The following is a 56,400-nucleotide window of genomic DNA, read 5'->3' as shown; positions in this document are numbered from 1 at the left end:
CACTATTATGAATTCGACGGCCCATGCCATCAGGTGATGGTAGAAAAAGGCCATGTGCTGCCCGGTGAAATTGTCGTGGGTACCGATTCGCATACCTGTATGTACGGGGCGCTTGCCGCCTTTGGTACCGGCATAGGTTCCACGGAAATGGCGGGGGTGCTTGCCACCGGACAGACATGGCTCAAGGTACCCCAAACGGTCAAGGTAGAATGGAATGGCGCGCTGGCTCCCCTGGTTATGGCGAAGGACGTATCGCTTAAAAGCATAGGTACGGTGGGTCATGCGGGCGCTACCTACAAAACCATTGAATACTGCGGTTCCACTATCCGCGGCCTTCCCATGGACGAGCGGCTCTGTATCACAAACATGGCGGTAGAAGCGGGCGCAAAAGCCGGGCTCATAGGGTATGACGAAATTACCGCTCAGTACCTTGCGGAACGGGGTATTAAAGGCAGCTTTGAGTGGGTAAACCCCGACGCCGACGCCGGGTATTGCGCCTCATTTGCCTTTGATGCGGCGGCTTTGAAACCGCAGATTGCCTGCCCCCACGAGGTAGATAATGTGTGCGATATCGAGTCTCTGGAAAAGGTTGAATTGCAGCAGGTATATATCGGTTCCTGTACCGGCGGAAGAATAACCGATATTGAGACGGCGGCAAAGATACTGAAGGGCAAGAAGGTTGCCAAGGGCGTAAGATTATTAGTTTCACCCGCCTCGAAGGATGTGTATTCACAATGCCTTAAAGCGGGGTTATTTGAAATTTTAGCAGATGCGGGCGCGGTTGTTATGGCCGCCACCTGCGGTGCGTGTCTGGGGGTACATTCCGGCGTTCTTGGAGAGGGCGAATCCTGTATTTCTACTACCAACCGCAATTTTTGGGGACGTATGGGCAGTAAAAGTTCGAATGTATACCTTGCTTCCCCTGCTTCCGCAGCGGCTTCCGCAATAGTTGGCAGGATCGTTGATCCCCGTACAATCTGAGAGGAGAGATTATGAAACAAGGGAATGTATGGAAATACGGTGATAATATCAATACCGATATTATTTCGCCGCCCCAATATATGGAGCTGCAGATTGAAGAGGCAAAGAAATATACCATGGCGACGGTAGACCCGTCATTTGCTTCCGGCTATGAAAAGGGAGATTATTTTGTAGCGGAACATAACCTTGGTTCAGGTTCAAGCCGGGAGACTGCGCCGTTGATGCTTAAAGCCCTTGGGGTGAAATTTATAATCGCCATGGACTATGCCCGGATTTTTTACCGTAACTGTATTAATGTGGGGCTTCTACCCATTGAATGTGCAGAAACCGCGAAAATCAAGCCCGGGCAAACGATTGAATTGGACTATAAGAATGGAAAAATCGTAAACAAAACCACCGGCGAGACCTATGGGTGCAGCAAAATCCCCACGCATATCACGGAAATTGCCGATTGCGGCGGACTAATTGAATACATCAAGGCAAAACAGGGAAAGTAAAAAACGCAGAAAGCACTGTCAGAATTAAAAATCGTGACTTGCCCCTTAAGCCCCCCCACGGGGTTTAAGGGGCTCTTTTTTTCAGGCCGGTGAGCCCGGACGCTTTTCCGCTCCGGGACCTGGTTCTTGGGCTCCGCTCTCCAGCCCAAAAAATTCTTCCCGCTCACCGCCGTCCTGATCCACCAGAGCGCCCAGCTTTTTTACAGGAACCGTCCCCAGCTTTTCGGCGATCCGGCTGCTCACCAGGATGCGGGTTTTATACCGGGAGCAGAGCTTGGAGAAAAGCCGGACGGAGACCACCGCGCGGCCCGAGGCGGTATAACCCGCAGCCGCCGACCAGGAGAAGCTGCATTCCCCGGCATCGATGGCAAAACACCAGGATGCGGCCCGGGGGACGTTTTTCAGAATATCCAACACCAATTCTGCGGCACGAATACTGTCATCGGGAAGCAGGGTCTTCATCTTCTTCATCGCCTGCCGTTCCAGGGGGGAACCGAAGGCGAAAACCGTCAGGTCCCCCTCAATACCGATCATAACAGCCCCGGCGGCGCTGAAAAGGCGGAAAGCCTCTTCCCGAAATACCGATGCCGCCTTGGCGGATTCCCGGGGGCTGCTCCGGTTTTCTATACCCTTCAGGCTGCCGTCCCGGATCGCCACAATGGCCGCCGTGGCGCTGCAGGTTTCCGATGGAAGGGGCCGTCCCGAACGGATTAGGCGGCGCAGATAGGGGGCGGCCATGCGGGAACCATAGGCCCGGCGAAGGCGGGCGGCGGAACGGTATTTTGCCAGAAAGGCAAAAACAACGGATACCAGAACCCCGGCAGTAGCGGCGCATAGGGGGATGAGGGGGTCCATCCAATAGGCCCTGAGGACAAAACTATAGGAAAAAACAGCCCCCAGAGCCGCAGCCAGAAGAAAACCAGCGCCCAGGGAAATCCAGGGACCAAGGAAACTTATAAGCGCCAGGATGATGAGGATACCAATAAGGGACCAGCGCAGGGTATCCTGGTCCGAACCGGGGCTTATCACCCTTCCGGTAAGGAGGGTATTAGCCAGAATGGCGGAGTTTTCAAGAGCCGAATCCGGGGGGCCGAGGATGCAGAAGGAATTGGACAATTCAAGCTCCAGGAAAGCGCGTTTTTCCAAAAGTCCGGCATAGTTTTCCCGCAAATTCCGGAAGCTCAGGATCAGCTCATTCCGTAAAGCCGTAACCCGCCGTATGCCCTCCACCCCCAGGGATTCGGAGGCGATCATCCTTTCGTAGCCATCCACCAAGCTCGTTTCCGAGGGGCCGTTAAAAAAATCATCCAGGGACTGGAAGTACTTTGCCCGTGCGTCAAGCCAGCGGGTTTTTCTATCCTGGTCCGGCTCCCGCAAAAGCTCCTCCCGCATATTCTGAGCATATTCGTAGAGATAGCCGGGGTAAGATTCCGGATTAAGTTCCGCATAGATACCCTGACTTTCGGCGTTTGATAAAAGCCGGAAGAGTTCCCGGTCCGCCTCCTCGTACTCCTGAAAGACCGCCATGGGGATACGCCGGAAATCTCCCTCCATGACGGGAACAAAGAGCAGCGCCCCCCGGTCATCGCCGGGGAAGGAAAACTCCGCCGGAAGACGGTCTTTAAGCGCGGCATATACCAAATGCTCCCCGCCTATTTCCCCCTGGCTCATAACCGGAACAACGCGCCGTATCTTGCCGTCCCCGTCCGCTTGGGTATTGTAGTACCAGGAACCTTGCTCCCCCAGAGCGCCGGGAACCCACACCTTGCCGAAAACTTCGGAAGCCCGCCCCAGGGGGCTCCGGTCGGACTTATCGGAAGGGAACAACGCCCGGAGCAGCCGTTCTTTCCCCCGCCCGGTGATGCTTATCAGTTCCCCCACATAGCGATCCGCCTCCGCGGGCAGTATAAACCCCAGGCGTATGGCTTCAAACAGGTTCCTGATATTCCTTTCCACCAGGTTAAATTCCCCGTCAAACCGGGAACGGATTTCATCCGGAGCTGCAAGCCGAAGGTCCGCGCCCCCGGACAAGGGCCCGGCCGAAACCGGCGCCTGGATGACTAGGGAAAGTGCGTTCATCTCCGTCATGGTCATCAATACCGAAACAAGGGATGCGGGTTCAATAAAATCTTCCGGAAGGGCGGTGTCGCCATTGGCGGAAAGGGGAAGCCGGGTCTCAACAAGGAGCAGCTCCCCGGATACCGGGACCGGTTCAACATATTTCAGAAGATAATCATAATGGGGACCCAGATGCGGCCCCTTGAGGATATGAAAAGACAGGGCCAACACCGCGGCGGCCGCAAAAAATGAAAGAACAAACCTAATCAGGGCTTTTTTTTTAGAAATATATGCCGTCATACTCACCTTTATTTTCGAAATTATACCGATAATAATAAGGATTTTCTATTACTTGCATATACCTTCGGGTTTGATTTAGAATAATAGTTATCTAAACTAATACCTTAGAAGGGGTATAAGATATTTCAGGAGGATTAAATTGAACAACAAAAGAATACCCTTTATTCTGATAACGGTATTGGCCCTATCGGTGTTTTTGAGCGCCTGCGCCAAGCCCCCCACAGAAGAAATGGATAATGCAACGGCGGCCCTTACCCGGGCGGAAAACGATCCCGATGCCGTAGCCTACGGAAGCTCCTCGATAATTCGCGCCCGGGACGCCCTGGCAAATATGAAGTCTGAAGCGGCGGCAAAACGGTATGATGCGGCCAAAACCTATGCCCAGGAAGTGATAAACGCAACGGAACGGGCTATATCGGACGGAAAAGCCGGGGCTCAGCGGGCCCGGGACGAGGCGTCTAACCTATTGACCGGTGTACGGGCCAGTCTTGGGGAAACTCAAAAGAACATTGACGCCGCCAAGGGTGTAAAAAACATCCAACTGGACTTTGATTCCATTAACGGAGACTTTAACACCGCTAAAACCCAGACGGATCAGGCCCAAACGGCCCTTAACACGGGCGATTACCCGGGCAGCAGCTCAAAAAGCCAGTCCGCCCGCTCTCTTCTGGGGAATATCAATACCAAAATTACCCAGGCTAGTATAGCGACTTCCCGGAAAAAGTAGGATAACCACAGCCGAACATATCGAAAAAACGCCGGTGGGGTGAGGAATCCCCATCGCGGGATGCTTGTAGAGTCTGCTTGCGGAGCCCCTGCGGGTCTCCTCCAGCAGGGAATTCCAAATATCCCGCGATGGGGATTCCCCACCCCACCGGCGCCTGTACGATTGGTCTGTGTTTGGGCGCTTAACTAAGTTTGGCGTATTGCCTGGGAGCCGGAACCACCTAACGAAGTTTGGCGCATTGCCCGGGAGCCGGAACCACCTAACGAAGTTTGGCGCATTGCCCGGAAGCTGGAACCACCTAACGAAGTTTGGCGCATTGCCCGGAAGCTGGAACCACCTAACGAAGTTTGGCGCATTGCCCGGAAGCTGGAACCACCTAACTAAGTTTGGCGCATTGCCCGGAAGCTGGAACCACCTAACTAAGTTTGGCGCATTGCTTGGGAACCGGAACCACCTAACTAAGTCTGGCGCATTGCCGAGAGCTGGAACCACCTAACTAAGTCTGGGCTAATTGACAACGGCGGGCGGAGGGAGGGGCATCCCCGATCGAGCACATTTGGAATTCCCTGCTGTAGGAGACCCGCAGGGGCTCCGGAAGCAGACTCCACAAGCGTGCTCGATCGGGGATGCCCCTCCCTCCGCCCGTTTTTGCCAAACCGCCTGTCACATCCTCGATTTCTTCCCTCTTTGTCCGTGGGGTTCGTGAGGTCCGTGGTTAAATCCTTCATTTGAACTTATTTTATACTACTATTGAATATTTCTTCTCCCCGATTTACAATAAGGAAACCCAATTTCTAATGAGGAAAAAAATGGCTGAAAAACACATGGTTATGATTGATGGAAACACTGCGGCGGGTCAGGTGGCCCACGCTCTAAGCGAAGTAATTGCGATTTATCCGATTACCCCCTCCAGCCCCATGGGGGAAGTCTCCGATGAGCTTTCCGCCCAGGGCAAGAAAAATCTCTGGGGAACCGTTCCCCAGGTGGTGGAAATGCAGTCCGAAGCCGGCGCAGCCGGAGCGGTCCACGGCGCCCTGACTACCGGCGCCCTCTCTTCTACCTTCACCGCCTCCCAGGGGCTCCTGCTGATGATCCCCAATATGTATAAGATCGCCGGTGAGCTGACCTCTACGGTGTTCCATATCGCCGCCCGGGCTCTGGCCACCAGTTCCCTCTCGATTTTCGGCGACCACCAGGATGTGATGGCCTGCCGGCAGACCGGCTGGGCTATGCTGTCATCCAACAGCGTTCAGGAAGTGGCGGATCTGGCGGTTATCTCCCATGCCGCAACCCTCCGTTCCCGGATCCCCTTTCTCCACTTCTTTGACGGGTTCCGTACCAGCCACGAGCTTCAGAAGGTCGAAGAAGTAAGCTTCGACACCTTAAAACAGATGATCGACGACGACCTGGTCCGGGCTCACCGCCAGCGGGGACTGACCCCGGAGAAGCCTGTTATCCGGGGCACCGCCCAAAATCCCGATACCTATTTCCAGGGCCGGGAAGGGGTCAACCAATATTACACCAAGGTTCCCGCCATTGTTCAGGCGGAAATGGACAAATACGCCAAGATTACCGGCCGGCAGTACTACCTCTACGACTATTTCGGCGCTAAGGATGCGGAAAAGGTGATCATCATCATGGGTTCCGGCGCGGAAACCTGTGAAGAAACGGTGGAATATTTGAACAAAAAGGGCGAAAAGCTGGGTGTCCTGAAGGTCCGCCTCTACCGGCCCTTTGACGCCGCTGCTTTTGTAAAAGCCCTGCCTGCAACGGTAAAGGCTATCGCTGTTCTGGACCGGACCAAAGAGCCCGGCTCCCTGGGCGAGCCCCTCTACGAAGATGTGCGTACCGCCATCGGCGAAATTCAGGCTGCGGGAAAAGCCCAGTTCAAGGATTATCCCCTGATACTCGGCGGCCGCTACGGTCTGGGTTCCAAGGAATTCACCCCCGCCATGGTTAAGGCGGTTTTCGATAATCTTTCAGGCAAGAAAACCCCCAACTTCATCGTGGGTATCAACGACGATGTACTGAGCCAGAGCATCGACTTCGACGAACATTTCGTCCTTACCGAAGAGGGCATGAACGAAGCTATGTTCTACGGTTTAGGAGCCGACGGTACCGTGGGGGCCAACAAAAACTCCATCAAGATCATCGGAGACGCCAAACCGGAACTTTCCGCCCAGGCCTACTTCTCCTACGACTCCAAAAAGTCCGGGGGCTTCACCGTATCCCACCTGCGCTTCGGCAAGAGTTCCATTCGCCGGCCCTACCTGATCACCAAAGCGGACTTCCTGGCCTGTCATAAGTTCTCCTATATGGAAACCTTCGACCTCCTGGCCAATATCAAGGACGGCGGTACCTTCCTCCTCAACAGCCCCTACAGCGCCGCCGAAGTTTGGGCGGAAATCCCCGTGGAAGCCCAGAAGCGGATCATAGAAAAGAAGGTCAAATTCTACGTGATCAACGCCGCGGATATCGCCCGGAAGACCGGCATGGGGAACCGCATCAACACGGTCATGCAGGCCGCCTATTTCAAGCTTTCCGGGGTACTCCCCGAAGCCGATGCGGTCAAGTATATGAAAAAATTCATCGAAAAATCCTACGGAAAGAAGGGCGCCGACGTGGTCCAGAAGAACTACGATACCGTGGACGCCTCCCTCAATGCGGTTGAGGAAGTAAAGCACGGCGCTGCGGACAGCAAACACCACATGAAACAGCCCTTCGCCACATCCAAGGACGCCTGGATTCGGGAAGTACTGGGCGCCGTGTCTGTCCAGGAAGGGGATAAGCTTCCGGTGAGTAAAATCCCTGTGGACGGGACCTTCCCCAGCGCCACCACCCAGTATGAAAAACGGGCGGTTGCCGAGCGGGTTCCCAGTTGGGACCCATCTCTTTGTATCCAGTGCGGCCAGTGCGCGGCGGTTTGTTCCCACGCCTGTATCCGCTTCAAGAACCTCACGGACGCCGAAGTCGGCAAGGCCCCCAAGGGCTTCAAAACTGCGGATATCAAACCGAAACCGGTGGACGGCAAGAAAACGGTGCTCCAGATTTCCGCCGAAGATTGTATGGAATGCGGGGTCTGCATCAACGTCTGCCCGGGAAAATCCAAGGAAGACCCGAATAAGAAAGCCCTGAGCTGGATTAACTATGCGGATAACCCGGTATACCACGCGGAACAAGCCGCATCCTGGGACTATTTCCTCAGCCTGCCCGAAGTTCCCGCCGAGGAGCTCAACCTGGGCACCCCCAAAGGCCTGGCCTACAAGCGGCCCCTCTTTGAATTCTCCGGCGCCTGCGGCGGCTGCGGTGAGACTCCCTATGTGAAGATCCTCTCCCAGCTCTACGGCGACCGGGCGGTTATCGCCAATGCGACCGGCTGTTCCTCCATCTACGGCGGAAACCTCCCCACCACCCCCTACGCCCAAAACGCGGCAGGCCGTGGACCGGCTTGGTCAAACAGCCTCTTTGAAGACGCCGCGGAATTCGGTTTAGGTATGCGCCTTACCAGCGACAAGCTCGCCGAGTTCGCCAAGGAAGTGGCGGTTCTTGCCAAGGCCGATGGCATCCAGGCCGCTCTCGTGGACAAGCTGCTGGCCAATCCCCAGAGCACGGACGCAGAAATTGACGACCAGCGGAAACTGGTGGATCAGCTTAAAGCCGCGTTAAAGGGCGACTCCAAGCCTATCGCCAAGCAGCTCGCATCCCTGGCGGATCACTTTATCAAGCGCTCCGTGTGGATACTCGGCGGTGACGGCTGGGGCTACGACATCGGTTACGGCGGCCTGGACCACGTCCTTGCCAGCAACCGGAATGTCAACGTCCTGTGTATGGATACCGAAGTGTACTCCAACACCGGCGGTCAGATGTCCAAGGCAACCCCGGTAGGGGCCATCGCCAAGTTCGCCGCTGGCGGTAAAGATATTACCAAAAAGGACCTGGGCGCCCAGGCCATGAGCTACGGCTATGTATACGTGGCCCGTATCTCCATGGGCGCCAACATGGCCCAGACTATCAAAGCTTTCCGTGAAGCGGAATCCTACCCCGGAGCTTCCCTGATCCTCGCCTACTCCCACTGCATCAACCACGGCATCGACATGAGCAAGGGCTTGGAGCAGCAGAAAGCGGCGGTAACCAGCGGCCTCTGGCCCCTGTACCGTTACGATCCCCGGCTCAAAGCGGAGGGCAAGAACCCCTTCCAACTGGATTCCAAGGAAGCCACCACCAGCCTGGAAGACTTTATGTACAAGGAAGTCCGGTTCAAGAGCCTCAAAGCCGCATCCCCGGACCGCGCCGACGCCCTGCTTGCCAAGGCCAAAGCCCACGCAGAACGGGTGTGGAAGGAATACAAGTACCTGGCGGATAGACCTTTCTAAGATAAACTATCGGACCTGACAACAGAGCCCGGAACTGCTGCGTTAGCGCGGTGGTTCCGGGCTTTTTTTATTATACCCAATTCTCTAATTTAAGTTTTTTAACTCTTTTGAATTCTTGTACGTTATTTGTTACAAAAATATAATCGCCCCGTAATGCCTGAGCCGCAAGCTGCATATCATAGGGACCGATAATTTCCCCGTTCCGTTCTAATTCCGCCCGGATTATTCCATAAATCTCCGCATCCTCAATAGTAAATGGAATAATTTCAAATGATAATAAAAAATCGGTTAATGCATTTCTATTTTTTTCCCGGTATAAACTCTTTGAAGTTCCAGTTACACCTCAAGAATTTTAAGAAAAACCGCAGAGATCGCAGAGGGGTACACAGAGATCACAGAGATAAAGCTTCCTTTCTTCCTCTGTGATCTCTGTGTTCTTCCCTCCGTGTCCTCTGTGTTTCCTCTCTGTGTTTAAATCTTGGCTAAACTGAAAATTGCTGTTCGGTATTTGCGTTGAGGCTTTCTATTTTTTGTTCAGCCGCTCATATTCCATAATGTCCCGTAATTGCCGCCGGAAATATGCTTTGAAATAGGGGCTAAGCTGCTTATAGAGTTCAACAATTTCCTGGAGCTCGTAATCCGGGTTATCCGTGACGATCATCTCCCCGGTCCCTTCCTGGAGCCATTCCTCGTTGACGCCAAAGGTCACGGAGACCAATTTGCGAACCCGTTCAGTCACCCGCTTATTGCCATTCTCAAGGGCGGAAAGAAAACCATTATGGACATAAATTTTTGCGGCAAACTCGGCCTGGGACATCTTAAAATGCTGGCGGACCAACCTCACACGCTCATTAATCGTTGACATAACACCCTATAAGACCCCTGAAAACCTTAAACCTTTGGAATCTCCATATTTATAGAGTACTAAACCCTTGGAATTTTAGCAATGGAAGGGCTTTAAAACCATTTTAGAGTTATTGACAAATTTGTCTTAGATGTTGTACTATTTTGTCTTAGAAAGGTTTATTTATGGAAATCATAGGTCCGGAATTAAGGGATTTACCCTTTGAGTTAACTCACCTAAGCAAGCCGGCCCGAAAATACCTTAAAACCCTGGCTGTCGGCCTGATTCAATATCATAAAGACCTGCCGGTAAGAGAAGCGGAGTTATTTGCCTTAGAGAAGGATTCAGATGAAGAGAGCTAAATGCCTAAAGATGGGTTTTTTGTGGCTGTTCTATATTGTCCCGGCTTTTTCCTTTGCCCAGAACGCCGTGAGCCTGAATATGGCAATACAGAGCGGTATTTCGTATCTCCATGAGCAGCTTCCCCGCGGAACCAGAATAGCGATCCTTAATGTGCAGGGAAGTACCCTGGAACTTTCAAACTATATGGTCCAAAAACTAAGCGCCGCCTTCGTCAACGATAAATACTTTATCATGATAGAGCGCAGCGCCGCTGTTTTGAATACCCTGGCCCAAGAAATGAATTACCAGCTATCCGGTGATGTAAGCGACGAAACCGCCCTTTCCATCGGGAAGCAGCTTGGCACGGAAGTTATCATATCCGGTTCCATAAGCCGCCCTCTACACCGATCGGAGACCGCCTATCGATTGGATCTCAAGGCCGTCCAGGTAGAAAGCGCCCGTATTGCAGGCCAATGGTACGCCGAAAATATTCAGCCGGAAAGTACCTGGACCGTATTTGATCAAAAACGCCTTACCGCGACAATACGCCTTAAGGACGAGTCTGCCCGCGTTATCGCACTCAAAACCGCAGAGATACTGCGGATGGAAGGATTCCTCCTTACCGATTCAGGGGGCGTATATACGGTTATTATCAACTTTGAGGCCAACGAAAGCGTAACCAGGAATTACCATACCGTGGAGCCGGTCCTTGACATCATCATAGAGGCCCAGGATGGAACACCGATGGTAACGTACCGTAAACGATACCCTCTGTTCCGGCATGTAACACGGGAGGAAGCCCTGCAGCGGGCGTTCAGGAACATTGAGCAGAATTTGGACGGGGAATTTGCGGGGGAAGTGAGGGAGTTAGGAAAATGAAAAATAATTACATATTGGAGGGAAAAATGAAGAGGATTCTTGCGGTGATAGTGATGATACTGGCTGCAGAGGTTTGTTTTGGGCAGAATACCTTAGTGGTTACGCCGCTGCAGAATAGGGCTGGCGTTTCGAATAATGATATTCGAACGCTTACAACACTGCTGGGGAATGCAATTACCAAAACCATGCGTTTTGACGTTGTTGACCGGGATGCTTTGGAATATCTTACGCAGGAAAATAAATTTCAAATGAGCGATTGGTCAGACCAAAATAAATCTGTTCAAATGGGTAAAGTTTTAAACGCAAATTACATCGTTTGGGGTGAGGTTTCAAGATTGGACCAATATTTGATACTCAGCGCAAGGATAATTGATGTACGCAACGCCAAACAACTTGATACGGCTGACATACAGCTTCAGAACATGGGCGAAGCTTACAGCAAAATGGATGGTTTTGTTAAAGACCTTACCGATGCGGTAAAAACCGATATAGTAAGAGAAAAAGAGGCCGCAGAAAACGAACGGCGCCAGTCAGAACAGGCATACCAGGCGCAACGTTATACAGCGCAGGCGGAACAAGATCGCGTTGCCTGGAAAAACAAACGATGGTATCTTGGCGCTATTGTCGGAGGTGGAGTGTTTAATCTTTCTTATACAGATGAATACTCTGACTCCGAGGGGTGGACGGATGAGGTATTTGCAATAGGCGGGCAAGCACAAATTCAGGCTGCCAGATATTTCGCAATAGAAATGGATCTTGCGTATCGTGACAATATCTCCCTCTTAGTATCATTCTTAGCTGAATTTACAATACAACCCGGACTTTTTGAAATAAATGCCGGCATTGGCTATACACTAAGTTTATCAGCAGGTTTATCATTCGATGCATCCGCAGGTATACATGTAGGTCCTGGAATTCTTTTTGCCGAATTTTTGCAGATAACAGACATAGGCACTCTTAGCGAAGAAGACGTCTCGAGGCATCTGTCGACTAGTGTCCTTTTTGTGGGATATAAATTCGGTTTTGGGCATAGATAACAATATGAGAAAATTGGTATTTGTTTGTATTCTTGCGTCTTTATCCACCCTTACCTACGCCCAATCCCCCAACCCCTTTACCGGCAGTCCCTGGCAGGGTCGCATAAGCTACCGTGACGCAGCCGGCGTAGCCCACAGCGAACTCTACGAACTGATCCTCGTCCCAAACGGCACCTGTATTGTTACCGTCAGCGGCAAACAGAACGGCGCGGACGTATTTCAAGATGCCGATGGCCTCTGGTCCTTCGATGAAACCGTCTTCCGCCTTGAATGCGATTTTCCCGATCCGGTATTTGAACATCTTCCCGCCATCAATTGGGTCAGCGTCTATCAATTCGATGCGCTCAAAGCCCGCTTCACCCTGTTGGTAAAGCCCTACCCGGACGCGCCGAATGTTATAAAGGCATCGTTCAACAAAGTGGATGATTGAAGCGGCGGAGGAGTTACGGTAATGGAGAAATGAAAGTAGATTTTTTTATCATATAGATAGTAAAACTTCATTTTCCAATTCAAGTGAAACAGCTACCCATTGCTTACCTATTCCATCCCTTTTTTGTTATTAACTTATTTCCGTTATTATACTTATTTACTTTGTAACTTTAATACGGTATCCCAAAGGGGTTGACTAACTGCACATTTTTGTAACATTTAAATTTCCTTTGCTTTACGTTTAATACGGCGCTTAAATAAGCCAAGGTCGCTTTATCCAGATAAGTTAATCTCATTGCGGTTTTTTTAATTTTATTAAACCCATAATATTCTAATGCCGCCCTTTCATCATCCTCTGTACCTTTAAGAAAAACTCTTTCTAAAACAAATTCAATTTGTTTATCATAATCAATAGCTTCACTATTTACATCCCAAAAAAGTACTTTAGAAAACTGCGGTTTTACTTTTTTATTCATTACGGGGTGCCGTAGGCGTATGAGCCAAATAGGTATATCCGTTCACAGTCGGCGTTTTCAAGAATAATATTCTTTATGGCGATAATTTCATCGTTTATAATCATTAATCGTAAGTATAACCTGAATTCTCAGCAAAAACAACGGATATCGCGTTGTCGCTGTTTATACTATACAGTTGTATAGTATAAAACCTTCTGCGCCTTCGTTGCCTTGGCGGTTAAACTTCTTCAAAAATCGGTATTGAAAAAACATCGTCAATATCGCATAGTATATGCGAGGTACGGTTATGGCAGATGATATTATCGGGAAGGTTTTCTCTCTTATTTCCGGGAATGATGAGCCGGATTCGGACAAAAAGGCCCTGCTCAAGCAGGTAGTTAAGGAAATTGGTCAAAATAAATACGCTAAATTTTACCGGGTCAGAACAGATGAGATAGATCCCTCCTTTGCCGCTTATATCTACGAGATATATAAAATAGTGTATCCCGCCTGCGCTTTTGTGCAGAATAGTTCCAAGATAAGCCGGATGCGGCAGATTACGGTGGAAGCCTTCATGAGCAAGGAGAACCTGGAAATAATCCGGAAGCTCCGTCCCGAGGTGGTTCAGGACAAGGTTAAAAAACTGGAGCCCCAGGAGCTAAGCCGTCAGCTTAAGGAAGATCTGGCGACCCTTTTTGCGGCCTTTGACGGCGGCCGGGTTGCCAATATGAACCGGTGTTATAACCTGAACACCGCCCTTATACAGTTTGCCCAATACGATTTCCTTTCCATATTGCGAAGATTCGATACCAGCCTGCCGGAAGGCAATACCGGTTATGTGCCCCGGTTTCAGGCGGCAAAGGCGGCGGATGTAATCCAGGAAATGGCGGCATTCCGGGGGGTGATCCAGAACCTTGAACCCGGTGATGACTGGAAAAACGCCCTTACGGTGATGAAAATTGCCCGGGACGGCCAGGAACTTATTCCCCTGAATGTGTGGAATATGCTGCTCATGAATCTGCGGGAGCTGAAGAATTCCAATATCATCGAGCTCATGGGACAATACGCCTCCAAAAATCCCATCTGGCTGATAAAGTATGAGTCCATTGATGAACAATTGGCGGAAAGCTGGCTTGAAGCAAAGGGCAGCGAAGTTAACGGGGTCATCGACAGTATCATGACCAGACAGCGGAACAGCCAGATTGAAGCCCTGGCCATAGGCGTGTTCGGTACCCCATCGATAACAAAACTGCAATTTTACAACAAAGAGATCAGTGACAGTATTATTGAGATCGGGCTTGACGGTTTTTCCTATGCCTCTCCCTTAAATTATCTCGTAGCTTTTATTCAGGATTTTATCACAAAAGAAATGCAGGAACTCTGCGATATACTCCTCGTCCGGGGACAGTGGGTAAACAACGCCCTTTCCCTGGAAATGTCCAATGCCGTCCACGCCATTACCGACACTACCGAAGCGATTGATGCGCTGGATCAAACCCTTTCGGATACCGGTACCCACGGAACCCGCTTTAGGGCAGCCCTGCTCCGGGCGGAACGGGATAAAATCCAGGCCAGGTATGTTAACGGTGTCGCGGGGGAACTGGACGAACAAGCCCTGGAATTGATCAAGGCTGCGGTCCAGAACCTGGTGGTGGTGGGTAAATTTATGAAAAACCTCTTAGGGGATTCCCAGAAAAGCCCTCCCGAGGTGATCATCAACTGGAAAGAGCTGGGATATTTCACAAAGGCCCCGATGAGCCAGCGTTTAACCGATGCTTATAAGAAGATCAATTTTTTTGTACAGTTAATGTTACTGCAAACCCATTCTGAATGATCCGGGAGTAAAACTATGTACCTGACCAAATCGACCAGTATCCACCGTATCGGATTTGTTTCAACCCGTTTTCAGGGCACCGACGGTGTATCCCTGGAGACCGGCAAGTGGCGTCAGGTACTTGAAAAAATGGGCTACGACTGTTATTTCTTTTCCGGTCTCTCCGACTGGGACAGCGAAAAATCCATGGTGGTGGATGAGGCCTTCTTCGGTCACCCTATCATTGAAGATATACAGGAACGCTGCTTTGGTATCGTTACCCGGGGCGAGGGTCTTACCGGGGAAATCCAGGCCATCCGGTTCCGGCTAAAGCGGGCTATCTACGAATTTGTAGAATCCTTCAACATCGATCTCCTGATCGTGGAAAACGCCCTGACCATTCCAATGAACATTCCCCTGGGGCTGGCCCTTACGGAGTACATCGCCGAGACGGGTATCCCCACCATAGCCCACCACCACGATTTTGCCTGGGAACGGCAGCGTTTTTCCGTAAACTGTATAGAAGATTATCTGGCCATGTCCTTCCCTCCCCGGCTGCACACCATCAACCATGTGGTGATCAACTCCGAAGGACGTCAGACGCTTTCCTACCGCTGCGGTCTTTCGTCTATCATCATCCCCAACGTATTCGACTTTGATACGGAACCTCCTAAGCTGGACGACTACGGACGTACCCTGCGGAAGGACCTGGGGGTAGCGGATGATGAGACCCTGCTCCTCCAGCCCACCAGGATGGTCGCCCGTAAGGGGATTGAACACGCCATAGAACTGGCGAACCGGCTTAAGGGCAAAAAAGCTAAACTGTTGATCAGCCACCAGGAACGGGATGAAGGTTCGGAGTATTACGAGCGGACCATGGATTACGCAAAGATCCTGGGGGTGGATGTAATTGTCCGGCCGGACATCATCGGCGCCGAACGGGGAACCACCGAAGAGCCGGACGGAGGTCCGGGAAAGAAAAAATACAGTCTCTGGGATTGTTACCTGAACGCAGATTTTGTAACCTATCCATCAACCTATGAGGGGTTCGGCAACGCATTCCTGGAAGCTGTTTGGTTCAGAAAACCTATACTGGTAAACCGCTACTCTATTTTCCAGCAGGACATAGAACCCCTGGATTTCGACGTGGTGGTGATGGAAAACTACGTAACCCCCGAAACCATCGAAACCGTGGAGGCCATCCTCCAGAGCGACGGCGCTGTGGATGTGATGACCTCCAAAAACTACGAGCTGGGCAGGAAGTTTTTCTCCTTCAAATTACTGGAACAACGTCTGCACCAGGTGATGATGAACTTCGGCCAGCTTTAATTCTCCTGCTTTACCGCTTTTACCGCATCGGAGATGATCCCAAAGGCTTTGTCGCAGTCCTCCTTAGCAGCGGTAAGGGGAGGAATCATGCGGATAAGCCGGTCCCCAATAAGGGTTACCAGGAGCTTACGGTCGAAACAGCCGTGCTTTACGTCCAGACCAATGGGGCCGTCAAATTCAATACCCACCAGGAGGCCTAAACCCCGGACACTCTTGACCCGGGGAAGGGTTTTTAACTTGGTCATAAAATAAGTCCCGGTTTCCGCAGCCTTAGCCGCAAGCTTATTGTCCAGGAGTTCATTTATCTGGGCAAGGGCGGCGGCGCAGCAAACGGCGTTTCCGCCGTAGGTGGTACCGTGGGAGCCCATGCTAAAGGCCTTAGCGATACTATCGCTGGTACAGATGGCAGAGATGGGGAAACCGCCGCCCATGGCCTTAGCCATGGAGAGGATATCCGGCTTGACGCCGTAGTGCATATAGGCCATCACTTCCCCGGTGCGGCACCAACCGGTCTGGATCTCGTCCACCAGGAGGAGCATCTTCTTCTCGTCGCAGAGTTTCCGGAGGCCCGTCATAAATTCCTTTGAAGCGGGATGTACCCCACCCTCGCCCTGAATAGGTTCCACCATGATAGCAATAGTATCACCGGTAACCAGCGCCTTAAAGGCATCGAGGTTGTTGAATTCCGCGTAGCTGAACCCCGGAAGCATGGGACCGAAACCCCGCTGGCAGGCATTGTCCGGCTGGCCGGTGGCGGAAAGGGCGCCGAAGGTACGGCCATGAAAGCTCTCCTTGGCAGTAATAATATGGTAGCGGTTGGGGCCGTAGGTTTCGATGCCGTACTTCCGGGCCATCTTGATCATCGCTTCGTTTGCCTCGGCGCCGGAATTTTGGTAGAAGATCTTATCGTACCCAAGGGTGGTACAGATCTTCTCCGCCAAAATAGCCTGAGGGATGGTATAGGGATAGTTGAAGGTGTGGATCACCGCATCCAGTTGTTCCTTCGCGGCGGCGACAACCTTAGGGTTGCGGCTTCCGGTACTGTTCACCGCAATACCGCCGTAAAAATCCAGATAGGCCTCGCCCTTTTCATTGTACATATACATGCCCTCGGCCTTTTCACAGATAAAATCGTACCGTTCATAGGTTTCGATCATGTACTTCTTTACCAAGGCCCGGATATCATCGGCGCTTTTACCGGTATCTTTCAATTTCATAAAAACTCCTTTTGTTAGATAAGAAATTATAACCGCAAAGGCACAGAAGGCGAAAAGGAGAGAACTTAAAATTTCATTTTTACTTTTTCGACTTTTTCGACTTTGTGGTTAAATTTCCTAGCTCAGTTTTTCTATTGAAGCTGTAATGGCCGTCTTCAATATACTAAGACCGCGTTCAAGTTGAGCGTCGGTAACCACCAGGGGACAGAGGAAACGGATCACGTTCCCGTGGGTTCCTGCGTTTTCTATGATAAGGCCCTTTTGCGTCGCTTCCTGAATAGCCGCGGCTACCAGTTCCGGCCAAGGCGTCTTATCTGCGGATTTTATCAATTCAATACCTACCATACAGCCGATACCACGCACATCCCCAACGGCGTTTATCTCCTTCTGCCAGGACTTAAATTCGGAAAAACACTTTTCGGAAATCTTCTTCGCCCGGTCCGGAAGTTTATCCCGTTCCATAATTTCGATAACCTTGAGGGCCGCGGCGCAGGCCAGTGCGTTGCCGCCGAAGGTGCCCCCAATGATGCCCGGTTTTACCTTTTCGTAGATGCTAACCCCGGCGGTGATCGCCCCCAGGGGAATACCCCCTGCTATGGATTTCGCCATGGCGATAATATCCGGCGGGCAGCCCCACTCGGTCCAGTAGTCGGAAACGAACATACGGCCCGAACGGCCGAAACCGGTCTGAACCTCGTCGGCGATGATCAGTATGCCATGCTTGTCGCAGAGGGCCCGCACTGCGGTGATCCACTCCCTGGGTACGGGGATAAATCCCCCCTCTCCCTGCACAGGCTCTATCACCAGGGCCGCCACATCTTCCGGCGGGCTGGCCTCCTCAAAGACCGCGTTCAGTCTTTCAAGGTAGTACCAAACAGCATCGCTTTCGCCAAGACCCTTAGGTGCACGGTAGAGGTATGGGAACTCCGCCCGGTAGATACCGTCCGGCAGTGGGCCCATACCGTGGTAGTAGGCCTTTTTTGCGGTCATGGTTCCGGTAAGCAGGGTCCGCCCGTGGAAGGCGCCGGAAAAAACAATGATATTAGGCCGTCCAGAAGCGCCGCGGGCTATTTTAACCGCATTTTCCAGGGCTTCCGCCCCGGAGTTTACAAACATGGTCTGCCGCTTCGCCTCTTTAACCGGCACAATGGCGTTGAGTTTTTCCGCCAGAACCACAAAGCCCTCGTGGGTGATGATATTCTGCATGGCGTGGAAATACCGGCCCGCCTGTTCCTGGACCGCCTTAACCACTTCTTCCTGGCTGTAACCGATATTGAGGACCCCCACGCCGCCGACCCAGTCAAGAAAAATATTTCCATCCACATCCTCCACCATGGCCCCCTCCCCGCGCTTGATCACCACGGGGTAAGGGCAGCGGATAGCGGCGGGGCTTGCCGCCGCACGGCGGTCTATGATGGCCTTAGCCTTGGGGCCGGGCAGCGCTGTCTTAATACTGGGCAATTCGTTCCGTAACATTTTTTCTCCTCCTGAACCATTGTTAGTAATACTGTTTATAAAGCCTGCCGGTATATATCCTTAATATCCTCCAAGCCGAATTTTACCGGGTGATTAGCGATCCCCGCGGCGGAAACCCTGAGGGTATTCTCCGCCATCCAATCGATATCATCCGCATTAACCCCCTGTTGACCCAGGGTAATAGTTAAATCAATATCCGCGAGCAGTTTTTTGATTATCCCTACCAGATCGGTTTCGTCCTTGCCTCCCAGCCTCCGGGATATTTCCGCGAATTTCTCCGGCGCCGCAGCAACCGAACGTTCATAGATCACCGGGGTAAGGGCCGCAAGCCCCCTGCCGTGAACGATATTGCGGAGCCCGCTGGGAGGATGTTCTATCCCGTGGGGGGCGGTAACCCCGGCGAGCCCTATGGCCATGCCACCCAGGGTGCTGGCCCAGCTGAGCTTTTCCCAATCACCCTTAGCGCTTTTCCCCGTATAAAGGGGAACCAGGCTTTCCCGGATCAGCCGTATTCCTTCAAGGGCGTAGAGATCCGTCACCGGAGTTGCGATGGCGGAAATATAGGCCTCCATGGAATGACAGAGGGCGTCGAAGCCCACACTGGCAAGGATAGGTTTCGGCATGGTAACCATGAGTTCAGGATCAATAATAGAAAGATTGCCGATAATAGCGTTACTGCGGAGTGATTTTTTGTCTCCGTTCCGGGGGTCCGTTATTACCGCAAAACTATTGCCTTCACTTCCGGTACCGCAGGTGGTGGGAACCAGGATCATGGGCAGGGCGTCCCCGGGGGTTTTGCGCCCGTAGATATAATCCATAAGGTCACCGTCGTTCTTTACCATAAAGGCTATGGCCTTGGATGCGTCGAGGATACTTCCTCCCCCAAGGCCGATAACCAGGTCGCAGCCCTTTTCTTTTGCCAGGGCCGCCCCCTCGTAGACCTGGGTGGTCAGGGGGTTCGGCTCCACCTTGTCGTAGACAATGGCCGTAAGGCCGCTTTCCCTCAGAAGACCCGTAACCCTATCCAGCAGTCCGGATTTTTTCGTACTCCCCCGGCCGGTTACAATTAAAGCCGTTTTTCCGAGCAAGGCGGCCCTTCTTCCAATCTCTCCCGCCTTTCCGCTGCCGAATAATAAATTTACCGGCAGGTTAAACGTAAACTGCATATATACTCCAATTTAACATGAAAGTAAATAAAAACATACAATAATGTATCTTTTTATTCATTCGAATTTAAATTCATAATTATGTATAATAATTGTATATTAATTCATTATAAAAAGATGAGTCAAGCAAATTTTGATTATATTTTCAAATATATTGATTTGTAACTATTTTTATTAAAAAAAAGATACGCAAATGTATGAAATATAAATATTTATGCGTTTTATAAGTCCGCGGGTAACTTATCATGAAGGAATTTCTAACCGTAAGGAAGACCGCTTATGCGGTCAATTCAAAGAGAAGAAGTCGAATTTGCGGGTCAGTTTAGCCCTTCGCTTCTTCCCAAAAACCATCCATGGCGGCAAGGTTTCCCGGCTTCAGTTCCTGACCGGTTTCCTTCATCCGTTTTTCCACGTGGGTAAATCGGGTAACAAATTTGGTATTGGTCCGCTGCAGGGCTACCGAGGGCTCCACCTTAAGGAAACGGCAAAGGTTCACCACGGAAAAGAGCAGATCCCCCAGCTCTCCCTCCAGGGCCTCCTGACGGCTCTTAACTCCCTCGGGAAGCTCCTTGGCATGGCGGCTTATGGCCTCCAGTTCCCCGATGGCGGTGGCAACTTCCCCCAGTTCTTCCTCAACTTTACCCATGACACCTTTGATATCCGGCCAGTCAAAACCGGCCTTGGCGGCCTTCTTCTGAAGTTTATAGGCCCGATCCAGGGGAGGCAGGGCACGGGACACTTCGTCCAGAAGGGAATCCTTGGGCTTGCGGCCCTCCTGCTCCACCTTGATCTTTGCCCAATTCTCCAAGACTTCGGCGCTGTCCTTAACCTGGGACCGCGGGTCCCCTACTTCCCCGAATACGTGGGGATGCCGGCGGATCAGCTTTTCCGTAATGCTCTTAAGGGCGTCGGCCACGGAGAAGAGGCCCTCTTGCTCGTGCATATAGGAAAGCATGGTTACCAGGAGAAAGAGATCCCCCAATTCTTCCTTAATATGGGCGGGATCCTTTTCGTCGATGGCCTCTATACATTCGTAGGTTTCTTCTATTAAATCACCCCGGAGGGTAGCGGGACTTTGTTCCCGGTCCCAGGGGCAGCCATCGGGCGCACGGAGCCTGACCACGGTATCGTAAAGGGCTTTAAAAGCTTCGGTTTGGGTATTGTTAATCATGGTTTATTTTGTCCCTAATCTTGATATATTTCAAGTATAAGATAAAACCGGCTCTATTTCCTCCGTCCGGCCATATACCCGGAAATCAGGATCAGTAAATTCACCAGCATACCGAGAAAAAAGGAATTAAAGCCCAAAGGAAGGATTTTACCCAGGACAAGAACCGCCGGGCCCGCAATCATGGCGACCAGCACAATCCGGGGAGGGATCTTACCGGGAAAAAACAGGGCGCCCATAAGGGGGAGAAAGACGACCGTTCCCCGGAAGCCCGTGGCCAGATAACTCCAATCGAGAATTATGGAACTGGTAAAAACCAGGGACAGGAAGGCGCTGATGAAAAGAATCCCCATGATCGCCGCCCGGTTTATCAACAGCAGCCTTTTATCCCCCGCTTTGGGGTTAATATATACCTTGTATATATCATTGCTGATCATGGTACCGATACCCAGCGCGAGACCTGCTCCGGCCCCTACCAGGGTTATCAGTAAGGTGGCAAGGATCATGCCGGCAATTAGCGGTGGCAGCTTGGCTATTACAAACATGGGCAGGGCAAAAACCGGCGCTGTTTCCGGATGGTGGAGTTTCATATACATCCCAACAAAGATCCCCGCCACGCCGATGGGGGGAATCAGTAACGCCCCTGCTAAGGCGCCGGTCCGGGATGCTTTCAGGGTTTTCCCGGAAAACAGGGTTTGGACGTAGGTTTGGGAAGACACGATCCCCACAAGTAATGAAAAAAAGGAGCCCAGATCAATACCCAATCCCCGGGCGAATAGGTTAAAGTACCGGTCATGGGGAAGTACATCCCAAAAAGAAGGAGATCCGCCCTGGAGTACCAGGGCGATGATACCGCAGAGTACAACCAGGGCATAAAGCAGCAGGATCTTCAGAATTCCCACATACCCCGTTCCCCAGATCCCGCCGAAGGCCACGTAGACCAGCATCAAAAGAAATAGTATCCCGACGGCTGCCAGGGGAGGAATGGGACAAAGGACGCCGACCAGGGCAATACCGGAAACCATTTGGCCGATTATTCCTATGACGTTTCCTATGGACATCATCCCTACGGAAAAACTTGCGGCGCCATGGCCGTATTCTTTGCTGAATATTTCGGGCAGGGTATCCGCTCCGTTACAGTATAGGGGCTTCACAAAAAATAATGCCAAAAACAGGCAGGAAAGACCGCTGCCCAGGGTATACCACCATGCGGAAAATCCATAACTGAAAGCAAGCTGTGCGGTACCAATGGTGGAAGCCCCGCCGACCATGGTGCCCACCAGGCTTCCGGTGATAATCGCCGCGCCGGCTTTCCTCCCTCCCTTGGCAAAATCACCGGCGTTTTTTACCTTCCTCCCTGAAAGGGCGCCCAGTACAATAATGGCGAAAATAACCAGGGCAAAACCTAAAAAAAACATCGCCGTCATGCTTAACCTATCCTCTTCTTATTCCATTCCGGCAGCAATTTCTCAGGCCCTTCCAAAAGCGCCCGTACCAGGGCGGCAGCGGCGGCTTCCAGGACCTGGTCCAGTACCGGTTTTTCAGCGGCGCTGAAATCCGAAAGGACCCAGCCGGAGATGTTATCGTGGTTCGGCCTGCCTATGCCGATACGGAGACGCCAGAAATCGGGGGTTCCAAAGCAGGCTTTCATGGACCGCAGACCGTTATGCCCCCCAAGCCCCCCGGAAAACTTGAAAGATGCGGTTCCCAGGGGGATTTCCAACTCGTCGTGGACCACCAGTATCCTTTCCGGGGTAATTTTGAAAAAAGCGGCCGCCGCCTGCACAGACTCCCCGGAGAGGTTCATGTACGTCTCGGGCATGAGGAAGTGGAACCGGGCGGGTCCCTCCCCCCCTAAAGCGGCCCGGTCCAGGCCGGCATAAAGGCCCTTGTATTTCTTCTGCCAGTTCAGGGAGCCCGCGAAAGGCAGGATATCCGCCAGGAGCCGTCCGGCGTTATGCCGGTTATTGGCATATTCCTGTCCGGGATTCCCCAGGAATGCGATAAGTTCGATCATTATGTTTACCAATCTCCGCGTAACATAGTAAACTAGTATAAGCAAAAATTATAGGGACAGCATGGAAATACAAAAAACGATTAACGCCCTTCCGCCTGATTTTTTAAGCGGGAAGCGGCTGCACTATGCCATAAAAGAAACGGGGGATGCAAATGAGATCGATCTGTGGTCCCTTGAGGACTTGTTTGATCTTGCCGGCCTGGACCAGGCGGATAGGGCAGCCTTTTCGGACCGGGATGGAATAGCGGTTCAATGCGGCGGCTGGCAGTCCTGGTCTGCGGGCTGGGAACTCTCCGGGAAGGAGACCCTTCCAAAAAGGGTTCGGCTTATTCCGGAGCTGCTCAAACTCACCAACCGCCCCGGGGATACTAAGGCGCCGGCAAACAGGAGGGGCAGGAACTGGCTCATTGGCCATTTTATCATGTACCTCCGCGCCGGAGACCGCTACCTCTGCATAGCCTCAAGCGAAGGGGATGGGCTGCCGCCGGTAACGTTCAGGATAAACCGGGAAAAGGCCCTGGTCAGCGCCGAAGTCTACTGTCCCGGCAAAATCTGGAAGGAAGGGGAAACTGCGGCGGAACTTTCGGTTTTCTTTGCCCGGGGATTTTTCCGCTTCAAGGATGCCCTGAAAAAACTATACCATCAGGACGAAGCCTTCAAAACCGTAAATTTTCTGGGGGCGGTCCCCGGGGGCTACGAATCCTGGTACAACCACTACACGGCGATCAACGAAAAAATCATACTCCGGGATCTCGAAAGCCTGGGCAAAACCGATAACCTCATCAAGCTGCACTATCTGGACCGTCAGAAACCGGTGGTGTTCCAGATTGACGATGGCTGGGAAAAGGCGGTGGGGGAATGGGAGATCAATGCGGAACGTTTTCCCCATGGACTGGCGCCGATTGCGGAGCAGATAGAGGAAGCGGGGTATATCCCCGGTCTCTGGCTGGCCCCTTTCCTCGTAACAAGGCAATCCCGGATTTTTTTGGAAAAACCGGAATGGGTCCTTCGGGACGGGGCGCGGCATAAACCGGTGGTGGCGGGGTTCAACCACCTCTGGGATAATCAGTATTACTGTCTGGACATTTCCCGTGATGATGTACTGGATTACCTTAAGGCCCTTATTGACCGGGCCATGGACGAATGGGGTTTCCGCTACCTCAAGCTGGATTTTCTTTACACCGGCCTTTTCCCCGGGATTTTCACCAACAAGGGCAGCCCGGATGAACACTACCGCCGGGCCTGTACAGTCCTCACCGCCCGCAACAGTAACGCTGCGGGGCTGCCCGCTGCCTACCTTGGCTGCGGCCTCCCCCTGGGGCTCTCCTACCGCCATTTCCCCCTCTCCCGTATCGGAGCGGATACCATGGGAAACTGGGATTGGATCATGGTAAAACTTCTGGGGCATGTGGGCCGGCCTTCCGCATATATCAGCCTTATGGATACCATAGGCCGTTCCTTCATGAACGGCGCCATCTATATCAACGACCCGGATGTGATATTCCTCAGGAGCAGTAAATGTAACCTTTCGGTTAACGAAAAGGAACTTATCGCCCTGGTGAATTTTCTCCTGGCCGGGCAGATCATGTTTTCCGACAACCCCCACAGCTTAACCGAAGCCGATATAGCCCTGACCGGACGCATTGCGGAACTGTACCACAAACTGGAAGGGGACGAATACGGGGCGGTCCGCATAGACCGGGATGTTTTCCGCCTGGAAAGCCGGTCGGGACGTACCGCGGGGATCATCAACCTTTCGGGGCGGGCCTGGCGGGACAAACAGCCCTGGGACGCCGTAGACTTTCTCATTGATCACCGTTATTTACCGCGAAATACACAGGGGGGGATGTTTTTTGCTCCCCATTCAATTACAATTATACAGGTAAAAGCATAATGGAAAAACAAATTTATATAATTGGTCACCGGAACCCCGATACGGATTCGGTGGTATCCGCCGCGGCTTATGCCCGGCTTAAACAGGCCCTGGGACAGCAAAATTGTTTTGCCGCCCGGGCAGGGAATCTCAGCCCCCAGACGGAGTACATTTTTGACCGCTTTAAGGTACCCGTACCGGAACATCTCCCGGATCTGATCCCAAAAACATCCTATTATCTTTCCGACCCCCCGGTGACCATCGCCGAGGATGTCGCCCTCTGGGATGCCCTGGAACGGATGCAGAAAGAATCACTGCGGGTTATCCCCATTGTTGACGCCCAGGGAATGTACAAAAGTATGCTCCACTACCGGGGTTTTGCCAATTACATCATCACCCACATCAACCCCCATAAGAAGTCCTATTTCCCCGTGTCCATCAACCATCTGATCAGTACCCTCCGGGCCCAGCCCATCACGGTCTTTAACGCACAGGAGGTGAAAAAGTCCCCCATTGTAGTGGCCGGTTCCTATAACGATTACTTCAAAAAGCACCTTGAGGAGACGAGCCCCGCCGATGCCCTGGTAATCCTTGGGGATCGCTGGGATCTGCAGAAGTTCTGTCTTGAACGGAAGGTTCGGGCGCTGATCCTCACCAGCGGACATACCCTGGACCGTGAACTGTCGGCTCTGGCGGAAAAAAACGGGGTATCGGTGATAACCAGCCCCTTCGACACCTCCTCCACAGCGATGCTGATAATCTATTCAGCGCCGGTGGGCGCCATGGGTGACGATACGGTACCCCTGGTCCGGCTTAACGATCCGGTCCGCAAAATCCGGGAACCCCTTTCCAAGGCCCCTTCCCGGTGCCTCCCGGTGGGGGATGCCGACGGCCGGGTGGCGGGGTTAATCTTTGAGGGGGACCTGATCAAGGAACCGAATATCGAGGTGATCATGGTGGATCACAATGAGCCAAGCCAGGCTATTGAGGGGATTGAAAACTACCACATTCAGGAAGTGATAGACCACCACCGGCTGGGGAACTTTTCCACCAAATACCCCATCACCTTTATTAACAAGGTGGTGGGCGCCACCTGTACCATTATCGCCAATCTCTACCGGGAAGCCCATGTCCCCATGGAAAAAGAAATCGCATCAATACTGCTCTGCGGCATCCTGGCGGATACCCTGACCCTTCACTCCGCCACCACAACGGATACGGACAGAAATACTGCGGAGTACCTCTCCTCGGTTACCGGTTTGGACATAAGCCAACTGGGCCAGGAGCTCCAGACCGAAGCGAACCGTATAAACGCACGGCCCGCGGACGAACTGGTTGCCATGGATATGAAGGAATACGCCGAACAGGGGGCTGAATTCTCGGTAAGCCAGATTGAAACCGACCGGCCGGACGACCTGATTACCCGGCAGGAGGAGATCCTGGGGGAACTGGAAAAAATTGCCCTTGCCCGGAAGTACCTCTTTGCCGCGCTCCTGGTTACGGATGTTACCGTCCTGGATTCCCTTCTTTTTGTGGCGGGGAAAAAGGCCTTTATCGCCCAAATCCATTTCCCCCAGAGGGATACGGGGATCTATGTGATGAAGGACGTGGTCTCCCGGAAGAAACAGCTCATTCCGCTTCTTTCGGAACTGGTGGAAAAAGCGGGGAAATGAGTTGCAAATAGTATCGAAATGATATACTACTAAATTGCTATGAAAAGTAGCATTGGAGGCATTTTATGCAGGAAGTTTACGATTTTTTAAAGAAGGCTAAAACCTATTATCTGGCCACCCTGGAGGGAGATCAGCCCCGGGTACGCCCCTTCGGCACCATCGATCTTTTTGAGGGTAAGCTCTATTTCCAGACCGGAAAAAGCAAGGACGTCTCAAAACAGATCAAGGCAAACCCCAAAATCGAAATCAGCGCCTTCGACGGCGCCAGTTGGATCCGTATCCAGGCTAAGGCTATTGAAGATGACCGGCGGGAAGCGAAGGTACATATGCTGGAGGCCTATCCGACCCTGAAGGACCGCTATTCCCCGGACGATGGCAATACCCAGGTACTGTACCTCAAGGATGCGGTGGCAACCATCTCAACCTTTACCGGAGCGCCAAAGGTTATTAAGCTCTAAACTAAACGAAGCCGTCGTTGTTGTTCCAGTACCGATTCCAAGGGCAGCGGTTCAGAGCGGCTTGGTGAGCAGGGCTTGCCGGCCGCATCCTGGATGGAAAGCCCGCCGTTACCTATGCTCCGGGCAGCCTCTACTATGGGGAAAATCCCGGTAGCCAGATACTTGGCGATGAGGGGAGTAAGGATTTCCACGGCGAAGGCCAAAGCCTGGGCGTAGATCTCCGGGAAGGACCTGGTTTCAGCGGGACTATCGCCTGCAGGATAATACCAGGCCCGGTGTTCCTTATTAAGGTAATCAACATCGCCAGGTAGTTCTTCGGGGTAGATATAGACCAGGGGCATCTCTTCCAGTATTTGTTTCGCCAATGGACTCTGCAATGACGTTCTCCCGGGGTCCGTGTACCGGTAGAATCCCGCGCAGTCCCGGAAGGTATTGTCCATACGTTGGCTTAGTTTTTGGTCCTTAAGGGCCCGCTCGGGGAAGGCATGGCGGAGGGACTTGGCCAGAAGTTCCTTTAAGCCCCGGGGCGGGTTCTCGCAGATTTGGGCCAGGCTGTCCTGGTCCCAGGATGCAACGGGCTTGCCCCCCCGGAGTTCTTCCAGCATAAGCACGTCCAGAACCCGTTCAAAAAAGGCGTGGATGTTTCGCTCTGTCCCACGGCTTTCCCCGCTAAGCTTCGCGGTCTTATACACAATATATGGATGGCAGGCGCGATCCAGAATGGCGTGGGTCATAAAGCCCAGGGCATAGGCGCCTAGGGCGGTGATACCCCCTTCGGGACGGTGGGCTGCTACGTCCTCCGCCGAGGCAGGCGGGTCCGGCAAACCCAGCTTCAGGAGGGCCGCAGTAAAAGTCCCGGAAAAGCGGCGGTGCAGCAGGGTTCCGTATTCCAGGCCCACAGGCCGGGTCATCTGGTTATGGTAGAAAATATCCGGACCCTGGCAGCCAAGGACAAAGGAGAAACGGTAATCCTCTTCAACCTTTTCCCGGGCTCTTTTGGCAACCACCCCAAATTCAGGGTAGAGAACCCGGAACATCCCGGCGATCACGTCTTCCCCAAACAGGGTATGCAGGATCTGGGAAGGCACGGTTTGTCAGATCAGTTTGCGGACCCGGTCAGTTCGCTGCGGGAACTGATAACCCGGGAAATCAGGCCGTACTTAACCGCCTCATCGGCGTTCATCCAGTAGTCCCGATCCGTATCCTTTTCCACCTGGGTAAAGGCCGCCCCGGTTTCGTCCGCGATAAGGCGGTTGATCTTTTCCCGGAGTTTTTCCAGTTCCCGGGCGTGGATTTCGATATCCGTGGCCACACCCCTGATCCCCGAAAGAGGCTGGTGTATAAGGTAGTGGCTGTTGGGCAGCCCTACCCGCAGGTCCTTGGGGCTGGCGAGCTGAATAATAGCCGCGGCGCTGGCCACCAGGCCCATACCTATGGTCCACACCGGGGGCTTCACAAAACGGATCATGTCGAAGATGGCGTAACCCGCATCGGCGTCCCCTCCGGGGGAATCAATAAAAATACGGATGGGATCATCCCCCATATCCTCCAGGAGCAAAAGCTGCCTGATGGTCCGTTCCGCCAGATCCTTTTTAATCTCACCGGAAAGCAGGATGGTCCGGGTCTTGAGCATCCTGCTCATCAGGGGATCAACCCCCTTCCCTTCTTCCTTTTCCTGCGCCTCTTCTTCTTCCTCTTCCTGGTCTATGGCACGGTACTCCATCAATTACTCCTTAGTACTAATATAGAAAATATAAAAACTAATAACGATAAGGTCAATTCAATTTTTTAAGCAGCTCCGCGATTGCATCCGCCGCTGCTGCGTTCCGGATGGCGCTCCGGTCTCCGTCATAGTGATGGACCACGGCCTCCGCCGGGAAACCCCGGCGGGCAATACCTATCCAGACCGTACCCACCTTCTGCCCCGAACCGTCCCCGTCCGGACCGGCCAGGCCGGTAACCGATACCGCCGCGCCGGCGCCGCTTTTTTCCAGGGCCCCCTCCGCCATGGCCGCTGCAGTCTCCCGGCTTACCGCTCCGTAACGGCGGATAGTGTCCGCATCTACCCCCAGGAGTTTTATCTTGGCGTCCACAGAATAGGTAACAAAGGAACCCCAGAAAACCCGGGAAGCCCCGGGAACCCGGGCAATGAGATCCGCCACCAACCCGGCAGTACAGGATTCGGCTGCAGCCAGGGTAAGGGATGCTGCGGCCAGGGTTTCTATAAGGATCTTTGCGGGGGACTCAACCATTCATTCTCTGCAATTCAGCCTTGATTTCTTCGGTGGGCCGGGAGAAGATCTCCACGTCCTTATCCAAAGCGGTCATACTGCACTGTCCTTCAAAGAGGACCCCATCGGCAATACGCAGCCGGGCGGCGGTACAGTTGCCCCGGACTTCAGCGCCGCTGAGCATATCGATCTTGTCCATGGCATGAACTGCTCCAACCACGGTCCCGTAGACCGTGAGGGAACTTACGGTAATATGATCCGCCTCCACCACCGCCCCCTTATCCACAATAAGGGCGCCCGAAGCTTCTATGGTTCCCTTGAATTTTCCCTGGATACAGAGGGTCTCCTTAAACCGGAGAAGCCCGTTGAAACTGGTATGGTTTCCTAAAACCACGGTATGGGAGCCGTCCTTTTTACTATCCGTTTTCGCCATATTCCTCTATTCCTGCCGCAGGGAATGTTGTATCCGGGTTTCAAGGGTCTTAATGCCAATTTCATTCTTCTTAAGATCCTCCCATTCGGTAAGGGTCCGCTCTATCCGGGCGTCCAGCTCCGCAATATGCTTTCGCACGGAGCCGGTCTTTTCCTTTATAATCCCCAGGAGCCGGGGCAGGGTATTTTCATCAATGAGCTCTCCCTCCCGGGTAACCATGGTAATGGCGGTCTCCAAATCATCCATGCTCTTAATAAAAGCCCCTACAGAAGCCTTCATATCGGCGCTGAGCTCCTCCGCCTGGCTCAAGCGGGATTCCCGGACCACTATCTGGCCGAAGAGCTCCCGGTTCCGCAGCACCGCTCTGATCCTGGCCAGGACCTCGGAAAAATTAAAGGGTTTGGTAATATAATCGTCTATTCCAAGTTCAAACCCTTCAACCTTGTCTTTCACATCATCCAGGGCGGACAGCATGATGATTGGTATTTCCTGATATTTAGGATCGGCCTTGAGTAGTTTGGTAAGCTCCCAGCCGGACATTTTGGGCATAATATTGTCTAAAATGATGAGATCCGGATGAAACCGTTTTACCATTTCCAGGGCTGCCGCACCGTCTTCCGCTTTATCAACATCAAAGCCAAGTTTGGAAAGAATCACCTCAAAGAATTCAACATTCAGGGGATCATCATCGGCTATAAGTATTTTTTTTCGTGTATTCATCGGTTCCTTCCTCTTTTCATTATACCCAGCCCTATTCCCAGGATCAACATGATAAGCGCGGCGGCGGTGAAGAGTTTTGCCCAAAGATCGCCCCAGCGGGTATAGGGGGTTTCCGCTTTGATTACCGGGACCTCCGCGCTAAGCCAGGTTTGCGTAAAGGGTTCCGCCATGGCGATTATCCTGCCGTTGGGGTCGATAGCGCAGGTTTGGCCCGAAGCGGTGGACCGCACCATGGAACGCCGGTTTTCTACCGCCCGGAATACCGCCATGGACAGGTGCTGCATCTGGGCGGGAACGCTTTTTGACCAGGCGTCATTACTGAGGTTTACGATAATCTCCGCCCCATTACGGACAAAGTCCCGGGAAAGGTAGCCGAAAATATCCTCAAAACAAATGGGGCTTGAAAATTTCACCCCCCGGGCCTCAAAGACCGTGGCCTCCTCCCCTTTTTTCCAAAAGTGGGTATCCGCATCTTTCAGGGCCTTATAAACCAAGGGGAGCTGCTTTTCGTAGGGAAAACTTTCCGTAAAGGGTACCAGGTGCTGTTTCCGGTAAACCTGCGCAATCCGGCCCTTCTCAAAGAGCATCACCGCATTGTAGTCCACCCGGTCCCAGGAACCGTTGGGCATCATCTCCAGCCGGCCGTCGTCGTTCCCGATAACATAGGGAACATCCTGGGTTTCCAGAAAAGCCAAAAGTTCCTTCACCAGATCCCAGGATTGGCGGTCATCCCGGTACACCGTATGCCAATAGATACGGGGGACAAAGGCAGTTTCGGACCAGACCACCAGATCCGGTTTGGGGTCAGAGGCCAGCGCTTCCAGGGAAAGACGCTTCAGAATTTCATAGTTTTTCCGGTAGTCCTTTATATCCCCCCGCCAGGGATCGGTACTGTGCTGTATCAGGGCAAAGCGGACCTTGGGGGCGCCGGAATAATCCGCCGGGGATACAAACCCATAGATCAGGGTAGCCGTCAGGGCGATTACCCAGACCAAGCCTGCGGCCCATTCACGGTTTAGGAATGCCCGGACCGGCCGGTCCTTCAAGGCTGCGGCCAAATATGCCGAGGGGAACACCACCAGGGCGGAAACTCCCCATACCCCAAAGATACCGGCGATTTGGATCACCGGCAAAACCTGCCACTGGGAGTACCCGGCAATGCCGTAGGGGTAACCCAAAAAGCCCAGGGTCCGCAGGTATTCGTAGGCAATCCACAGGAGCCACTGGAGTATATAGCCCTTACGGGGGAAAAGGATGGACGCCAATTTAAGCAGGGGGAAAAGGACGGCAAAATAAAAAAGATAAATAGAACCCACGGCGGGAGCCGCCAGGGGGTGGAAAACACTAAGCCAGTAGTTGAACAAACCGTAGGCGCTAAACCCATAGAGGGCGCCGAAAAAAACCGAGGCCGGTAAGGATACCCGGTGGATCACCCAAAAAACCGGGATAAAAGCTATCCACCCTAAAAACGAGATACCATTTACCGTTAAAAGATTAGGAAAAGATGCGGCAAACAACAGGGCACCAAGGAGTATCACCGCAAGGTGGATAAGGAAACCCCTCCACCCTCCGGGACCCTTAGGGATATTCATGGCTCTTGATTACCGGGCGCCGAACTACCAATATTCCAAACATCCTGCTTTAATTCCCGGCCGGGACGGAAAGCGGCAATTCCATGGGAATTAACGGAGACCGATTCTCCGGTTTTCGGGTTCCGGGCTTTCTGACGACCCTTACGGACACGAACTTCGAAGGTTCCAAACCCCCGCAGTTCGATGACCATCTGTTCTATCAGGGCATCCTTTACCTCATCTATAAAAAGATCCACCACGGTCCGGATTTCCTTCCGGCTCATCCCGGTCTTTTCATATATAGAATCGATAATATCGGCCTTAGTTACCTTTTGACCCGTTTTTCCCGCCATTATGCCCTCATTGAACGAGGAAGAACCCCCGCTTTACTGGGCCACTTTAAGTGAATTAAAAAGATGCTGCATCCGGGACTTTTTCCGGGCAGCGGTATTTTTCTTAATAATTCCCTTCCGGGCAGCGGTATCTAATTTTTTAATCATATCCTTTAGAACCGCTTCGGCATTATCCGCCTCTTTCTTCTGGGCTAAAACCACGAATTTTTTTACACTGGTCCTTACGGAACTCTTTACCGCTTTATTTCGGAGACGGCGCTCTTCACTCTGCCGGTGACGCTTTTCTGCGGAACTGCTTTTGCCTGCCAACGGGAACCCCCACTATACAAAAATTAAACCGGTATTTAATGATGAAAATACCGATCTTTGATACGATTTTACTTAAAATCCGAAGGACGCCGTTCGGTCCGCTTACATTTTTCGCATTCCGCGATGTTCTTGAACTTACCACTTTCAAAAAGGGTCTTCATTTTAATCTCCCCGCCGCAGGAACAAAAGAATTTCTGGGTGGTGCTGGACGTACGGGCGTTTTTACTGGCCTGAGCCATGGCTACACTCCTTGCCAAAAAATGGCGTTTTTATAGGGGGATTTTTAATAAATCTCCGTTAATATTTTTTAAGGATACCATAAACGGCAGGATACTGTCAACGGGCCTGGGCATTGGTATAGCGATCTTCATCGCCGATACCAATGCCGCCTTTCGTAATGCTCTAATGGAACAGAATCTGCAATATAACGCTGGACAAAATTAAAATAAAAGCGCCGCCGATACGGGAGGAAATCTGCGCAAAGGGCATCAGTTCCATACGCTTAGAAGCGGAAAGTACCGCCACATCTCCGGTACCGCCCATGTTGGCCATACAGAGCCCTGCGGTGATAGCGGAGTCTATAGGATAGAACCCGACCAGTCTGCCGACTATTCCCGAACCCAGGATAGCGCCAAGTACGGTTACAAATACCAGGATCAGGTATTGGGGGGTAAATGCCAGGGCTATCTGGTTAAGGTTGGTATAGGAAATACCTATCCCCACCAGAAGTACGGCGGTTAAGTTGGTCATCACAAACTGATACCACTGATAGCAGCAGATTTCAAATTTCTGGGGCAGGATGCCCAGGGCTTTGACAAAGGCTACCGAAAGGATCATCCAGGCATAACTGTGGATGGTGGGAACAAATTTATTGATCACCGCCCCCAGTGCAAAGAAGGTGGTGGCGATAAAGAGCCCCGCTCCCATCTGCACCAGGCTGAGGGAGTCCCGGGCTTTTTGATATACCGGATCGATCTTCAACTCATCGGCTATCGTTCCCTGCACCAGCAAAAGCTGGGCATTTACGCCGGTTCCGCCGGTAAGGCTGGTTTTGACCTTTCCTATACGGTTGAGCAGGCCGCCCGCCACAATGGCAAGGGCGTTGCCCAGGGCCACCGCGGGGATCATCATGGAAAGCATTTCCCCCGCTTCCCGTCCCATGCCTTCACCAAAGATCTTTGACAGGGGTACCGCCCCCGCTCCCATACCGCCGCCCATGATGGGAAGGGCAACAAAAAGTACCGCTCCACGGGGGCCTTCTTTATAGCCAATTAATACCGCTGCCAGGGCTGCAAGCCCCAGGGCCACGACAACCCCTCCCAATACGGCAGGAAGATACCGGACCGCCGCGCGGATCAGGAGTTTTCGGTTCATCCCCATGATGGAACCGGTGATGAGGGCGGCGATATAAAAATCCAAGAAGCCCTCAGCCACCTCAAAGTTGTCTATTATCTTTACCGCCGCTTCGGGGAGTATCTTGAAGGTATTAAGCGCCGCGGAACCGAAGATAACGACGATGGCGCCTCCTCCCAGAAAGGTCTTAATGATAGGGGCGTTATCCCCAATAAGCCAAAACAAGGTCCCGACAACGATCATCAAAGGAAAGGCCCCGATCATTCCCTTGGGCAATTTTCCCAAATAGGTGGCGATCAAAACCACGGCGCTGAAAATGATAAAGAAATACCAGGGCATTCCGAATAACTCGAAGGACCGCTTTTCTTTCTCTACCAACCCATTACTATTCGTCTGTGTAGCCATACAAACCTCCAAAAAAATAATAAAACCTTTAAACTAATACTTTAATACCGCAAGATGTTCCAAGTATTGTTGAGAAACTGGGTTTTTTCAAGCATTATTTATGAAAATTCGGAAAAAAACCTTTCTGTGAGTCTACCCTGTTGAGATTTTATAAGATTAATACTAAACTCTCATTAAGAAGCGAGGCAAATATGCGGATTGTAAAAAACGCCGTTGCGGGAACCCTGGAATCCAGTGATGTCTTTGTGGAGGTTGCCCCGGGGAAGGGTGTGGCGATAGAGTTGACCTCTATCGTGATGAACCAATTCGGTGAAAGCATAAAAAAAACGATTGCCGAAGTTGTTAGGCGTATGGGGGTTGAGGACGTGATTGTCCGGGCCAATGATCGGGGGGCGCTGGATTGTGTTATCCAGGCGCGGCTTGAAACCGCCCTGCTTCGTGCGGAAAAGGAGTCTTGAATTGTTGCGAACGGCACTTTTTTTACCGGGAAATAATCCCAATTTATTGATAAACGGCGGAGCCCTGGGTGCGGATGGTATTATCTTTGATCTGGAAGACGCCGTATCCCCGGACGAAAAGGATGCCGCGCGGATTCTGGTTGCCCATTCCCTGAAGAGCCTTGATTTTGGAAAATGTCTGGTCATTGTCCGAATAAATCCTCTGGATTCTGAGTTTTGGGAAGCCGATGTGGAAGCCCTGGTTCCCCTGGCGCCGGATATGCTCATGCCCGCCAAGGTCAGTGACGCCGGGTATATTCACCGCCTTACAGAAAAAATAGAAGCCGTGGAGGCGAAATCCGGCGTAACAAAAAAAACAAGGCTTCTTCCCCTCATCGAAACCGCCCTGGGAATTGAGAATGTCTTTGCCATCGCCTCCGCCAACCAGCGGATAGCCGCCCTGCTTTTGGGCGCCGAGGACCTTACGGCGGATCTCCGGGCGCCCCGGTCCAAGGATGGGGAGGAGATCGCCTATGCCCGGGGCAGGATAGTCTACGCTGCCCGTGCGGCGGGTACGGAAGTTTTGGATACCCCCTTTACGGATGTAAATGATATAGAAGGTTTGCAGAAGGATGCCCTTTTTGCCCGATCCCTTGGGTTCAGCGGTAAGGCGGTCATCTCTCCCCGGCATGTGGATGCGGTTAACGAGGCTTTCAGCCCCAGTGACAAGGAAATTGAATATGCTTTGAAGGTTTTCGATGCCATCGCCTCCGCCAAGGAGCAGGGAAAGGGCGCCATCTCTCTGGAGGGCAAGATGATCGACGCCCCCATTGTGGAAAGAGCACGGAATATTCTGCGATCCGCCGAAGAATTGGGACGCCGGAATTTGTCCGGGGAGGGAACATATAATGAGTAAACTTCTGCCTTCTCTGGAAGAGGCAATCCGAACGAGCGGTCTTAAGAGCGGTATGCGAATTTCCTTCCATCATCATCTGCGCAACGGGGACTTCGTGCTGAATATGGTTATGGAAGCCATTGCAAAACTGGGTATAGGGGATTTGACCATAAATGCGAGTTCCCTTTTTGATTGTCATACGCCCCTGATTGATCATATAAAAAAAGGCGTCGTGACCAAGCTGGAAACCAACTACATCAGCCCCGGTATAGGCAAGGCAATAAGCGGAGGGGTTCTGCCGAACCCCGTGATTTTCCGTTCCCACGGAGGCCGTGCCAGTGCTATTGAAACCGGGGAGACCCCCATTGATGTGGCTTTTATCGCCGCCCCCACCGCGGATGATCAGGGAAATTGCTCCGGCCGTTTTGGCAAATCCGCCTGCGGCTCCCTGGGCTACGCCTTCGCCGACGCCATGTATGCGAAAAAAGTGGTGATCATCACCGATACCCTGGCGTCCTATCCCCTGAAAGATTTTTCGATTAGCGAAATTTACGCCGATTACGTGGTGAAGGTTGATGCCATCGGGAACCCCCAGGGTATAGTATCGGGAACCACCATGATGACCCGGGACCCGGTTGCCCTCCGTATCGCGGGTTTGACCGCCCGGGTAATTCAGGCATCGGGACTCTTAAAAGACGGGTTTTCCTTCCAGACCGGCGCCGGAGGAGCTTCCCTGGCGTTGGGCCGGGAAATTCAGAATATCATGGTTGAACAGGGTATACGGGGAAGCTTTGCATTGGGGGGAACCACGGGGTATCTCGTGGATATGCTTGAGGCGGGGTGTTTTGAAACCATCATGGATGTGCAGTGCTTTGACCTCAAGGCGGTGGAATCCCTTAAGCTTAATCCCCGGCATGTGGAGATAAGCGCCAGCCATTATGCAAGCCCCACCGCAAAAAGCTGTGTGGCGGAGAGGCTGGATGCGGTAGTTTTAGGGGCGACCGAGATAGATGTAAATTTCAATGTCAATGTACATACCGATTCTAATGGGTATATCATAGGCGGTTCAGGGGGTCACAGCGATGTGGCTGCGGGGGCCAAACTGGCGCTGGTTATCGCCCCCCTAAGCCGGGCGCGGCTTTCCATTGTGGTGGATCAGGTCCTTACGGTTACAACCCCGGGTAAAACGGTGGATGTCTTTGTAAGCCAATACGGCGTTGCGGTAAACCCATTGCGGGAGGATCTTAAAAAAGAACTTATCAAGTCCGGTATCCCGGTGACAGACATTGAAGCATTGCGTAAAATGGCGGAGGATGTTAACGGAACTGCCAAAAAAACAAAACGGGGAGACAAGGTGATAGGAAAGGTACTATACCGGGATGGCTCCATTATTGACGAGATTTTTCAAGCGCCGTAACCCGGCGTAGGAGTCCCCATTGGGAATTCTGCTTTTTAGTTTTAATGCCATCGCCCCCATGCTTTTTACCGTTGCTCTGGGCTGGTTTATTTCCCGGCGGGGACATATCAAAGAGCAGGATATTACATTTCTTAACCGGCTCACCTTTCGCTACCTACTGGCTTTTCATATTTTTAACAGTACCCTGTCCATTGATTATTACGCCGAATTTAACCCCCGGCTTATCCTTCTTTGTTCCGTATCCATCTTCCTGACCATGATCGTTTTTTGGCTGTTCTTTGCCGCAACCATAAAAGACCGGGCGCGGCGCTGTATTTTCATCGTCAGTTCCTTCAGATCCAACAATATCATCTATGCATTGCCCCTGGCGACCAATCTTTTCGGTCAGGCCGGGCTCAAGGCAGCGGCCATGCTGGTTCCGGTCACTATCATCCTTTTTAACTTCTTCACGGTGATAGTCATGGTCTATCATTCCCAGCCGGAAAAGGGCAGCGGGGATTCCGGCGACTGGGGTATGAAGACCGCCCTGAAACGTACCCTGATAGATATTCTGAAGAACCCCCTCATCATTGGTTCTGTGCTGGGGATAATCTGCTCCCTGCTTCATATCAAGCTGCCGGCTTTTCTGCGAAGCGGCATCAATTCGGTGGCTTCCACGGGGACCCCTATCTCTCTCGTCCTCCTCGGCGCTCAGGTGGACTTTAAAAAGCTTTCCCAGGATATCAAGAGCGCCCTCGGCGCCTGTTTGCTCCGGCTGGTGATTGTACCGGGCATTCTGATTCCCATCATGGTACTTGCGGGTTTCCGGGGACCCGATCTGGGGGCTCTGATGGTAGCCTTCGCCGCTCCCTGCGCGGTAACTAATCTGGTGATGGCCCGGAATTACAATATCGACCCTCCCTTTGCGGCCCAGACCGTTTATCTTTCTACGGTACTTTCCATGGTAACCATGTTTGTCGCTATCTCCCTGCTGCGTTATCTGGGGCTTTTTTAAACTTTGATAATAATGGTGTATTATTGATGAGTTATCTGCAAAAAATCAGAAACCCCGATCATAATCTATCCTTATCTGCCCTGCTTGCCGCTTTTGATCTGACCCTGCCCCAGGATGCCGACGATAACCTGGGCCTCTATGAGGGGGACGAACTTATCGGCTGCGGGTTTTTAAAGGGGAATATGATCCAGGGACTCGCCATCGACGGGCAGCGCCAGGGAGAGGGGCTTTCCGCAGCATTGGTTACGGGGCTTATCAATTTGGCGGCCCGGCGGGGAATATATTACCTCCGGGTCATCACCAAGCCAAGCATGGCCCCCCTGCTTGCGGGATTGGGATTGAAGGTGGTGGCTGACGCCGCTCCCTATGCGGTCTTTCTGGAATTCGGCGGCCCCGATGCTGCCGCCGGGATGGAAAAATTACGGATCCTGGCGGCGGATAAACCCGAGGGCGCCGCCTGCCTGGTGATGAACTGTAACCCCTTTACCAAGGGGCATCGCTGGCTTATGGAACAGGCAAGCCGGGAAAACCCCTGGGTATGGGTGCTGGCGGTGGAGGAAGACCGGTCGGCGTTCCCCTTTAAGGACCGGCTTCGGCTCATGGAGGAAGGCGCGGCGGATCTGAAAAATGTCCGGGTCATCCCCGGCGGGGAATATGTGATCTCCTCCCTTACCTTCCCCGCCTACTTTACCCGGGATGCGGATCTTGCCGCCGCTCAAGGCGCCATGGATGCGGCGATCTTTGCCGCCCTTATCGCCCCGGCCCTCAGGATACGCCGCCGCTATGTGGGTACCGAACCCTTCAGCCCCAGTACCGGCCTTTATAACCGGGCGCTCCGGGAACGGCTGCCTCCCCAGGGGATTGAACTGATCGAACTGCCCCGTATCAAGGCCGGGGACCGGGAAATCAGCGCCTCCGCTGTCCGGGAGGGGATTCAAAACGGGGACTGGGATCTGGTTCGGCGTCTGGTTCCCGATACTACTTGGGTTTACCTGCGCAGGAAATTCGGCGCGGAATAATAGGGGCAATTTGTGGATCTACTGGAACTGTATGCCGGCAGCATTGCGGAACTCCCCGAACTGCTGGATAGCCGGGAAAGCCGGGTTTTGCGTCAGCAGGAACTTTTGAGGCACGCCCCCGCGGTGTCCTGCCTCATCTCCTTTACCCTGAATATTCCCGGACCGGTCAAGCGTTTCCCCCTGGCCGAGCAGGCCTTTGCGGAGGGGCTCGGGCAAATTCGCCGCATACTCAAGGCCGGGGGGGTTGAAATCATCCAAAGTGAAGAAAAGCGGGAAAAGACGGGCTGCGAAGCCTTGCTGCTCATTTCCTCCGTCTCCGCCGGTATCAAGGATCTCATGCGGGAGCTTGAAGACTCCCATCCCCTGGGGCGGCTCTTTGATGCGGATGTACTGGACAGGGAGGGTAAAAAACTGAGCCGCCGGGAGGGGAAAGAACGGGCCTGCCTCATCTGCGGCGGTCCCGCCGGGATCTGCGCCCGCTCCCGGGCACACGGGCTGGATGAGATACGCCGGGAGGCGGCGCGGATACTCCGGGATTATTTTACCAACGCCTTTGAGGATGCCCTGGTTTACCGTATGCAGCGAGCCCTCCTGACAGAAGCGGCGGTTACTCCCAAACCGGGACTGGTGGACCGGTTCAACAACGGCGCCCATAAGGATATGGATATTTTTAGTTTCCAGGCCAGCGCTGCGGTGTTAGGACCCTATCTGCGCCGTTTTATCCGGGCCGGTATACTCCACGGGGAAAGGCCGCCGGGGGAGCTCTTCCCCCTCCTCCGCCCCATCGGCATTGCCGCCGAGGAGGCCATGCTTGCCGCTACCGGAGGGGTCAATACCCACCGGGGTATCATTTTTTCCATGGGCATAGGCGGCGCGGCCCTGGGGATTCAACACGGTCTTGCCCGGAAGACTGAACTTCGGGAGCTGTCCCGGCTCTGCGGCGAAATTGCCCGGCCGGTTCTCAAAGACTTTGAACGGATCAAGGGAGCGGCGCAGCTGAGCCACGGGGAGCGGCTCTATGCCGTAAAGGGCATCACCGGCATACGGGGAGAGGCAGCGGCAGGTTTTCCCTTGGTATTTAACTGCGCCATCCCGGTTTTGCGGCGGGGACTGGAAAAAGGCATGAGCCTTAATGACGCCGCGGTGATTACCCTACTCCATCTTATTACCCGGGTGGAGGATACCAACTGTATCACCCGGTCCAGTCCGGAAACCTTTAAGCATACCCAGGAAGAGATACTGGAAGCTCTGCCCCGGATCGAAGAGACCGGGGATATGGAGGCGGTGTTTGAAATAGACAAACGCTTTATTGCAGGGAACCTAAGCCCCGGCGGCTGCGCGGATCTCCTGGCCCTGGCTTTGTTTTTTAATTCCCTCCGTGATGTACACCCCCTGAAGTTATAGGCTATACGATAAAAAACATATTTTTTTTACATATTTTTATATTTTTTATACCAAACTGTTTTACATTCTTATAATAATACATTATCATGATAGTCAGATAAATTGAATCCTACGTATATATATCGGCAGCTTAGGACTTACAAAAGTACGGATTAAGATAAAGAGGAAAATTCTTATGAGAATAACCACTAAGGGCCGATATGCACTCAGGGCGTCCTTGGCGCTGGCAAAGATCGGCAAAGACGGAGCTCCGGTATCTATCAATATTCTTTCGGAACAGGAGAATATTTCCTCGGTATTCCTCGAACAGATCTTTTTTAAGCTCCGAAAGGCGGGAATCGTGTCGTCGGTCCGGGGCCCGGGGGGCGGGTTCTATTTCGCCCAGCCTCTGGATCAGCTGACCATCAAAAAAATCCTGGACGCTGCGGGGGAGGAACTGAACCTTACCGCCTGCGATAAACACACCGACGATTGCAGCAGGCTGGGGATGTGCCTTACCCACTCGGTCTGGGCGGATGTAACGGAATTGATCAATAATTTTTTTGGCAGTATAACCTTAGCTACCATTCTGGAAAAAGAAGCATTTGGGGAGAAATAAAGAACGTTCATGGGGCAGATTAAAGACAAGGAAGCATATACTAAGGTAACTGAAGCCTTCAGGCGGCAGCAAGGGGGCGTCACGGTTGCCGATATTGTGGCTAAGACGGCGCTGCCCCTGAATACGGTCCGGGAACTGGTTCCCCGGGCGGCGGATGAGTATTCCGCTCGCCTCCAGGTAACCGAATCCGGGGAGATCCTCTATTCCTTTCCCCGGGGTTTTACCAGTAAATACCGCGGCTTTAAGGCAAAATTCAGCCGCTTTTTGGAAAAATTTAATAAGGTCCTGAAAATCGCCGCGGAGTTCATATTTAAGATCTGGATCATGGTGATGCTGGTGGGCTATTTTGTCCTGTTTATGGCCATCGCCCTGGGGTCCCTGGTAATTTCCATGGCCGCCTCCAACTCCAATAACCGTTCTTCCAACCGGAACAGCGGCGGAATTGGGGGTATGTACTTCGCCTCCAGTATTTTTAACATGATAATCCGCATCTGGTTCTATTCCGAATTAACCAAGTCCATGGATCGCCGGTACGGTTATGGCCGTTCCGTTCAGGCACCTCGTCCCAAGGGCCGGCCCCTATACAAGGCAATTTTTTCCTTTGTATTTGGCGACGGGGACCCCAATGCCGACTGGCCAAGCCGGGAAAAGCAGGCGGTGATCGCCTATATTCAGGCGAACCGCGGGGTCATTTCCCTGCCGGAGTTTATGACCCTCACCGGCAACAGCCCCGCCGAGGCTGAAGAACGGATCACCGGCTATTGCGCCGAATTCGGCGGGCTGCCGGAAGCAAGTGACGATGGAACCGTGGTGTACCGCTTTGACGAACTGCTCTTACGGGCGGATAAAAAAGACCGTTCCTTTAACGGTTTTTCCGCTCCCATAAAACGGCTTTTCTCTTTTTCCTCAAACGCAAAAAAAATGAACGGCTGGTTTGGGGTTATCAACGCAGTAAATCTGCTCTTCGGCGGCTACTTTCTGATTAACGCTTTCAATTCCGGGGCTATTGTCACCCAGGCCCACTTTGACGCCGCCTCTTACCTGTACGGATTCACCTACGTCCTCTTTTCCCAGATAGTTGCAAATCCCTTAGCCGTGATAAGCGTAGGCCTGGGGGTTGTCCCCCTGGTTTTCTCGCTCCTCTTCTGGCTCATCCCCGGACTCCGTTACCTGGGAATGAAGGGAACCAACGAAACCATCAAGCTGGAAAACCTGCGCAAAAGCGGCTACCGCCAAATCTGGGACGCCCCTCTGGCGGTCAAGCCCGCAGATATCGCCCCCAAGGCCGAAGAATGCCGCCCTAAAAACATGGCCGCCGCCCAGGACCGGGTAATCAAAGAAATCGGTTCCTACGCAGTTCCGGATGTAACCATAGGCCCGGCGGGAGAAACGATCTACGCCTTCAAGGAACTGGAGCGGGAGAAAGCCGCGCTGGAGAAATACCGCTCAGAAATTAAGCCCGACGCTTCCGCCCTGGGGAAGACGGTGTTTGACAGCGAATAAATCCCTAAAACAAAAAGCGTTCCATTTCCCGGAGCAGGCTTTCAAATTCCCCAAAACTCCGGCCGGTTTCCGGCAGGGAACGGAGGAAGAATTCCCCGTAGCGTTTGTGGAGCAGCCTGCCGTCCAGAACCGCCACTACCCCATGGTCGCTGGAACGGCGCATGAGCCGTCCGAATCCCTGTTTGAACTTCATCACCGATTCCGGGAGGGATAGTTCCATAAATGAACTTTTACCGCGATTTTCCAGGGCTTCGCAGCGGGCTTTAAAGACCGGCTCGTTGGGGGTACGGAAAGGGAGGCGGCAGAGTATCACCAGCCGGAGGGTATCCCCCGGGGCGTCTACTCCCTCCCAGAAGGAGTCGGTGGCGAAGAGTACGCTGGTCCGGTCCTGTAAAAAGGCCTGGAGGAGCCGGCTCCTGTCATCGTCCCCCTGTTTAAGGCACCGTATGCCCTGTTCTTCCAGCACCGGAGCGGCGGCGGCAAAGGCGCTTCTAAGCGACTCATAGGAGGTGAAGAGTATTAGTGCGGAACCTCCGGCGGTTTCTGCCAGTTGGGTTACGGCCTGATCCACAAAGGCACGGTAGCTTGCATCGTCGGGCAGGGGCGCGTCCCTGGGAACCCCCAGGAGTACCGACCGGGAATAGGGGAAGGGGCTGGGGAACCGGCCCGTAAGGACCGCCTTATCGGAGGGGTCCGCAGTTCCGGTGTGGCCGAGACCGGAGCGGTTCATCCAGTAGGTAAAGGAGTCGGCCACCGTGAGGGTGGCGGAAACGCAGACAACCGTTTTGTTGGGTTCAAAAAGCGCCTCCCGTAAGGCGGGGGCCACATCGATGGGAGTAACGGTGAAGACCGCCCAATCCGCTCCTGTAGACTTGGCTGCGGCTCCCCGACCGGCGTGACGTTCTATCCACATAACTTCTTCGGGACGCTCCTGGTATTCGATAAAGGAACCGCAGACCGAGCCGATGGCCTCAAGACGCCGGGTTATGGACTTTATTTCCCAGACCGTGGGGTCGTCCACGCTATCTTCGGGAACAGTTTCCAGCATATCCCGGATAAGCCCCGCCAGGGCGGAGATTTTTTTCCGCAGATCCAACAGCAACGGTGTCAAGGCCGCAGCAATACTGCTTTCGTCAGCAGGGGTAAGGCGGAAATTGCCATCCGCCCGGCAGAAATTCAGGGCGGATTCGTCCAGGGCGTCCGCGGTATCCCGGATAAATTGTACGGCCTCCGCCCCGTCGTCAAGCTTATCCTCCTGGCGGGACAGGGCGGCCAGCCGGACCAGGAGGCCCAGACGCTGAGCGCGGCGATTGCGGTAGAGGCGGCCAAGCTGGCGGTACAGGGACAGGCGGCTGAAATCTTTGGAAAAAAAGGATGTGGCGGCGTTTTCCATGGTATGGGCTTCATCCATGATCACCCGGGTATAGGGGGGAAGTACCACGGTGGAGTCATACCCCGCGCCTTCCGCCCGGGCGGCCAGATCCGCAAAGAGGAGATGGTGGTTCACCACCAGGATACGTGCGTCCGCAGCTTCCTTGCGAAGGGCGAGGACGAAACAGCGTTCCCGCTCGGGACAGCGGAGGCCCATGCAGAGGTCGGCCTCGGAACAGACCCGGGACCAGAGACTTTCGGCGGGTAAAAAGGAAAGGTCGGAACGGCTCCCGGTGGCGGTGGTTTCCGCCCACGCAGTAATACGCTCAAGGTCGTCCTTTTCATCATCAAAAAGTTCAGTTTCCCTGAGCGCTTCCCCCAGGCGGCGATGGCAGAGATAATTCCCCCGGCCTTTGATGAGCACCGCCTTGACTGCGGGTCCCTGGCCCGATTTTTCCAAGGTTCCGTTTACCAGGGGTATATCTTTTTCGTAGAGTTGCTGTTGGAGGTTGATGGTGGCGGTGGAGATTACGATCCGTTCATCGTTCTCCAGGGCGTAGCGCATGGCCGGAAGGAGGTAGGCGAAGGACTTCCCCACCCCGGTCCCCGCCTCGGCGGCAACCATGCTGTTTTCGTTAAAGCCCTGGATGATGAGCCGCATCAGACCAAGCTGGGAGGGCCGGCTCTCATAGGACTCCAGCTTCCGGGCAATGGACCCGCCCTCCTCCAGGGCTGCGCAGATGGTATCAGCATCCAGCAAAACCCGCTTCCGCCGCCGGGCCGGTTCGGCCACCACATAGACCTTGCTTACCCGGTTATCAACGATAAAGAACCCCGTCCCGTCCTCAGCCGCATGGCCTGCTATGTTGAGGTCCTCGTCGCTGGGAACCAGATACCCCGTGGGGTGGTTGTGGATGAGCACGTCGGGGGCATGAGAGGGGTCGTCCGATGGGTCCGCATCCCCGGACCAATGCTGCAGGGCCAGTACCGAGTCCTTATTACCCCGGGCGCGAATTACGAGCCGGGAAACCAGACCCTGGTCGTCCAGGTATCCAAGGGCAAAAACTTCGTTTCCCCGGGAGTCTTCTATTTCAGAACAGAGCTGTTCAATACATGTTGCGGAAAATCGTTTAGTCGCCTGCACCTGTCCAGTATCTTTTACCTACCGGGATATTTTCAAGGGGGTGTGAAAAGGCCGTTTGTCAGTTATTTAAATTCTTCAAGTACCTGTACTGACAGGGGCTTGGAACTCAGTTCCCCAATCTTGGGGATAATCCGGGTGAAGTGTTCAGCGGCCATGTGTTTATCCAAAGCGGCCTGGCCGGCCCATTCTTCGATAAAGGTATAGATCTCCGGATTTTTGGGGTCCGTAAAAAGCCGGTATTCGATACACCCCTCTTCCTTCCGCGTTGCGGCGATAATTTCTCTGAACAGGGGAGCAACGGCCTTTGCGTTTTCCGGTTTTATGCGGTTCTCTGCGATAACCTTTATCATGGTGTCCTTCCTTTTGGTTTTTTCTAGCGTACCCTTTTGCCGAACCGCTGTCAATGAGGCACGCGTTTAATAGATAAACCCTACCGGTTCGTCGCCGTGGGCGCCGACCAGTTGCAGCCGTTTCGGGTCCACCATAAGGTCCATGTCTTCCAGGGGGATTGCCCCGAGGAGGAGCAGATCCGCGCCGGGAATCACCCAGGGCTCACAGGTCATGGAACGGTTTTTCCAACACACCCGTACGGTCTCGACCACCTTGCAGACCACCGGATCGCCATTCACCATGCGGGACTTCTTTACATGCTCGGTCCGCAGGCCCAGTTCTTTCTGTACCGCTTCATTGATAATCAGGGTCGGCGCGCCGGTATCGACCACGCACTGTACCGTCATTTGACGGATTTCCGGCTCCTTGATAACTCCACACTCAACTCTGATTTCGTCTCCCTCGTTTTTTAGGGTGATTTCTTCAAATACGGTTCCCACCATTTTGCCTCGCTCTCCATTAAGATTAGTGTACCATACCGGAGAAATTTTGACAAATTGCCCCGGACTGGGGTCTACCGGTCAACGGCCGGACTTCCCCCTGTACCCCCTTTATGGGGTGATGTGGCAAAACACATTAGTCCGGGCAAAAAAAACTGCCCTTTCGGACAGCTTTTTGGAGGAGCATCAATGTTATATTGGAATGCCTGTTAAAATACCGGGAAGGATTCAAACCCCGCGTCTTTCAGCCGTAAAATGGTCTGGTTGGAATTTTCCCCAGGGGGTAACGTTACCGCCCAATAGGTGACGCCGTTTACCTGCTTTTGGCTGACCGACGCTGTAAAGCCCCGGGAGGCAAGCCGGGATACCAGGGCCTGGGCGTTTTGTTCCCGGCTAAAGAGGCCGGCTTGCAAGGCCCGGGGGCCGCCCGTACTTTCAGGCGCCGCGATTACCGGCGCAGGGGTTACCGGCGCCGGGACTGTACTCGGAGGTGCGGCGGACAAGACGGGAGTTGGCGGCTGATACTGAGCCGGGGGATAGGCTGCGGGCAGGCTGGGGACTGCGGCGCCGATAGCTATGTTTCCCCGGCCGGGGAAAAAGAACCAGAGGGGCCGGTTATGGATGGAAACCGGGGCGGTAGTAACCGTATTGTCTGCGGCTATGGCCGCTTCGCTTTCCAGGATACGGGCTTCGGGGCTGCCCGGAAATTCCGACAGTATCTGTGCTTTATAGGCAGGATCGCCAAAGAGACGCCAAAAGGTATAGTAAATGGCCGGCCGGTAATCCTGAAACTCGGCCTTCTCCAGCAGGGCGTACAGGGAAGCGGTACTACCGTCGGTACCGCCATGGCGGAATACTTCAATCTGGGCGGCGAGATATTGGGCATCCCGGGCAGCGGGAGTATCCCCGCCGCTCAGTATACCCCGCAGGGCATCCGAGGCGGCGTCAAATTCCCCCAGGGTGAGGTAGCAAAGAGCGCTTTCCAGGAAACACCGGTCGTCCCGGTTTTCAGGATCAGCCAGGGCAGCTTCGCGCCAAGCCCGGGCCGATACGTCCACGTTCCCCGAAAGCCGCTGCAGCTGGGCCAGCTTAATATAGGCTTCACGCCGTTCGGAAGCGGAGATGGGGCTCCTCAGTTTTCCTTCAATGCCGCGGATTTCCGCTGCCAAGGGAGAAAAGTTCGTACCGGCGCTTTGACCGAAGACGGCTCCGCCCAAAAGCAGAAAAAATACCGGGAGAATAAAAAAACGGGACTTAATCAATGTCATAGGGACCTCCGATGGGAAACTCTTCCGGGGAAGGATCGCCCTTGCCCCGTTTTTTGCCGGGAGCCTGGACCTGGGCGTTATTTTTTTTGGACCGTTTAAAGCCTATAGAAATCGCAAAGGGGACAGAGCAGAGCAGCCCAAAAACAAAGGACGCAAAAATAGGCAGAAATACGGGAACCGGTTCCTTTGTCACCCAAAATCCAAAGGAAATAATACAACGGTTATCCAGGTTTAACCCGATAAACGCGAGAAAGACCACGAGAATAAAAACCATTCCTAAAAGTCGCCAAGGCATTCGCATAACTCCTTTTTTAGTGCGGCGACTGCCGCACGGTTCAATCGAAGCGAAACGAAGTTTCGCATAACTCCTTTTTAGTGCGGCAACTGCCGCACAGTTCAATCGAAGCGAAACGAAGTTTCGCATAACTCCTTTTTTAGTGCGGCGACTGCCGCACGGTTCAATCGTAACTCCTTGCACGGAAGGTATTGCCGCGCAGGGATGAAAGGCTTACTTGGGCAAAGCTGCCGATTGCCGAAGCATTGCCGGGGACCGCAACCATTTCGTCACGTTCCGTACGTCCTATTAATTCATCGGCATTTTTTCGTGAAATTCCTTCAATTAGTATGATTTCCCGGGAGCCGATGCGCCGTTTCAGCAGTTCCTGGGTATGTTTTTTCTGCAAGGCGATAACCCGGGCCAGCCGGTTTCGCTTGACCTCCTCCCCTACCCGGCCCGGAAAATCGTAGGCCGCAGTCCCTTCCCGGGGATTGTAGTGGTACATATAGGCGTAGTGGAATTTTACCCGCCCCATCAGATCCAGGGTAAGTTCCAGGTCCTCCTCGGTTTCCCCGGGGAAGCCCACCAGAAAGTCCGTGGAAAGGGAGATGTCCGGCATGGCCTGCCGGATTTCATCCACCAACTCCAGGTACCGCTCCCGGGTGTAGCGGCGGTTCATGGCGTTAAGCACCGTGTTGGAACCATGCTGTACGCAGAGGTGGAGGTGACGGCAGAAAACCGGATGTTCCGCCATTACCCGGATAGCCTGGGAGGAGAGGTCCTTGGGGTGACTCGACAGAAAACGTACCCAGCGTATGGGGCTGTTTTCCGTCTCTGCGGCCACCAGTTCCAAAAGCGCCGGGAAATCCACCGGCTCCCGCTCTCCATCCTCGAAGCGGTAGGAATTGACATTCTGCCCCAGCAGGGTAATTTCCCGGACACCCCGATCCGAGAGGAGACGGATCTCCTCCACGATGGAAGCGGGGCTGCGGGATATTTCCCGGCCGCGGACGTAGGGCACGATACAGTAGGAACAGTAATTGTTGCAGCCGTGCATGATGGGAACAAAACTGCGAAACTGCCCCTCCTCAAGGTGGGAGGACGAAAAGGAAAACTGTGGTTTTTCATCGCTTAGTATTGCTGCCGCGGTTTGGCCCTGACCGTTTTCCAGGGTTTCCAGGATTGCCGGGAAAACCGAACGGGATGCGGTGCCCATCACATAATCTACCGCGTCAAACTTTTCCTTAAGAGTTTCCCCCAGGCGTTCCGCCATACAACCCGCCACGATCAGGGTAAGCGGCTGCCCCAGGCTCCGGCGCTTTTTTTTAAGGGCCTGGTACTGCGCCAGCCGGCCAAAAACCCGCTGTTCCGCAGTCTGCCGGACCGAGCAGGTATTGAGGATCGTCAGATCGGCGCTGTCGCCGTTTTCCGCCGCAGACCAGCCCCGCTCCTTAAGAACCAAAGCCAGGGCCGCCGATTCGGCGCTGTTCATCTGGCAACCGTAGGTTTCAAAAAAATAGGTCACGATGCCCTAGGATCTGCCCTTAAGGCCCTTGATGAATTTGATACCATTCCAGATCCCTATAACCAGGAGCCCCAGGGCGCTTATCCCCAGGAGGGTTCCCGACAAGGCGGAGATTGGTTTTATCGGGGCACGGGAAAGAATGGCAAGCCCCCCCGCCGCCGCCGCCAGGAGTCCGGGCTTCCGGTCGTCCGGATCGTTGGACAAAACGCCGCCTAGACCAACCACACCAACAACCAACCCTGCGATGATGCCCAAAAACGATGGCAGAACTCGTATAACCATAAGCACAACGCCCCCCACTATGCCGCCCACGGCGCTGACGCCCTGCTTAGCCAATACATTGGTAGGTGTATAGTTCCCATTATCAGGTATCAAATCATTCATAGCTTTCCTCTATAACTTAATATACTATTTTCAGTCCTTCTTTAAAGGCATAATCACCAGAAAACGTCCCCGCAAAGCCCGTATGGAAAAGCTCCCCTCCACAGCCACGTTGCTGATCCCGAAGAAGCCCCGTTTCCAGGGGAGCCCCGCCAAGGGCCACCGCAGACCCCGGCTTTCCGCTTCCCAGGGACCGGTTCCCAGGGGAAACACCGAAACCAGGCTTTTCGGGGCGATGGTCAGGGTAAGCTCTTCCCGAACCTGGCGTATATCCTCCGCGGCGGTGATCCACCGGTCGGGGCTTTTGTCCCGTTCAAAAAGGGCCTGGATCGCCAGGAGGTGATCCGTCCGGCCGCCTCCGCCTCCGACAAGCCATATTTCGTCACAGCCCTGTTCCCAAAGCAGGGAGAGCAGCAGTTCCGTATCGGTGTCATCCTTGTCCCGGCGGTGGCGGATAACCCGGTCCGGCGGGTACGCATCCAGCCGGCGGAGATCATCCAGGGAGTCCATGTCCCCCACTATCCAGTCCGGACGGAACCCCGCAGCTTCGGCGGCCACAAGCCCCGAATCGGCGGCGGCGATGAGGCCCACGTCCCCTGCCAGGGCGGCGCTCAGCTTTGCCCCCGGCCCTTCCCCGCCGATAAAACCGATACCCCGCACGGTTCCTCCCATTATCAGAATAGGGTCATTATAGTATAGTAATAGCCAATGGGCAATGTCGTTATTCATCCTATACTGAAAGAAGTCGCCGCCGTATTCACCCGGGTGGGGAAGCAGGTGTTCCTGGTTGGGGGGGCCGTGCGGGATCTGTTCCTTGGCAAGGAAGCCCAGGACTGGGACCTGGCCACCAATGCCCGGCCCGAGGAAGTCACGGCCCTGTTCCGCCGGGTCATCCCCACGGGGATCAAACACGGAACCGTCACGATCCGGTACAAGGGCTATTCCATGGAGGTAACCACCTTCCGTACCGAATCCACCTACAGCGACGGACGGCGTCCCGACCATATCGAATACGCCGCAACTATTGAGGAGGACCTTTCCCGGCGGGATCTGACCATGAACGCCATGGCCCTCGCCCTCCCCGGGGGTGAACGGGTGGACCCCTTTAGGGGCTATGATGATATCAAGGCCCGGCGTATCCGCTGCGTGGGCAATGCGGAAGAACGGTTCCGGGAAGACGGCCTACGCCCCCTGCGGGCGGTACGGTTTGCCTCCCAGCTAGACTTTACCGTGGACGATGCGACCCTGGCCGCCATCCCCGGGGCGCTTTCCACCACCGCCAAGGTTTCCCCGGAACGTATCCGGGACGAGTTGGACAAGATCATAGGCTCCCCAAAACCATCCACAGCATTGCTGCTCATGGAAAAAGCCGGGCTCCTGGAACTTTTACTTCCGGAACTGGCCGCCTGCCGGGGTATAGACCAGAAGGGCTTCCATCGTTTTGACGTACTGGACCATTCCCTCCTGGCCTGCGACTACGCCGCCCGCGAAAAATTTCCCTATGAAGTACGCCTGGCCGGTCTCTTCCACGATATCGGTAAACCGGCGGTCCGCAGACTGGACGAGACCGGCGTATGGACCTTCTACGGGCACGAAAAAGTTTCCGCCGGTTTAGCCCGAAACATAGCCCTCCGTTTCCGCTACCCAAATGCGGTGATCGACCGGCTGGTCCATCTGATAGAAGAGCACATGTTCCACTACGAGGAGACCTGGAGTGACGCCGCAGTCCGCAGGCTCATCATCCGTGTGGGGCAGGAATACCTGGAGGATATCTACGCCCTGCGCCGGGCCGACGCCTACGCCACCGCAGGCATTGATCCGGAACCCGGCTTCCTCGCCCCCCTGGTAAGCCGCATCGACCGCATCCTCGCCCAGGGCCGGGCGCTCTCCCTTAAAGACCTGGCAATCTCCGGAGGGGATCTTATGGATATAGGGGTTGCCCGGGGGCCGCATATAGGAATAATCCTCAAGGAACTGCTGGAAGCGGCGCTGGACGACCCGGAACTCAATACCCGGGAGAAACTATTGGAAATAGCGGGAAAGCTGAACGGGAGATATACACAGGACAAATGAAAAAGTTACTAATCCTCGTTATAACAGCATTACTGCTCGCTTCCTGCATATCTACCAAGTCCGGCGGGGCCCATTATCCACGGGATGTAACAATACAAATACTATCCGGCAGCGCCAGTGTACGGATATTTGGAAGCATACGGGAAAATGTCTATTTTAATTTCCCCACCGGTGATGAAGATGTAGATAAACGATTACGCGAAACCCCGGTAATTCAGGAAGGACGGGTAACCACGGACGACACGATTATTCTTACGGAGGGGCAGGAATACAAATATTCCCTGCAAACGGCGGAAACAGCTATGCTGACGATTTATTCTACCAATGATAGTGATGTCTCATTCATCGTTACCGAATACGGCAGGGACAGGCGGTATACGGCAAAGGGGACAAATAAGCTGGGGACCACGGTTAGTTTCAGGAACTAAGCCGGTTGAGAAGAATAATGAACCGCAAATTTTGGCAAAGGTCGGTCATGATGCCGATATCAAACGCTCGACCACGATATGGGAGACATAGTCATTTACCGATTGCGCGCTTTTATCCGCGTTATATCTGATTATATTTACAATCTCTTCCGGCAACTGTAATGTTTTCAACAACAATTCACCACGCGCCGCATCAACAACGTATTTTGCCTTGTCCGGCATTACCTCATCGCCCTTTTTCCAAATTACCTTTCCATCACTACTCATTTCAATACCTCCTCAAGAAGCTTCTCGTTATTTGAATCAAAGCCTAAAAACAACAATTTCTCCGGAGCTTCTCTCAGTTCAGCAATTACATATGGTTCGGCGATAACCGCCAACATATCAACATCTGATATTCCATGTTTTCGCGCTGAATTAAGAATAATCATTGCCATTTTCCCCAATATCCAGTATACTCCTGTACCGGGAAACAGGCAAGCTTCCAGAGCTAATGGACACTACGGCGATTACCCTTTATTATATATTAATGAAACGATCTTTCTTTTATACAATACAGGGAAAGATTATCTTTATCCTCCTCTTTATCATGACCATTACCTTTCTTACCACCTGGTACATGGTCCGGTACGTTACCCAGACCTTAGTGCTGAACGAAAAGGGCGATAAACTGCTGGGGCTCACGGGTATCCTTAACAGCCGCCTGGGCGCTGATTCCTATGATGCTATTTTAGAGCGAAACGGGGCCTCTGAGGCTTCCCGGGAGGCAAAAATTGCGGTCCTGAACCGGGAGCTGCGGGATAGTACCGACGAAGTGGCTGCCGCTTACCCGGGGCTCGGGGTGGGCTATTATTCCCTGGATCTGGACGCCGCCCTGACCTACGGGCCCTCAGCCACCTATGGCCAGGTGGTCGGTATTTCCATAGCCCCAGAGCATCCGGGCAGGCGGGTAATGGCTTCCAACCGGGCGGAGGTGGCTTCCGGGTCCATGGTCCGGGGGAAGATCATGAATGCCATGAGCCCCATTGAACGGGACAACCGGGTCATCGGGTATATTTGGGCTAACGAGCTTACCACGGATATTGAAACCCAGTTCAAGGATACTACCCGCAGGATATTCCTGATCCTGGGGATTACCTATGTGGTTTCCATCATCCTGGTGATCCTCTTTTCCCGGAACATGGTCCGGGATATTAACAATATCGTTACCGGGGTACGGGAACTGCGCTTCGATCTTACCAAAAAGATTAAGCGGGCCGGCGGAGAATTGGGGGAAGTGACGGAGAGCATAAACGCCATGGCTGCGGATGTGGTCAAAGCCAATGAGGCGCACCAGGCCCTGGTACTGGCGGAGGCGGCCAATGACGCCCAGCGGGATTTCCTGGCCCGGATGAGCCACGAGATCCGCACCCCCATGAACGGGGTACTGGGCATGACCCGGCTTGCCATGCAGGCGGATTCCCCTGAACAGCGCTTTGAGTACCTTAAAAAGATACAATCCTCAGCTTCCCTGCTTTTGGGTATTATCAACGACATTCTGGATTTTTCCAAAATCGAGGCGGGGAAGATGGAACTGGAAAGCCGCCCCTTCAGCCTGAGCGAAATGACCGACAATATCCGGGAACTCATACAGCCCCGGATCAGCGAAAAGGGCCTGGAACTCATCATCGCCATGGACGATTCGGTCCCTTCCCAGGCGGTGGGGGACAATCTGCGGCTATCCCAGGTACTGCTCAACCTTTTGGGCAATGCGGCAAAGTTCACCCTCCAGGGCTCCATACGCCTGGAGATCAAGGCCCGGCCCCTGCCCTCGGGCCGGCTGCGGCTTGACTGCGCGGTACAGGACAGCGGCATCGGCATGAGCGCGGAACAGCAGGAGACCCTCTTCAAACCCTTCGCCCAGGCGGATTCCTCCACCGCCCGCAGATTCGGCGGCACCGGCCTGGGGCTTTCCATCAGCAAGGCCATGGTGGAACTGATGGGGGGCGCCATTACGGTGAGCAGCGAACCGGGGAAAGGCAGCGTCTTTGCGTTTTTTGTGGAACTTGAGAGCCTCGAAGGTGAGCAAGAGGAGCTTGCCGGGACGGATACAGCAGCGGACAGTCAGCGCTACGACGGCCACCAGTTCCTCCTGGTGGAAGATAATGCCATCAACCAGGAAATCGCCGTGGCCATCCTTTCGGACCTGGGGGCAATCGTGGATATTGCGGAAAATGGCGAAGAGGGGCTCCGGGCTTTTCTGCAGAAAGATTATTCCCTTATTTTTATGGACATACGAATGCCCGTGATGGACGGCTTTGAATCCGCCCGGCGCATCCGCGCAAGCGCCAAGCATGACGCCTCCACGGTGCCTATCATCGCCATGACCGCCAATGCCATGAAGGAAGACCGGGATGCCAGCCGGGATGCGGGTATGAACGATCACGTTTCAAAGCCCATTGATATAGCCGAGGTTAAGAATGCCCTTTACCGGGAACTGGTAACAAACCGGGGAAAGCCGGGGGAATGAGGGGCAGGGAAACGGAGCTGCGGGCGCCGGGCGCGCTTTTTTGCGGAACCTTGACAGAGATTAAAAGCAGACTTATAGTTGATTATAAAGAAGTACCTCCTCCTATAAAGCGCATAAGGACAAATTTAAAACCGTATTTATGGAGGGCAATCGAATAAATAAAGGCGGTTAAATTATGCTTGTATTAAACGGATTTATTGAAGCAGGCCTATTTAAGAGCGAAACAAATATATCTATTCCTGACAGCCAAAAGGCGATATTGATACTGGATGAAAAAGAAGGCTCAACCCTAAAGGAAAAACTGTCAAGGCAAAGAAATCTATGGGCTGAAATTAGAAAAGAAATTGAAGAAAGTGATGAAGTACTGGAAGGAGAACCTGAAAGATTGCATTTTAGAACTCCGACGGAAGTTGATGCCCTATGAATATTTACGCCCTTGATACTGATATTTTGACTTATTATCTAAAGAATTATCCAAAGGTATAACTATTGGCAATAATGATATTCTGATAGCAGCCTATTGCATTAAGAATAATCTGACCCTCATAACAAATAATACAAACCATTATAAAGACATAAAAGGTCTACAAGTAGACAACTGGAATTGATTTTTTTAATAACAATATTTTATATTATTCTTTTTGCAAATTTTAGCCAAATCCCCATCGTTCGTTAATACTATGCCATCATTCCTTCGGGCAATTACTGCATAAATCATATCATAAACAGGATGGTTGTTTCTTATGCTTTCTCCAAATGCTTCTTTCCAAATGTCTTTTGAATTGATGTATTCATCTATATAATTTAATCCATCCTCAATAAATTGGGTACATTCTTCCGATGTGTATATTCCCTTTGCACAATACTTCCACAATGTATTTGATAATTCGGATACATATAAATCAGGCGCTAAAACCAATGCCGCTTCCTGTAAAATCGCCTCAAATTTTCCTTTTTTTGAAGTTTGAAATAATATTTGTGCAATACCGCTTACATCAACAATGGCGATCACCTTTCTCTGTCCTCTCTAATAAGTTTAGCGGCATCCAGTGATTTTACTTCATTGGGAATAATCCGTGCGTTACATTTTCTTATAAGCTGTTTTCTCCGCTCTTTATTGGATTCCTCCAGCCCTAAACTGTTTTTTATTAATACGATTGTTTGTTGAGCTATTGTCCTATGTTCTTTTTCTGCAACGATACTTATTTTTTTATAAATATCTTCCGGAAAATCCCTTACCTGTAATAATGGCATTTCAATTAACCCCCTATGCATACAATTTACATCAATTTTTATGCTCTGTCAAGTCAAAATGATCCGGATATGTGATAGGCCATAGCAAGGCGCCTGGCTTCACCGGCCGATGTACCATTGGAAAGTTAAACCTGTTAAAAGACCTGTACCAAAGCGTCCTCATTCCCCTGTCCTTGCGGAAATGGCATTGCAGCTTGCGGAAGAAAAGTAGGATACCAAGAGTCTGTCCTGCCCTTGATTCTGATATTCTGATAGCAGCCTATTGCATCAAGAATAATCTGACCCTCATAACAAATAATACAAACCATTATAAAGACATAAAAGGTCTACAAGTAGACAACTGGAATTGATTTTCTTGCTACGGCGCCAGGTACGCCTTTTTGCCCCGGTCATACAAAATTAGCCGCAAGCGGCTTGTTACTACGTATCTATCCCGGCTTCCCGCAGCTTGCGCTTGAGCTCCTCTATCACCCGGGCATTTTCCTCAAGCATCAGCCGGGCTTCTTCCCGGCCCCTTTGGTATGCGTTGTGCATGCCGGAGTTGTAGTCCATGGCCGCTTTTTCTCGGAACATGGTCCGCGCCCAA

57 protein-coding genes and 1 pseudogene (1 of these 58 only partly in view) are annotated in these 56,400 nt (G+C 53.0%); 26 read left to right on the top strand and 32 right to left on the bottom strand.

The genetic code is table 11. From position 1 onward, the window contains the following. Window positions 1–981, top strand: the 3' portion of a protein-coding gene (locus LQZ19_RS19100) for a 3-isopropylmalate dehydratase large subunit (RefSeq protein ID WP_411049287.1). The gene continues 279 nt to the left of window position 1, outside the view; only the last 981 of its 1,260 coding nucleotides appear in the window; its start codon lies off the left edge, out of view; the stop codon is at window positions 979–981. Window positions 982–992: 11 nt separating this feature from the next. Then, a complete protein-coding gene (locus LQZ19_RS19095; protein ID WP_411049286.1) occupies window positions 993–1,478 on the top strand; it encodes a LeuD/DmdB family oxidoreductase small subunit in 486 nt (161 codons plus the stop codon). Window positions 1,479–1,559: 81 nt separating this feature from the next. On the opposite strand, the gene LQZ19_RS19090 is transcribed toward LQZ19_RS19095, so the two are convergent. Then, entirely contained in the window at window positions 1,560–3,836 is a 2,277-nt protein-coding gene (locus LQZ19_RS19090) for a hypothetical protein (RefSeq protein WP_411049285.1), read from the bottom strand. Window positions 3,837–3,975: 139 nt separating this feature from the next. Here LQZ19_RS19090 and LQZ19_RS19085 point away from each other — a divergent pair, with 139 nt between their 5' ends. Beyond that, window positions 3,976–4,563, top strand: coding sequence for a DUF4398 domain-containing protein (locus tag LQZ19_RS19085; RefSeq protein WP_411049284.1), 588 nt, complete (start codon window positions 3,976–3,978; stop codon window positions 4,561–4,563). An 809-nt stretch (window positions 4,564–5,372) separates the two neighbouring features. Beyond that, entirely contained in the window at window positions 5,373–8,936 is a 3,564-nt protein-coding gene (gene nifJ / locus LQZ19_RS19080) for a pyruvate:ferredoxin (flavodoxin) oxidoreductase (RefSeq protein ID WP_411049283.1), read from the top strand. 70 nt (window positions 8,937–9,006) lie between these two features. Here nifJ and LQZ19_RS19075 read toward each other — a convergent pair. Together LQZ19_RS19075 and LQZ19_RS19070 are read right to left on the bottom strand one after the other, a co-directional pair. Next, window positions 9,007–9,246: pseudogene (locus LQZ19_RS19075) on the bottom strand (PIN domain-containing protein); the annotation flags it as partial. A 213-nt stretch (window positions 9,247–9,459) separates the two neighbouring features. After that, window positions 9,460–9,801 carry a helix-turn-helix domain-containing protein gene (locus tag LQZ19_RS19070; RefSeq protein ID WP_411049282.1) on the bottom strand — a complete coding sequence of 114 codons (342 nt, stop codon included), beginning with the start codon at window positions 9,799–9,801 and terminating at the stop codon, window positions 9,460–9,462. Window positions 9,802–9,965: 164 nt separating this feature from the next. On the opposite strand from LQZ19_RS19070, the gene LQZ19_RS19065 reads away from it, so the two are divergent. From LQZ19_RS19065 to LQZ19_RS19050, 4 genes are read left to right on the top strand one after another with little or no spacing between them, the layout of a single operon-like run. Further along, a complete protein-coding gene (locus LQZ19_RS19065; protein ID WP_411049281.1) occupies window positions 9,966–10,142 on the top strand; it encodes a hypothetical protein in 177 nt (58 codons plus the stop codon). Next, a complete protein-coding gene (locus LQZ19_RS19060) occupies window positions 10,129–11,001 on the top strand; it encodes a hypothetical protein (RefSeq protein WP_411049280.1) in 873 nt (290 codons plus the stop codon). The genes LQZ19_RS19065 and LQZ19_RS19060 overlap by 14 nt, the downstream gene beginning before the upstream one ends. After that, window positions 10,998–12,038 (top strand): CsgG/HfaB family protein, encoded by a 1,041-nt coding sequence (locus tag LQZ19_RS19055; protein ID WP_411049279.1) that lies wholly within the window; start codon window positions 10,998–11,000, stop codon window positions 12,036–12,038. The genes LQZ19_RS19060 and LQZ19_RS19055 overlap by 4 nt, the downstream gene beginning before the upstream one ends. Window positions 12,039–12,042: 4 nt before the next feature. Further along, window positions 12,043–12,468: a hypothetical protein gene (locus LQZ19_RS19050; protein WP_411049278.1), complete on the top strand. Its 426-nt coding sequence runs from the start codon at window positions 12,043–12,045 to the stop codon at window positions 12,466–12,468. A gap of 169 nt (window positions 12,469–12,637) precedes the next feature. On the opposite strand, the gene LQZ19_RS19045 is transcribed toward LQZ19_RS19050, so the two are convergent. Then, window positions 12,638–12,943: a DUF6922 domain-containing protein gene (locus LQZ19_RS19045; RefSeq protein WP_411049277.1), complete on the bottom strand. Its 306-nt coding sequence runs from the start codon at window positions 12,941–12,943 to the stop codon at window positions 12,638–12,640. 286 nt (window positions 12,944–13,229) lie between these two features. Between LQZ19_RS19045 and LQZ19_RS19040 the strand changes: the two genes are divergently transcribed. Next, window positions 13,230–14,756: a DUF5312 family protein gene (locus tag LQZ19_RS19040; RefSeq protein WP_411049276.1), complete on the top strand. Its 1,527-nt coding sequence runs from the start codon at window positions 13,230–13,232 to the stop codon at window positions 14,754–14,756. A gap of 15 nt (window positions 14,757–14,771) precedes the next feature. After that, window positions 14,772–16,064 (top strand): glycosyltransferase family 1 protein, encoded by a 1,293-nt coding sequence (locus LQZ19_RS19035; protein ID WP_411049275.1) that lies wholly within the window; start codon window positions 14,772–14,774, stop codon window positions 16,062–16,064. On the opposite strand, the gene LQZ19_RS19030 is transcribed toward LQZ19_RS19035, so the two are convergent. The 6 genes from LQZ19_RS19030 to pth all read right to left on the bottom strand — a co-directional run bounded on the left by LQZ19_RS19030 (window position 16,061) and on the right by pth (window position 23,108). Next, window positions 16,061–17,281 (bottom strand): aspartate aminotransferase family protein, encoded by a 1,221-nt coding sequence (locus tag LQZ19_RS19030; protein ID WP_411049274.1) that lies wholly within the window; start codon window positions 17,279–17,281, stop codon window positions 16,061–16,063. The two genes, LQZ19_RS19035 and LQZ19_RS19030, sit on opposite strands and share 4 nt — an antisense overlap. A 117-nt stretch (window positions 17,282–17,398) precedes the next feature. Then, on the bottom strand, window positions 17,399–18,757 hold the full coding sequence (locus LQZ19_RS19025) for an aspartate aminotransferase family protein (protein ID WP_411049273.1): 1,359 nt from the start codon (window positions 18,755–18,757) through the stop codon (window positions 17,399–17,401). A gap of 35 nt (window positions 18,758–18,792) precedes the next feature. Beyond that, window positions 18,793–19,923, bottom strand: a complete 1,131-nt coding sequence (locus LQZ19_RS19020) for an iron-containing alcohol dehydrogenase (RefSeq protein WP_411049272.1) — start codon at window positions 19,921–19,923, stop codon at window positions 18,793–18,795. 322 nt (window positions 19,924–20,245) lie between these two features. Further along, window positions 20,246–21,094 (bottom strand): nucleoside triphosphate pyrophosphohydrolase, encoded by an 849-nt coding sequence (gene mazG / locus LQZ19_RS19015; protein ID WP_411049271.1) that lies wholly within the window; start codon window positions 21,092–21,094, stop codon window positions 20,246–20,248. Between the two features lie 53 nt (window positions 21,095–21,147). Further along, window positions 21,148–22,518 carry a sodium:solute symporter family protein gene (locus tag LQZ19_RS19010; protein ID WP_411049269.1) on the bottom strand — a complete coding sequence of 457 codons (1,371 nt, stop codon included), beginning with the start codon at window positions 22,516–22,518 and terminating at the stop codon, window positions 21,148–21,150. A gap of 2 nt (window positions 22,519–22,520) precedes the next feature. Then, a complete protein-coding gene (gene pth, locus LQZ19_RS19005; protein WP_411049268.1) occupies window positions 22,521–23,108 on the bottom strand; it encodes an aminoacyl-tRNA hydrolase in 588 nt (195 codons plus the stop codon). A gap of 61 nt (window positions 23,109–23,169) precedes the next feature. Between pth and LQZ19_RS19000 the strand changes: the two genes are divergently transcribed. The 3 genes from LQZ19_RS19000 to LQZ19_RS18990 all read left to right on the top strand — a co-directional run bounded on the left by LQZ19_RS19000 (window position 23,170) and on the right by LQZ19_RS18990 (window position 27,112). Then, window positions 23,170–25,002, top strand: a complete 1,833-nt coding sequence (locus LQZ19_RS19000) for a glycoside hydrolase family 36 protein (RefSeq protein ID WP_411049267.1) — start codon at window positions 23,170–23,172, stop codon at window positions 25,000–25,002. After that, complete coding sequence (locus tag LQZ19_RS18995) at window positions 25,002–26,654, top strand: putative manganese-dependent inorganic diphosphatase (protein ID WP_411049266.1); 1,653 nt, start codon at window positions 25,002–25,004, stop codon at window positions 26,652–26,654. The genes LQZ19_RS19000 and LQZ19_RS18995 overlap by 1 nt, the downstream gene beginning before the upstream one ends. Window positions 26,655–26,719: 65 nt before the next feature. Further along, the gene (locus LQZ19_RS18990) at window positions 26,720–27,112 is read left to right on the top strand and encodes a pyridoxamine 5'-phosphate oxidase family protein (protein WP_411049265.1); all 393 of its coding nucleotides are present in this window, start codon (window positions 26,720–26,722) and stop codon (window positions 27,110–27,112) included. Here LQZ19_RS18990 and LQZ19_RS18985 read toward each other — a convergent pair. From LQZ19_RS18985 to LQZ19_RS18945, 9 genes are all read right to left on the bottom strand, one after another. Further along, window positions 27,109–28,200 carry a zinc dependent phospholipase C family protein gene (locus LQZ19_RS18985; protein ID WP_411049264.1) on the bottom strand — a complete coding sequence of 364 codons (1,092 nt, stop codon included), beginning with the start codon at window positions 28,198–28,200 and terminating at the stop codon, window positions 27,109–27,111. The two genes, LQZ19_RS18990 and LQZ19_RS18985, sit on opposite strands and share 4 nt — an antisense overlap. An 11-nt stretch (window positions 28,201–28,211) precedes the next feature. Continuing rightward, entirely contained in the window at window positions 28,212–28,835 is a 624-nt protein-coding gene (locus LQZ19_RS18980; RefSeq protein ID WP_411049263.1) for an ATP-dependent Clp protease proteolytic subunit, read from the bottom strand. Between the two features lie 52 nt (window positions 28,836–28,887). Next, on the bottom strand, window positions 28,888–29,364 hold the full coding sequence (locus tag LQZ19_RS18975) for a CinA family protein (RefSeq protein WP_411049262.1): 477 nt from the start codon (window positions 29,362–29,364) through the stop codon (window positions 28,888–28,890). After that, entirely contained in the window at window positions 29,357–29,776 is a 420-nt protein-coding gene (locus tag LQZ19_RS18970; RefSeq protein WP_411049261.1) for a bactofilin family protein, read from the bottom strand. The genes LQZ19_RS18975 and LQZ19_RS18970 overlap by 8 nt, the downstream gene beginning before the upstream one ends. Before the next feature lie 6 nt (window positions 29,777–29,782). Next, entirely contained in the window at window positions 29,783–30,496 is a 714-nt protein-coding gene (locus LQZ19_RS18965) for a response regulator transcription factor (RefSeq protein WP_411049260.1), read from the bottom strand. Continuing rightward, on the bottom strand, window positions 30,493–32,088 hold the full coding sequence (gene lnt / locus LQZ19_RS18960; RefSeq protein WP_411049259.1) for an apolipoprotein N-acyltransferase: 1,596 nt from the start codon (window positions 32,086–32,088) through the stop codon (window positions 30,493–30,495). Before lnt ends, LQZ19_RS18965 begins: the two co-directional genes overlap by 4 nt. Next, a complete protein-coding gene (locus LQZ19_RS18955; protein WP_411049258.1) occupies window positions 32,085–32,420 on the bottom strand; it encodes an HU family DNA-binding protein in 336 nt (111 codons plus the stop codon). The genes lnt and LQZ19_RS18955 overlap by 4 nt, the downstream gene beginning before the upstream one ends. Window positions 32,421–32,453: 33 nt before the next feature. Continuing rightward, a complete protein-coding gene (rpsT, locus tag LQZ19_RS18950) occupies window positions 32,454–32,729 on the bottom strand; it encodes a 30S ribosomal protein S20 (protein WP_411049257.1) in 276 nt (91 codons plus the stop codon). Window positions 32,730–32,797: 68 nt separating this feature from the next. After that, window positions 32,798–32,968 carry a hypothetical protein gene (locus LQZ19_RS18945; protein ID WP_010263199.1) on the bottom strand — a complete coding sequence of 57 codons (171 nt, stop codon included), beginning with the start codon at window positions 32,966–32,968 and terminating at the stop codon, window positions 32,798–32,800. Here LQZ19_RS18945 and LQZ19_RS18940 point away from each other — a divergent pair. Then, complete coding sequence (locus LQZ19_RS18940) at window positions 32,967–33,173, top strand: hypothetical protein (RefSeq protein WP_411049256.1); 207 nt, start codon at window positions 32,967–32,969, stop codon at window positions 33,171–33,173. The genes LQZ19_RS18945 and LQZ19_RS18940 overlap by 2 nt on opposite strands. On the opposite strand, the gene LQZ19_RS18935 is transcribed toward LQZ19_RS18940, so the two are convergent. Then, window positions 33,132–34,487 carry a 2-hydroxycarboxylate transporter family protein gene (locus tag LQZ19_RS18935; protein WP_411049255.1) on the bottom strand — a complete coding sequence of 452 codons (1,356 nt, stop codon included), beginning with the start codon at window positions 34,485–34,487 and terminating at the stop codon, window positions 33,132–33,134. The two genes, LQZ19_RS18940 and LQZ19_RS18935, sit on opposite strands and share 42 nt — an antisense overlap. Before the next feature lie 191 nt (window positions 34,488–34,678). Here LQZ19_RS18935 and citD point away from each other — a divergent pair, with 191 nt between their 5' ends. From citD to LQZ19_RS18895, 8 genes are all read left to right on the top strand, one after another. After that, window positions 34,679–34,945, top strand: a complete 267-nt coding sequence (citD, locus tag LQZ19_RS18930) for a citrate lyase acyl carrier protein (RefSeq protein ID WP_411049254.1) — start codon at window positions 34,679–34,681, stop codon at window positions 34,943–34,945. Between the two features lies 1 nt (window position 34,946). Continuing rightward, window positions 34,947–35,840 carry an HpcH/HpaI aldolase/citrate lyase family protein gene (locus tag LQZ19_RS18925; RefSeq protein ID WP_411049253.1) on the top strand — a complete coding sequence of 298 codons (894 nt, stop codon included), beginning with the start codon at window positions 34,947–34,949 and terminating at the stop codon, window positions 35,838–35,840. After that, window positions 35,833–37,236, top strand: a complete 1,404-nt coding sequence (citF, locus tag LQZ19_RS18920) for a citrate lyase subunit alpha (protein WP_411049252.1) — start codon at window positions 35,833–35,835, stop codon at window positions 37,234–37,236. The genes LQZ19_RS18925 and citF overlap by 8 nt, the downstream gene beginning before the upstream one ends. A gap of 19 nt (window positions 37,237–37,255) precedes the next feature. Continuing rightward, window positions 37,256–38,230 carry an AEC family transporter gene (locus tag LQZ19_RS18915; protein ID WP_411049251.1) on the top strand — a complete coding sequence of 325 codons (975 nt, stop codon included), beginning with the start codon at window positions 37,256–37,258 and terminating at the stop codon, window positions 38,228–38,230. 26 nt (window positions 38,231–38,256) lie between these two features. Beyond that, window positions 38,257–39,249, top strand: a complete 993-nt coding sequence (citC, locus tag LQZ19_RS18910; RefSeq protein ID WP_411049250.1) for a [citrate (pro-3S)-lyase] ligase — start codon at window positions 38,257–38,259, stop codon at window positions 39,247–39,249. A 12-nt stretch (window positions 39,250–39,261) separates the two neighbouring features. Continuing rightward, window positions 39,262–40,653, top strand: a complete 1,392-nt coding sequence (gene citX, locus LQZ19_RS18905) for a citrate lyase holo-[acyl-carrier protein] synthase (RefSeq protein WP_411049249.1) — start codon at window positions 39,262–39,264, stop codon at window positions 40,651–40,653. Between the two features lie 175 nt (window positions 40,654–40,828). Continuing rightward, the gene (locus tag LQZ19_RS18900) at window positions 40,829–41,251 is read left to right on the top strand and encodes an RrF2 family transcriptional regulator (protein ID WP_411049248.1); all 423 of its coding nucleotides are present in this window, start codon (window positions 40,829–40,831) and stop codon (window positions 41,249–41,251) included. A 9-nt stretch (window positions 41,252–41,260) separates the two neighbouring features. Then, on the top strand, window positions 41,261–42,754 hold the full coding sequence (locus LQZ19_RS18895; RefSeq protein WP_411049247.1) for a hypothetical protein: 1,494 nt from the start codon (window positions 41,261–41,263) through the stop codon (window positions 42,752–42,754). Window positions 42,755–42,758: 4 nt separating this feature from the next. On the opposite strand, the gene LQZ19_RS18890 is transcribed toward LQZ19_RS18895, so the two are convergent. The 8 genes from LQZ19_RS18890 to LQZ19_RS18855 form a co-directional block, all read right to left on the bottom strand. Further along, window positions 42,759–45,269 (bottom strand): ATP-dependent DNA helicase, encoded by a 2,511-nt coding sequence (locus LQZ19_RS18890; protein ID WP_411049246.1) that lies wholly within the window; start codon window positions 45,267–45,269, stop codon window positions 42,759–42,761. 62 nt (window positions 45,270–45,331) lie between these two features. Further along, window positions 45,332–45,619 carry a putative quinol monooxygenase gene (locus LQZ19_RS18885; protein ID WP_411049245.1) on the bottom strand — a complete coding sequence of 96 codons (288 nt, stop codon included), beginning with the start codon at window positions 45,617–45,619 and terminating at the stop codon, window positions 45,332–45,334. Window positions 45,620–45,685: 66 nt separating this feature from the next. Further along, on the bottom strand, window positions 45,686–46,102 hold the full coding sequence (locus LQZ19_RS18880; RefSeq protein WP_411049244.1) for an aspartyl protease family protein: 417 nt from the start codon (window positions 46,100–46,102) through the stop codon (window positions 45,686–45,688). Between the two features lie 206 nt (window positions 46,103–46,308). Beyond that, window positions 46,309–47,367: an SPOR domain-containing protein gene (locus LQZ19_RS18875; protein ID WP_411049243.1), complete on the bottom strand. Its 1,059-nt coding sequence runs from the start codon at window positions 47,365–47,367 to the stop codon at window positions 46,309–46,311. Beyond that, entirely contained in the window at window positions 47,354–47,662 is a 309-nt protein-coding gene (locus LQZ19_RS18870) for a hypothetical protein (protein ID WP_411049242.1), read from the bottom strand. The genes LQZ19_RS18875 and LQZ19_RS18870 overlap by 14 nt, the downstream gene beginning before the upstream one ends. Before the next feature lie 163 nt (window positions 47,663–47,825). Beyond that, window positions 47,826–49,169, bottom strand: a complete 1,344-nt coding sequence (gene miaB, locus LQZ19_RS18865) for a tRNA (N6-isopentenyl adenosine(37)-C2)-methylthiotransferase MiaB (protein WP_411049241.1) — start codon at window positions 49,167–49,169, stop codon at window positions 47,826–47,828. 6 nt (window positions 49,170–49,175) lie between these two features. Next, on the bottom strand, window positions 49,176–49,553 hold the full coding sequence (locus tag LQZ19_RS18860) for a hypothetical protein (RefSeq protein WP_411049240.1): 378 nt from the start codon (window positions 49,551–49,553) through the stop codon (window positions 49,176–49,178). Between the two features lie 30 nt (window positions 49,554–49,583). Then, window positions 49,584–50,222, bottom strand: coding sequence for a thiamine diphosphokinase (locus LQZ19_RS18855; RefSeq protein ID WP_411049239.1), 639 nt, complete (start codon window positions 50,220–50,222; stop codon window positions 49,584–49,586). Window positions 50,223–50,258: 36 nt separating this feature from the next. Here LQZ19_RS18855 and LQZ19_RS18850 point away from each other — a divergent pair, with 36 nt between their 5' ends. Both LQZ19_RS18850 and LQZ19_RS18845 read left to right on the top strand, forming a co-directional pair. After that, window positions 50,259–51,623: a CCA tRNA nucleotidyltransferase gene (locus LQZ19_RS18850; RefSeq protein ID WP_411049238.1), complete on the top strand. Its 1,365-nt coding sequence runs from the start codon at window positions 50,259–50,261 to the stop codon at window positions 51,621–51,623. Continuing rightward, entirely contained in the window at window positions 51,620–52,051 is a 432-nt protein-coding gene (locus LQZ19_RS18845) for a putative periplasmic lipoprotein (RefSeq protein WP_411049237.1), read from the top strand. Before LQZ19_RS18850 ends, LQZ19_RS18845 begins: the two co-directional genes overlap by 4 nt. A gap of 45 nt (window positions 52,052–52,096) precedes the next feature. Here LQZ19_RS18845 and LQZ19_RS18840 read toward each other — a convergent pair whose 3' ends face one another. After that, window positions 52,097–52,318 (bottom strand): hypothetical protein, encoded by a 222-nt coding sequence (locus LQZ19_RS18840; RefSeq protein WP_411049236.1) that lies wholly within the window; start codon window positions 52,316–52,318, stop codon window positions 52,097–52,099. Further along, window positions 52,315–52,488 carry a hypothetical protein gene (locus tag LQZ19_RS18835; RefSeq protein ID WP_411049235.1) on the bottom strand — a complete coding sequence of 58 codons (174 nt, stop codon included), beginning with the start codon at window positions 52,486–52,488 and terminating at the stop codon, window positions 52,315–52,317. Before LQZ19_RS18835 ends, LQZ19_RS18840 begins: the two co-directional genes overlap by 4 nt. 92 nt (window positions 52,489–52,580) lie before the next feature. On the opposite strand from LQZ19_RS18835, the gene LQZ19_RS18830 reads away from it, so the two are divergent. Both LQZ19_RS18830 and LQZ19_RS18825 read left to right on the top strand, forming a co-directional pair. Further along, window positions 52,581–54,560, top strand: coding sequence for an ATP-binding protein (locus LQZ19_RS18830; RefSeq protein WP_411049234.1), 1,980 nt, complete (start codon window positions 52,581–52,583; stop codon window positions 54,558–54,560). 175 nt (window positions 54,561–54,735) lie between these two features. Continuing rightward, window positions 54,736–54,984 (top strand): hypothetical protein, encoded by a 249-nt coding sequence (locus tag LQZ19_RS18825; protein WP_411049233.1) that lies wholly within the window; start codon window positions 54,736–54,738, stop codon window positions 54,982–54,984. 189 nt (window positions 54,985–55,173) lie between these two features. Here the strand turns inward: LQZ19_RS18825 and LQZ19_RS18820 are convergent, their stop codons facing one another. Then, window positions 55,174–55,572 carry a type II toxin-antitoxin system VapC family toxin gene (locus LQZ19_RS18820; protein WP_411049232.1) on the bottom strand — a complete coding sequence of 133 codons (399 nt, stop codon included), beginning with the start codon at window positions 55,570–55,572 and terminating at the stop codon, window positions 55,174–55,176. Further along, window positions 55,569–55,814 carry a hypothetical protein gene (locus tag LQZ19_RS18815; protein WP_411049231.1) on the bottom strand — a complete coding sequence of 82 codons (246 nt, stop codon included), beginning with the start codon at window positions 55,812–55,814 and terminating at the stop codon, window positions 55,569–55,571. The genes LQZ19_RS18820 and LQZ19_RS18815 overlap by 4 nt, the downstream gene beginning before the upstream one ends. Between the last annotated feature and the right edge of the window lie 586 nt (window positions 55,815–56,400).

It is taken from the genome of Treponema primitia (genome assembly GCF_046533075.1).
GTDB classification, from domain to species: domain Bacteria; phylum Spirochaetota; class Spirochaetia; order Treponematales; family Breznakiellaceae; genus Termitinema; species Termitinema primitia_B.
The sequence above is the reverse complement of the archived record's forward strand: the minus strand, read 5'-3'. Positions and strand labels throughout refer to the sequence as shown.

Bases quoted from the DNA above. Each gene is read 5' to 3' on its own strand.
- LQZ19_RS19095 (WP_411049286.1), top strand. From the start codon at position 993: ATGAAACAAGGGAATGTATGGAAATACGGTGATAATATCAATACCGAT.
- LQZ19_RS19090 (WP_411049285.1), bottom strand. From the start codon at position 3,836: ATGACGGCATATATTTCTAAAAAAAAAGCCCTGATTAGGTTTGTTCTT.
- nifJ (WP_411049283.1), top strand. From the start codon at position 5,373: ATGGCTGAAAAACACATGGTTATGATTGATGGAAACACTGCGGCGGGT.
- LQZ19_RS19070 (WP_411049282.1), bottom strand. From the start codon at position 9,801: ATGTCAACGATTAATGAGCGTGTGAGGTTGGTCCGCCAGCATTTTAAG.
- LQZ19_RS19065 (WP_411049281.1), top strand. From the start codon at position 9,966: ATGGAAATCATAGGTCCGGAATTAAGGGATTTACCCTTTGAGTTAACT.
- LQZ19_RS19060 (WP_411049280.1), top strand. From the start codon at position 10,129: ATGAAGAGAGCTAAATGCCTAAAGATGGGTTTTTTGTGGCTGTTCTAT.
- LQZ19_RS19055 (WP_411049279.1), top strand. From the start codon at position 10,998: ATGAAAAATAATTACATATTGGAGGGAAAAATGAAGAGGATTCTTGCG.
- LQZ19_RS19050 (WP_411049278.1), top strand. From the start codon at position 12,043: ATGAGAAAATTGGTATTTGTTTGTATTCTTGCGTCTTTATCCACCCTT.
- LQZ19_RS19045 (WP_411049277.1), bottom strand. From the start codon at position 12,943: ATGAATAAAAAAGTAAAACCGCAGTTTTCTAAAGTACTTTTTTGGGAT.
- LQZ19_RS19040 (WP_411049276.1), top strand. From the start codon at position 13,230: ATGGCAGATGATATTATCGGGAAGGTTTTCTCTCTTATTTCCGGGAAT.
- LQZ19_RS19035 (WP_411049275.1), top strand. From the start codon at position 14,772: ATGTACCTGACCAAATCGACCAGTATCCACCGTATCGGATTTGTTTCA.
- LQZ19_RS19030 (WP_411049274.1), bottom strand. From the start codon at position 17,281: ATGAAATTGAAAGATACCGGTAAAAGCGCCGATGATATCCGGGCCTTG.
- LQZ19_RS19025 (WP_411049273.1), bottom strand. From the start codon at position 18,757: ATGTTACGGAACGAATTGCCCAGTATTAAGACAGCGCTGCCCGGCCCC.
- LQZ19_RS19020 (WP_411049272.1), bottom strand. From the start codon at position 19,923: ATGCAGTTTACGTTTAACCTGCCGGTAAATTTATTATTCGGCAGCGGA.
- mazG (WP_411049271.1), bottom strand. From the start codon at position 21,094: ATGATTAACAATACCCAAACCGAAGCTTTTAAAGCCCTTTACGATACC.
- LQZ19_RS19010 (WP_411049269.1), bottom strand. From the start codon at position 22,518: ATGACGGCGATGTTTTTTTTAGGTTTTGCCCTGGTTATTTTCGCCATT.
- pth (WP_411049268.1), bottom strand. From the start codon at position 23,108: ATGATCGAACTTATCGCATTCCTGGGGAATCCCGGACAGGAATATGCC.
- LQZ19_RS19000 (WP_411049267.1), top strand. From the start codon at position 23,170: ATGGAAATACAAAAAACGATTAACGCCCTTCCGCCTGATTTTTTAAGC.
- LQZ19_RS18995 (WP_411049266.1), top strand. From the start codon at position 25,002: ATGGAAAAACAAATTTATATAATTGGTCACCGGAACCCCGATACGGAT.
- LQZ19_RS18990 (WP_411049265.1), top strand. From the start codon at position 26,720: ATGCAGGAAGTTTACGATTTTTTAAAGAAGGCTAAAACCTATTATCTG.
- LQZ19_RS18980 (WP_411049263.1), bottom strand. From the start codon at position 28,835: ATGGAGTACCGTGCCATAGACCAGGAAGAGGAAGAAGAAGAGGCGCAG.
- LQZ19_RS18975 (WP_411049262.1), bottom strand. From the start codon at position 29,364: ATGGTTGAGTCCCCCGCAAAGATCCTTATAGAAACCCTGGCCGCAGCA.
- LQZ19_RS18970 (WP_411049261.1), bottom strand. From the start codon at position 29,776: ATGGCGAAAACGGATAGTAAAAAGGACGGCTCCCATACCGTGGTTTTA.
- LQZ19_RS18965 (WP_411049260.1), bottom strand. From the start codon at position 30,496: ATGAATACACGAAAAAAAATACTTATAGCCGATGATGATCCCCTGAAT.
- lnt (WP_411049259.1), bottom strand. From the start codon at position 32,088: ATGAATATCCCTAAGGGTCCCGGAGGGTGGAGGGGTTTCCTTATCCAC.
- LQZ19_RS18955 (WP_411049258.1), bottom strand. From the start codon at position 32,420: ATGGCGGGAAAAACGGGTCAAAAGGTAACTAAGGCCGATATTATCGAT.
- LQZ19_RS18940 (WP_411049256.1), top strand. From the start codon at position 32,967: ATGGCTACACTCCTTGCCAAAAAATGGCGTTTTTATAGGGGGATTTTT.
- LQZ19_RS18945 (WP_010263199.1), bottom strand. From the start codon at position 32,968: ATGGCTCAGGCCAGTAAAAACGCCCGTACGTCCAGCACCACCCAGAAA.
- LQZ19_RS18935 (WP_411049255.1), bottom strand. From the start codon at position 34,487: ATGGCTACACAGACGAATAGTAATGGGTTGGTAGAGAAAGAAAAGCGG.
- citD (WP_411049254.1), top strand. From the start codon at position 34,679: ATGCGGATTGTAAAAAACGCCGTTGCGGGAACCCTGGAATCCAGTGAT.
- citF (WP_411049252.1), top strand. From the start codon at position 35,833: ATGAGTAAACTTCTGCCTTCTCTGGAAGAGGCAATCCGAACGAGCGGT.
- citC (WP_411049250.1), top strand. From the start codon at position 38,257: ATGAGTTATCTGCAAAAAATCAGAAACCCCGATCATAATCTATCCTTA.
- LQZ19_RS18900 (WP_411049248.1), top strand. From the start codon at position 40,829: ATGAGAATAACCACTAAGGGCCGATATGCACTCAGGGCGTCCTTGGCG.
- LQZ19_RS18895 (WP_411049247.1), top strand. From the start codon at position 41,261: ATGGGGCAGATTAAAGACAAGGAAGCATATACTAAGGTAACTGAAGCC.
- LQZ19_RS18885 (WP_411049245.1), bottom strand. From the start codon at position 45,619: ATGATAAAGGTTATCGCAGAGAACCGCATAAAACCGGAAAACGCAAAG.
- LQZ19_RS18880 (WP_411049244.1), bottom strand. From the start codon at position 46,102: ATGGTGGGAACCGTATTTGAAGAAATCACCCTAAAAAACGAGGGAGAC.
- LQZ19_RS18875 (WP_411049243.1), bottom strand. From the start codon at position 47,367: ATGACATTGATTAAGTCCCGTTTTTTTATTCTCCCGGTATTTTTTCTG.
- LQZ19_RS18870 (WP_411049242.1), bottom strand. From the start codon at position 47,662: ATGCCTTGGCGACTTTTAGGAATGGTTTTTATTCTCGTGGTCTTTCTC.
- LQZ19_RS18860 (WP_411049240.1), bottom strand. From the start codon at position 49,553: ATGAATGATTTGATACCTGATAATGGGAACTATACACCTACCAATGTA.
- LQZ19_RS18855 (WP_411049239.1), bottom strand. From the start codon at position 50,222: ATGGGAGGAACCGTGCGGGGTATCGGTTTTATCGGCGGGGAAGGGCCG.
- LQZ19_RS18850 (WP_411049238.1), top strand. From the start codon at position 50,259: ATGGGCAATGTCGTTATTCATCCTATACTGAAAGAAGTCGCCGCCGTA.
- LQZ19_RS18845 (WP_411049237.1), top strand. From the start codon at position 51,620: ATGAAAAAGTTACTAATCCTCGTTATAACAGCATTACTGCTCGCTTCC.
- LQZ19_RS18840 (WP_411049236.1), bottom strand. From the start codon at position 52,318: ATGAGTAGTGATGGAAAGGTAATTTGGAAAAAGGGCGATGAGGTAATG.
- LQZ19_RS18835 (WP_411049235.1), bottom strand. From the start codon at position 52,488: ATGGCAATGATTATTCTTAATTCAGCGCGAAAACATGGAATATCAGAT.
- LQZ19_RS18830 (WP_411049234.1), top strand. From the start codon at position 52,581: ATGAAACGATCTTTCTTTTATACAATACAGGGAAAGATTATCTTTATC.
- LQZ19_RS18825 (WP_411049233.1), top strand. From the start codon at position 54,736: ATGCTTGTATTAAACGGATTTATTGAAGCAGGCCTATTTAAGAGCGAA.
- LQZ19_RS18815 (WP_411049231.1), bottom strand. From the start codon at position 55,814: ATGCCATTATTACAGGTAAGGGATTTTCCGGAAGATATTTATAAAAAA.